The organism is Nostoc sp. 'Peltigera membranacea cyanobiont' 210A, assembly GCF_002246015.1.
Lineage (GTDB): Bacteria > Cyanobacteriota > Cyanobacteriia > Cyanobacteriales > Nostocaceae > Nostoc.
The window spans coordinates 499696-557366 of the sequence record NZ_NOLJ01000004.1; the positions used below are offsets into that span (position 1 = coordinate 499696).

Sequence of the window (57671 nt, forward strand, 5' to 3'; positions counted from 1 at the left end):
TCGTTTGAGCTGCTTGCAGTTTCCGTTCTAGCTCTCGTTGACTCTGTTCTAATCTGGGCAAATTATTTGCTCGTTTTATATAGGCATTTTGCTGTTCTTTGAGTGTGGCAATTTGTCTCTCTAGACCAACGCGTTCTGCCTGGGCACGAGTAATATCTGCAATTAGGCTTTGCCGCAGTTGTCCAACCTGTAAACTCCCCTGTGTTATCTGCGCTCCACCAGCGACTTGTCCTGTCCGCTCTTTTAGCAAGTTCTTAAGAGCTACGACTTTTTCTTCTAAGTTAGTAATTGTAGGGTGTTCAGGTGAAAAACGGGTACGCTCTATTGCTAGTTTGCTTTCTGTTTCTTGGAGTTCAGCAAGCACTTTCTGGACTCCAGGTGCTTGACTCAATTCAGATTCGATTACACCTTGCCGTGAATCTACCTGAGCTTCACTGCTTAACTGTTCTAGACGACCCTTCACATCATCTAGTTGAGCTAAAGCTTGAGAAATTTGGTTTCCTAACTTAGAAATTGTATCGACTGCTGCGGCTGCTTCTTGGTCTAGGACAACAACTTTATTCGTTTCTTTAAATACCCGCAGTTTTGATTCGGCTCTTCTGACAACTTCCTCAGCTTTAGGTACTTCCGTTACAAGAACCTGTTTGGCTGTTCGCGCTTCATTCTGATTAGCCTTGATATTTAGATCGATATAACTGTCAATAACTTCATTGACGATTTTAGCAGCTAGTTTTGGATCGCCGCCTTTATAAGAAAGTTGTACAACATCAGTGCCTTTAATTCCTTCTATTTTTAGTTGTTTTGCCAAGTCGGGAATCGAGAGCAGTTTGCCTTGACCATCTTTAAGGTTGAGGGAATTAATAGTTTTCTCAATTACTGGATTTGATCCAATAACTCTCACCTGAGTTTCCAGGGGATTGTCGTTCACATTCAAAGCTTCTAGGCGTCCTATGTCATCCGGTAAGCCCGTGAGTGAGGAAGAGCGATTTGTTTTAATCATCAAACTTCCTTCTGCTTTGTATGAAGGTTTTAGCGAAAATGCATACAAGCATCCAAGGCTAACAGATATGGCGAAAATTCCAACTAGAGGTAGCCAACGCCGTTGAAAAACTTCTAAGTATTTCTGAATATTTACTTCTTCAAAATTGGGTAAAGATTCCATCGTCATAATATATGTAAACTTTTATAAAAAAAGACTATTTACTTACAGCAGATTGTTCTCACAATTTTGAATACAGTAACACTGTAGTCTAACTTGTGATATTAATATTTGGGTTGATTGTTAGCTAATACCTTATTGCCGAGGTTCTTCAAGATCTGAAGTTAACTAATAGTTTGGTAAGTCACAATTTTACCTTAGATTGATATTTTACTGACAGCAAAGCCAGGATAACTCATAATTTTATCCCTGATTTAGTTGCTTTCGATTTTTTGGGTTTAATTTTTGTTAACTTAGTTTTATGTTACTACTAACGCAAGTATTGATTAGTAACCTAACAATCACTATCATATTATGTAAGAACACTGAATTTAATAACTTTACAAAAAATTCATACAAAATACTAATATATTCACTCTCGGTTTGCTGATTTTGAAAAGACAAGAGGAGTCAATGACCTCAGGTAAGGAATAGTTCAATTGTGCCAGTCTATAAGCAATGTAAGCACTTCAGAGATAGGCTTTGGACAGTGAAAAGAGATACCTAGAAAGACTAGATGGATATTTACGTAAGCTACTTCAAAACTTTAACTAACAATGAATTATTGCTCTAAATAATAGTCAATGGGAATAATACGGGATTGGCAATCATAAAATTGCATGATTTCAGTATTGAACCTATAAGGACTCACAATCAGTTTAATCTTTACTGCTCCCTCCTGTCTGATCGCTTGCTACCTACGACAAATTTTTGCGCTGACCGACTTAGTACAGGTAATTAAGTCGGAACAAATGATTAGAAGACAAGTAGTAAGACAAAATTAATTTACACAAAATTTAATCTTCAACCCTATCCAGCTTGAATTTAACGTAGCCTAACAAAGGACTATCAAATGACAGCGTAGTTAGAGCAATAAATTAGTTTACATCAGACTAGTACAAGATAGCGGAAATCCAGCTACTATCTCAATTAAGCAGACAAATAGCTCAAGCAAATTGTTCAAGGTAGGCAAACTTCAGTCATATTTTACTAGATTTCATTATATTTTTCATGAAGTTTTGCTATATTTATTATTACCTGTGTTAATCTGAAGTACTCAAGCTAGGCTCCTATTTCTTTGTTTTTGGATCTAGGCAATTGTAATTATTAAACTGACATTAAATGTTGAGAGATTGAATTATGAAATCCTCTTCTATTATCTTAGCCGTTGTGATTAGCGCACTCACTCTCAGTCAGAGAGCCTATGCTAACCAAGAGAATGTTCCTATAACAATAGGCGATCGCGATCGGGTTGGAGTTTTATTGACAGAACCAGCTACGATTAACGCTACATGGAGCAATTTTATCGGACAGACTAATAATCCAAAACAAACTGCTGAATCAATTTCGCTGATGCAGGAGCGAGGATGCCAAAAAATTAACCCGCTTGAGTTCATCAATAACCCAAGCGCTTTTTTTAAGCAATGTCAGGAGCCAACCAAGACTCAAAGTACTGAACCAATTGAGTATCTCAAGGTTCCTAAACTGGATTCTGGTATTCGTGTGACAGTTACTAAATTTTGATATAGGAACTTTTTTAACAATAGATAGCTAATTCTTGGTAGTGTGATTTATCTAGATAATTTACGCTCAAACATTGATGAAATATTTATGCTGGCTGCTTTAGCGATCGCGGGTGTTGCTGTCTTGCCAAGTATCATCCTTGATGTTAGTGTTACCACTGTTAGTACTTTTAGTCCATTAAATTTCTCTAGGAGTAATCAAGTTGACAATACCGCATCCAGTGCAGATGTCTGCGTGCAATTATGACATAAGTGCAATTGTCACAGATATCTGCGTCTTCTCGATCATTCTAAATCCCAGGAAAGAGATATGAGTAAGAATGAATATACAGATGTAGCAGTGCTACGTCTGTGCAAGTGTTCTGGATACCGCATAATTAATTTCACCAGATGCCTAATTACTAAGTATTTGACCAGATTCTTCAATAAAGCTGTTATTTAATAAAGAAGGGGAGCAAGAGAAGTTCTTTCTTTCATGTTTAACGATCGCTCACTATGTAACTGGCTTGATATGCTTAGATTGTATTACAAAAAAATGAGGTTAAAAATGGATATTTTCTATTTAATGAGTTTTTATTTAATAAGATTACATCTATTGATAAGGGGAGCGTGAATACTTCAATAAATGAACTTGTTGGGATATTTTAAGAGTTGCTATTGATAATTTATCTGTTAGATAATGGAATGGTTACTCGATATTTTTTACTTTTTCCAGAAACCGCATTGGATAACTACACTAAATTTAATTGTTAATTGTATTTTAGAATATGCAAAAATCAATGATAAAAGAATGTAATTACTTCAAAGGATATGCTAATGATACTTTAGATAATTGATTTGTGACGGGTGATGATGTTATTATTAAAGCGGGGGTTGATTTTGGGTTTATTATCTCCAACAATTAACTTGTAATGTATCATAGACCAGAATTCATCAGTGTTGCAAATTGATTAGACCTCTTGCATAAAATACAAATTAAGAACCCCACCCCGGCAAAGCGTAGCTTTGTCTCCCCTCCCCGAAAGCGGGAAGGAAATTAATGGATGGGGTGTTAAGTACTTTTGCAAGATATCTATTGATTAGCAGTGTGAAATGGCTGTGGGTCTGAATATCTAGACTTGATACCAATAAATTGATGAGGTTACAGAGGAGCAAATAACCATGAGCAACTTAACATCTTTACATACCGAAGTTCAAAAAACGAAGAAAAAAAGTTTAGCCGCAGATAAAAAGCCTCGAGCTACAGATGATATTGTGCGTAGTTATCTGCAAGAGATCGGGCGTGTAGATTTGTTGACTCGCGAACAAGAGGTTATTTTTGCCCAACAAGTGCAGCAGATGATGAATTTATTAGCTGCTAAGGAAGAATTGGCTGTGAAATTAAACCATGAACCCACACTGCAAGAATGGGCAGATCGGGTGGAGTTAAGTGTGGAGGTGCTAGAGCAACAGCTAAATTTAGGACACCAGGCCAAGCAGAAAATGATTCAGGCTAATCTCCGGTTAGTGGTAGCTGTGGCAAAGAAATACCAGCACCGGAACCTAGAATTTATGGATTTAATTCAAGAAGGTACTTTAGGTTTAGAACGGGGGGTGGATAAATTTGATCCCGCTCTTGGTTACAAGTTTTCAACTTATGCTTACTGGTGGATTCGTCAAGGAATCACACGAGCGATCGCTCAACAAGGACGTACAATTCGTTTACCGATCCACGTCTTTGAGAAACTGAACAAAATTAAACGGGTGCAGCGAGAATTATCTCAACAGTTAGGTCGCGTTCCTACTACTGCTGAAATTGCCACTGCCTTATCTTTGACAGCTAGCCAAGTTCGAGAGTGTTTGTACTTAGCCCGTCAACCCTTCTCTCTAGAGGCGAGAGTTGGCGAACAACAAGATACAGAATTGCAAGACATACTGGAGGATGATGGTCCTTCTCCTGAAGATTATGCCGTTGAAGAATCTCTCCACCAAGACTTACAAGACTTATTGGCAAAGCTGTCGCCCCAGCAGCGAGAAATATTAACCCTGCGCTTTGGTCTAACTGATGGGTATGAACTTTCTTTAGCACAGATTGGCGATCGCATGGGTATTAGTCGAGAACGGGTGCGTCAGATAGAACAAAAAGCTCTCAGTCTCCTCCGACGCCAAAAGGAACAAGTACGTAGTTATCTAGCTAGCTAAAGTTATTTTTTCATAATTTAAGGCATTGAAACTCAGGAAGTCACCATAATGGCTGTATAAAATTAAGTCATTCTGGGGGAAAATAAACCTAAATAATCTCTCTTAAAGATTTGATATGAGTACACCAAAGACAGTGCAAAAATTGCAGGTGCAATGGGTGACTTCTGAAAACTTTCGGCGTTATGGACAGGCGATCTTTGCAAGTCTTGATGGCAAAACTTACGATGGGGAAGATGCCCAGTTAAACCTGCAAAATGGGATTCCACGATTTTATATTATGCGGTTGGAGAATATAGGGCGAAAGTTCCACAAAATTACTCGCCATGTGCAATGCACTCAATGTCTGGGTTCTTTGGAAGGGAAGGATTGGTTAATTGCAGTTTGTCCTCCTTATAATGATGTGAATGAACCAGAATTAGAAGAGATTGCTGCTTTCCGCATTCCGGGGAATTGTTTTATCAAGCTACATGAAGGTACTTGGCACGCTGGTCCCCATTTTGACCATGAAGCTGTGGATTTTTATAATTTGGAACTAGCTGATACAAATAGGGTGGATCATTTCACCCATGATTTTCTCAATAGTCATCAATTAGAGTTTGAGATGGTTTAGGTAAGATTAGGTTTAATTATAGATATAGACAAGCCATTTTCCTGAACCAGTTCAACCATTTGAATCTACTTTCCACAAAAGGAAAAATTAGTTCAAGTATTACGTCAGTTTGGTTATGATGTATGAATGTGTAATGTTAGCCTAGAAATTGTATCCCAGCACAATGGTTGCGTAGAAGCTTCCACTGCCTTTGAAATTTTTCTTAAACATTCATTTTATGTCTTCTTCCAATTCTCAATCTTCTGACAAAAGCTTTGTCTACCGCGAATTTGGCAATGACAACTCCGCCGCCACAGAAAGACCAATTCCAGAACTACCCCCACAACAACAAAATCTGAAAGTACAAGCTTCTCGCAAAGGACGCAAAGGCAAAACCGTCACAGTCGTTAGCGGTTTTCAAGCCAAACCGGAAACCTTAGCAGATTTAGTGAAGCAGTTGAAAACCCAGTGTGGCACAGGTGGAACACTTAAAGACAACGAAATTGAAATTCAGGGCGAACACAAACAGAAAATTGTCGAGATTTTGACCAAACTAGGTTACAAAGCCAAAATTAGCGGTGGCTAATCTTGAGTGCGGTTTACCGTATCTTAACCGCGATCTAGATTAAGAGAGGAAATGTTATCTTTGAGAGGTACAAATATGCTTGAACAGTGGTAAATTAGTTTGCCAACAAGCTGTCCTTTCTGAGATTAATAGGAGGTTTAAATGGATTTAGTTCGGATTCTGTGTGCCATTTTCGTACCGCCTTTGGGAGTTTTTTTACAAGTAGGTTTTGGTGTAGACTTTTGGATTAATATACTTTTGACGCTGTTTGGTTACATTCCTGGAATTATTCATGCAGTGTGGATAATTACTAAGAAATAATTAATTTTTTGTATTAATTAGTTTGGACGTATCAATTTCGGCGTTACTAATTCTGAGAGAGACAATTCATGAATTGCCTCTCTTAAAAAAGTTAGGAAATTCACTGTTTTGTATTTGTAACTTTATAGCGGTTCTCAGTTGAGTGAGGTAAAAGAGCCCCACCCCCAACCCCCTCCCCGCAAGCGAGGAGGGGACTATGATCTACCTCATGTGATTAGTAAACGCTATAATTAAACAAAAATATTTAATAAACCTATTTTATTTTTGAATAATACATAGACATTGCCCAATAAAATCCGATATCTAAATAAAAGTTTTAAAAACAGTATTTATCACGTTTTGAAGTAAACACCGAATTACTTCTCATTTTTTAACATGGCGTATAGTCTAAACTCTAGAAGCAAGGGGCAGATGTGTAATTGCCATTGCACAGTTGAGACGTTCAAATCTTTGATTAACCCAGTGCTTATATCTAGTACCCAGCCGTGAATCATAGGTGCTTTTCGCTCATGAAGTACTTGACGCATGATGGAAGTTTGGTAAAGATTTTTCACTTGCGCCACAACATTGATTTCCGCCAAGCGATTCAGACGTTCTTCTCTTGTTGGCAAGGCATCAATTTCTTCTTGTTTCTCTAAATACAGTTCCCGAATTGGATTGACCCAGTTATCAAGAATTCCGATAGTTCTCCCTTCTAAAGCTGCCTTGATTCCTCCGCAATCGTAGTGACCACAAACGATAATGTGTTCCACTTTCAAGTGTAAAACTGCGTATTCTAAAACGGCTAAAAAGTTTATATCCGTTAGAGAAACTTGATTGGCAATATTACGATGTACAAATAGTTCTCCTGGTTCTGTACGGGTAAATTTTGTTAATGCCAGACGACTATCAGAACAGCCAATGTATAGAAAAGGTGGTGTTTGTCCACTAGATAATTCTTGAAAGTAAGTTGGATTTAAAGCTAGCTTTTCGGCAACCCAAGCCTGATTATTTCTGAGGAGTTCATCAATGCTGTTATATTTCATCTTTCGTCAAATTCGAGAGAGAATCTCATCAATATTTTATTTTAACTGATCTACAGTTTTGTCTAAATCAAGATGAACTTTCCCAAAACTAAAATCTTATAAAGATGACAAAATTTTTCAATCGGGGGCAACAACTTTGTTATCGTTATGATGGTTGATTGACCAACGGTGATCGATAGTTACAGAGGAAAACTCGCAAATTTCTTCTAGTCGCTTTTGCTGTACAGCAGCTTTACGGAGAGTAATAATTAGCTGATTCACCTGATGCCGTAAATCTGGGTTATCATTGACCGCTAACATAGTTTGTCTTTCTAAGAGTTGAAGTATAAGTTCGTAGTGAATAGGCGAAGGTAGAGGAATTTGCTCCATGAAGTTAAATTTTGATTTCATATTTGGGATTTTGTATTAGTCACAGTTTGTTTCTTATTAATAAATTGTTACATAATAAATAACTAGTTGCTTATGGCTTTGATTTGATTAGCAATGAAGATTTGGCAAAGATATTAATGATATTTGATAGCAAAGTGCTGCGTGTATACGCATAGTGTGCCCAATTGCTCAACTATTATGTGCAGCCCTGCGCTTTTTAGAGCATCTGGGGGTGTTTCTTTCAAAAATTCCTCGGTAATATATGAGCGATCGCAGCGCCGGGATCTGGTTGTTTTACCAAAGATTCTCCAATGAGTACAGCAGATGTACCTGCTTTCAGCACTAAACTCAAATCTTCTGGGTTGTGTAGTCCTGACTCGCTGACAACAAGGATATTTTTCTCTTGCAATTGTCTACCCCTTGCAGCCAAAAGTTGGCAAGTAGTTTGCAGATCAACAGAGAAATCTTCCAAATTGCGATTATTGATTCCTACTAAGGAGACACCATCTAAAGCTAACACACGGTCAAGTTCTGCCAAACTATGGACTTCAACCAAGGTTGCCATTTTCAGGTTGTTAGCAATTTTGAGGAAGTATTTCAAATCTTGATCGCTCAAAATAGCCGCAATCAACAAAATAGCATCTGCACCCTGAACCCGCGCCAAGTATATCTGATAAGCATAAATGACAAACTCTTTACACAGTAGGGGCAAATCTACGGCAGCCCGAACCTTGGCTAAGTTTTCAAAACTACCTTGAAAAAACTTGACATCTGTCAGCACAGAAAGACAACTAGCGCCACCTTGCTGATAAGACAGGGCGATCGCTACTGGGTCAAAATCTGCTCGTAAAACACCTTTGCTAGGCGAAGCTTTTTTAACTTCGGCAATCAATGCTGGCTTAGTCTTACCTTGGCGCAAGGCAGCGACAAAATCACGGGTTGGCGGCGCAGTCACTACCTGTTTCAGCAATTGTTGCAAAGGAACTTTTTCCCGCATTTGGTCATATTCTACTTCTTTCTGCCAGACAATTTCTTCCAAGATGTGGTTTGGCGCTGCATCAGGTACGACAGCCTGATAACGCAATATCGATACATCAATAGGTGGGTTAGGTGAACGGCGACGGATTTGCATAATTAGTACTGAGTTAGGAGTTAGGAGTTAGGAGTTAGGAGTAGAGACGCGATTAATCGCGTCTGTACAGGAGTTAGAGATTATTAATTCCTCACTCCTAACTTTTCACTTCTAACTTTTAGATGGCTCGTTTGTAAGCTTCGTCCAGGACTTCCGAAAGTGTCGGGTGGGCGTGAACTAGATGTGCAAGATTGTGGACAGATTGACGGTTGGCGATCGCTGCTGACGCTTCATGAATTAAGTCTGAGGCGTGTAGTCCGAAAATGTGGACTCCTAAGACTTCTCCGGTGTCTTTGCGATATATCACCTTGGCAATACCGTCGGCTTCATTTTCTGCCAACGCTTTGGAATTTCCTTTGAAGTAACTCCTGCTTGTGGCGATTTCAAACCCTTCGGCTTGTCCCAACTCCTTAGCTGCTGTTTCAGTTAAGCCTACATAGCTGACTTCTGGGTGGGTAAACGCCGCTGCTGGGATGCTGCGATAGTCTACTATTCTTTCCCTCCCAACTATATTTTCTACCGCAATGATGCCTTGAGCAGAAGCCGCATGTGCTAACATCATTTTCCCATTAGCGTCGCCAATTGCCCACAAATGCGGCACGACTTCACCCGCCGATAGCACTGCCATGCGATCGTCTACTGGAATAAAATTCCGCCGATCGACTTCCACACCCACAGACTCTAAACCAAGATTTTTGGTCGCTGGGATGCGTCCCGTAGCCACCAAGCAAGCATCTACCTCGATGACATCTACATCTTCCTTGGTTTTGAAATCTGCTAACTCAATTACCACGGGTGAACCTGGGATAACTTTTTTGGCGTATATCCCCACTTTCGTTTCAATATCGCGGGGAGTAATTAGCACCCGTTCGGCAAGTTTGGCAATATCGCGGTCAAATCCTGGCATTAACTGATCTAGGGCTTCAATCAAGGTGATTTCACAACCCAAAGCTGAGTAAATATCAGAAAATTCTAAACCGATGTAACCACTACCAATAATTGCCACCCAGTCTGGTAAAGACTCTAATTTGACACCTTGATCGCTGGTAAAGACAGTTTTGCCGTCTACTTCAATCCCTGGAGGTACAAAAGGAATTGAACCGGGCGAAAGGATAATGTCTTTAGCTGTGATGGTTTTTTCACCACCGTCTCCGACGATCGAGACTTTTTGCGCCCCAGCGATTTTTCCCCAACCTCTGATGATATCGACTTTTAGACGTTTGAGGCTGTTGGTTAAGTCGCCTTGAATTTTCGAGACGAGATCGTTAGCATGATTAGCGATCGCTTGGCGATCGAATTCCACGCTGCCAATTTGAATTCCCAGTGACTTGAGGTGGTGGGCATTGCGTAACTCCCGCACACGTCCAGATGCTGCCAGCAGCGCTTTAGAAGGAATACAGCCCCGATTAACACAGGTTCCTCCCATATCAGCAGCTTCAATAATTGCTGTTTTCAAACCACAACTTACGGCGTGTAAGGCTGCGCCATGTCCGCCTACACCAGCGCCGATAATTACTAAATCGTAATCATATCCTTGACTCACGTTAGTTTCCCCGTGTGCTTCGCCTATTTATTCTCAACTTGACCGACAATCAGCGCAACCCTTTTAACAGTTATCAGTTTTATCAGGAGAGGCAGAGGGCAGGAGGCAGGAGGCAGGAGGCAGGAGGGAATACTGTCTCCTGCACTGAAGCCCGTGACCGTACCGAACTTGGGTCTAAAACCCCGCCGTCTACACGTCGCTTACAATTGGGCGGGGTCTGAATCCCCGTCTAATTGTTCCTCCTGCCCTCTGCCTTCTGCCTCCTGCCTTTTTCAACGCTGAACTCTAAATCCCTTACCTTAGATTACCCTGACTGTTTACTGTTGACTGTTCACTGATTTCAGGTTCGGGTATTGCTAACTCAAATTATGATTCACTCACTTCTGGCGAAAATATGGATATTTTCATTATATGGGTTGGTTTTCCCAGAAAAGCGACAATAAATTAAGTGAGTATTTGCAGGACAAGAAAACTGATTTCCAATTCTGAGCTAGTTAATGAATAGAAATTACAGTCTCATTCAGAATCTCCACACCTTTTTCTTTACAGCGCGTTAGCGTAACACTAAGCTGGGTTTAGGATTGATCCAGAAGATTTACGCAGGCGATCGCTCGATGTCTATTCCCCAAATTAGTGAATTTACTATCCGCCGTCATGCCAACGCCAAATCTTTCCAGCGGGGCGAGGCATATTATCATGCTGGTGCTGTTAATGCCGTTATCCAACGTGGTCATCTGCTTCAGGCAGATGTTGTAGGCACTGAAGCTAGACCTTATCATGTCAACCTGAATTTCGATAGCAGTGGGTTAACCTCAGTAAAATGCACCTGTGCCTACGACTATGAAGGGTGGTGCAAACACATTGTCGCCACGATGCTCGTTTGTGCGCGTAACTCAGAAAATATTGAGCAGCGCCCTACCCTTGAAGAACTACTAAATCGCCTGGATCATATCCAAACTCAAAGGCTGCTGCAAGAGTTGGTAGCAGAATACTCACCGCTGATTGAGGCAATTGACCGTCATGTAAGTTGGATGACAAATCCTGCTGACAACCAAACAACCATAAAATTCGTGCGCCGCAATACTCTTGATCCCGCTCCCTTTCGGCGGCAAGTACGGCAGATTCTCAAGGATACCGTGCGCTACTTTGAGGAGGGATACGAAGAAGACCCGATTGGCGAAGATTTGCTGAGTGTAGTGCAAACTGCGGTTGATTTTAGCGAACGAGGAGAAGGTGAAAATGCGATCGCTATTTTGTCAGCGATTACCTCTACCTGTGCGGAAAATTGGGATGATGTTGCCGAATATGGCGCTGAAAATGATGAAGTTGTCGGGGAATTAAATAATGCTTGGTGTGAAGCAGTTCTGATTGCCGAACTTACTCCAGAAGAAAAAGTTGATATTCAAATAAATTTGGAAGCTTGGCAGGATGAGTGGAATGCTGATTTTGGTCTAGTCATGGAGGCTTTACGCCAAGGTTGGGATTATCCGCCGCTGGTACAAGTTCTCCAAGGTAACATTACTGAAAGGGGAGCTTGGGAAGAAGACGTACCAGATTATGCTGATGATTTGGCATTAATTCGCCTGAAAATTCTCGAACGTCAAGAACGTTATCAAGAATACCTGTATTTAGCAGAAGCAGAAGGGCAAACCCAGCAATATCTCACAATGTTGGGGCGTTTAGGTAGGGTAGAAGAAGCAATTGATGCTGCTCAAACCCAGATGAACTCAATGGAAGAAGCCTTTGCCCTAGCGAAAACACTCAGCGTTCAGGGGGCGTTACAGCAAGCACTAAATATAGCCCAGAGTGGATTAAATTTACCGGGTAATTGTCAGTATGAATTGGGAATTTGGACAAGTGATTTAGCTAGTGAGTTGGGTAATAGTGAAGCTGCTTTATTAGCAATCAAAGCGGCTTTTCAAATGAAGCCCTCCTTTGTGGATTACCAAAGGATGGCAGAATTAGCTGGGGAAAACTGGGAAAGTGTCAAAACAGACCTGCTGAGAATTGTCCGTACTTATAGTGGTTGGGGAACAGAATCAGCCAAGGTAGATATATTCTTGCATGAGGGGCTAATTGATGATGCAATTGCGATCGCTAGTGAACTAAGTTCCGATCGTTCAGAGTTAATTCACCGAGTCATGGATGCTGCTATCCCTCATAATCCTGGTTGGGTGATTGCTAATGCTCGTCGTCGTGCCGAAAAGATTATGGATGCAGGTAAAGCCGAATACTATTATTACGCGGTTGAATGGTTGAAAAAGGCGCGTAATGCCTACCTGAAATCGGGGAAGGAAGCTGACTGGTTAAGCTATCGAGAAAACTTGATGCAAACTCACGCTCGTAAACGTAAATTAATGGGAATGTTTAAGGAAAGTGGTATGGAGTGAAGAAGGCAGCCGGTAGGAGGTTGCAATGAGCTGTGTAGGCTTATCTTTCAGAGACGCACAAGGGAAAGACCTACACTGATTGCAACACACTAAATCAGAAATTTGGTATCAGATTTAAATTGCAAAATAAAGCACGGAGACGCTACACGTAGCTTGCTTCCACGTAGTGGTACGGGAAGCCTTTGACTACATAAATTTTGCCTACCAAGGATTTCGGGCAACGCATAATTAATTTAATTTCACCAGATATCTCATTGATACTTTTAAGTCTGCAATCACCAGATGATTTAGCTTTTAAATTGAGATTTGCTCAAGATATCAACTTTAGCGACAAAAGATGAAGTAAGATTCACATCTGAAGCAGTCCCCGTATAATCCCACAATTATTGACAAAAAATAGTCCAGTGCGATGATTGATAAATACCCTCAGAATATTATAGTGTCCTGCTTACCGCTGAGTATGCTTCTATTACTTAGCAGTACATTTTTAAGTCCACTGAAAGCTCAGGCTGTTGATACTACACAATTACCAACTAGTGATTTCATCCTATCACAACAAATTCCACCACCACCACCACAGGATATCCAACCACCCACACCTTCACCACTTCCCTCACCTGAAGTGCCACAGCCACTCCCCCCACCAGCAGAACTACTTCCACCCTCTGCCCCAACTCCCACACCTGATGCACCACTCCCTGGTAACTTTCCTCAAACTATTGTTGTTGAACGTTTTGAAGTTGTTGGTAGCACAGTTTTCAGTGCCCAAGAATTAGCTGAAGCCACTGCTGAATTTACCAAACGACCGATCTCACTGACTGAAGTGTATCAAGCACGTTCTAAAATCACCGAGCTATATGTCAAAAATGGTTACATTACTTCTGGTGCGTATATTCCACCTCAAACAATCCAATCCGGTGTTCTCAAAATTCAGGTGGTCGAAGGTAAATTAGAAGATATTCAGGTAACTGGAACTCGGCGGTTGAATCCGAATTATGTCCGTAGCCGACTAGCAATCGCGACATCACCGCCTCTGAATCGCCAGCGTCTATTAGAAGCCCTGCAACTGCTGCAACTTAATCCTTTGATTCAAAACGTGACTGCTGAACTCTCAGCAGGATCGCGGACGGGTACGAGTCTTTTGGAAGTTAAAATCAGTGAGGCAAAAACCTTTAGTGGCCAAATAGTTCTTGATAATGGGCGATCGCCTAGTGTTGGCAGTTTCCGCCGCGGATTACGATTAAATGAAGCCAACTTACTCGGATTGGGGGATGGTCTGAGTGTAGGCTACACCAATACTGATGGTAGCAACTCCTTTGACGCTAGTTACACGTTGCCTCTTAATCCCCGCAACGGAACGCTTACCTTTAACTATGGCACTACGTCGAGCAATGTCATTGAGCCTCCTTTCGACTTCCTAGATATCGAATCGGCTTCTCGCTACTACGAACTGACATTCCGCCAGCCAATAATCCAAACTCCTACGCAAGAATTCGCTCTGGGGTTAACAGCTTCCCGACGCGAAAGTGATATCTCGTCCTTGTTACAGAGAGAAGGGGTTCCCGCCTCTGAACTTTCGCCTGGTGCTGATGATGAGGGACGCACTAGGGTATCGGCGTTGCGATTTTTTCAAGAATGGACGAGTCGTAACAGTCGTGAAGTCATCGCTCTACGTTCTCAATTTAGTTTGGGCATAGATGTGTTGAATGCCACAGTTAATCAAGATGCTCCTGATAGCCGTTTTTTTGCTTGGCAAGGGCAAGCGCAGTGGGCGCGCCTTTTAGCTCCTGAAACCTTATTGTTATTACGTTTAAATACGCAACTCGCATCTACAAAACTTCTGCCTATAGAACAATTTGGCTTAGGTGGGCAGGATAGCATTCGAGGCTACCGTCAAGATTACCTGTTGACAGATAATGGCACTTTTGTTTCTGCGGAAGTTCAAGTACCGATTCTGCGCTTACCGCAGATAGATAGCATATTACAAGTTATCCCTTTTGTGGATTTTGGTGTTGGCTGGAACAGTTCTGGTCAAGATAATCCCGACCATAATACTTTAGCTGCTGTTGGTCTGGGGTTGCGTTGGACACAGGGCGATCGCTTCACCGTTCGTCTTGACTGGGGTATTCCTTTGGTATCTGTTAACAACTCAAATGAGAGAACATTACAAGAAAACGGTCTGTATTTTAGTTTGCTCTATAATCCTTTTTAACCGCTGTTCACATCCACCCTCAACTTTGAATAGGGTGAATATAGACAGTAGTCAATGATGAAAATATAAACATTATCTAAGTTTTTATAAAAAAGACCCTGGGTTATGATTCCAGGGTGAATACACGTTTTTCAGGCATTAATAGATTGAATAATAACTTTGTAAAATAGTTATTTCTACTATCTATAGAATGATACAACAGTAGATTTAGTTATTTTAGTCGATCGATACATCTGCCATTGGAAGTATACAAATATTGGAAGAGACAAGTTATCCGGCAATATTCTGATTGGATTAACCTCCCAATGCTGCTGTAATTAATCCATATAATTTAAGCTAATTTAATTTTTTGAGGGGCATAAAAATACATCAAAAATTAAATGTAATTTCTTGGGATATATCCGCAAAATAATCTGTGGTGAAGGAGAATAGCTTAAGTGTTTTTAGGTAGTTGCACGGTAAATAAACTACCTTTTCCTAGTTCAGAAGCTACCTGGATAGTTCCTGCGTGCCCTTCTATAATGCGGTGGGATAGATGTAGTCCTAAGCCACTACCTGAGCGTTTATTTCTACCTTGGCGAAATCGCTCGAAAATGGTTGCCTGATCTTCTGGCGCAATCCCATATCCTGTATCTTGTACCTCAATTATTACCGAATCTGGATCTCCTGGATTAGATGATGTTTCATAAATACGGATTTTTATGCCTCCTGTATCTGTAAATTTGATGGCATTTGCGATCAGGTTGTTTAACACTCGCCGTAATTCCAAACGATCGCCCATGATAATACCAGCGTTTTGACTCAGTGGATCTAATTCACGGGTATCTATTTCCAGAGTCAAGCCTTTTTCATTAGTTAGAGGACTTAGTTCGCTGACTACTTCTTGAGATATCTCACATAAATCGCATTCCTCCCAATTCAACGTTTTTTTACCTGCCTCGAAGCGATAGACTTCTAACAGGGTGTTCACCATTTCCATCAAATTTTGGTTACTGCGAATCATGACTGCGATCGCCTGTTTCATTTCCGGCGAAATTTTGCAGAATGTTTCCATTTCAAACAAATTCAACATCCGATCGGCGGCTACTAGGGGAGTTCGCAAATCATGAGTCAGACGGGAAACAAAATCTTCCCGTTGGCGGGCCATTTTTTGTTGTTCGTCCAGACTGTGCTTGAGACGTAATAGCGATCGCACTCTTGCCAGTAGTTCATCAGTATCAAATGGTTTACGAATAAAATCATCAGCACCAGCATCCAAACCTTCGACAACGCTGGATTGATGAAAGGCAGTAATTAATAGGATTGGAATATAAGAGATTGCAGGATTATTCCGAATCCGACGTGTGACTTCATAGCCATCTATCCCCGGCATCATTACATCTAACAGAATCAGATCGGGTGGAGATTGCTCAATTTTCCGTAAAGCCTTTATTCCATCTGAAGCCAAATCAATTTCATACCCCTCACTTTCTAAAATTGCTTGAACCAAAATGAGATTATCTTGAGTGTCGTCAACTGCTAAGATCCGATAAATTTTATTATTTTCAACTACAGACATGATTTATAAATTTTTATCAGTTTTTTTGGAAGTAATTTTTAAATTTAGGATATTCTATTGGCTTTCCTGGATTGAGAAGATGACTGATGAGGATTTTTAGCAGGGCAAAAAAAATCGTCGTTATCGTTATCTAACTGTGAAACTGGAGCATGGGCTGCTACAGTCGGTAATGTAATTTGACGTGGCAATTCAATTTTAAACATTGAACCTACCCCCAATTTACTCTCAAGAAATATTTTACCGCCCATCATTCGCACTAGCGAGTCTATAATTGCCAAACCCAGACCTGTACCTGGATATTTGCGAGTGATAGTTTGATCGACTTGCCGAAATGCTTCAAAAATATGCTTAAAATCTCTGGGGGCTATACCTATACCTGTATCTTGAACGACAATTACTACTCGATTTCCCGGTAGTTCCTTAACCTCAACCCAAATTTCACCAGATTCTGTGAATTTAATGGCGTTGGAAAGCAGGTTAATCAAAATCTGCTTGACACGAACTGGATCGTTAAATACCAAAGGATTTTGCAAATCGGTTTGTACTAACAATGAAAGATTTTTAGCATCAGCTAGGGAACGCATTTCACTGACAACAAGATTGATTACCTTTGATATATTAAATCTTTCTGCCTTTAAATCTAATCCTCCTCCTTCCAGCTTGGAAAAGTCGAGAACTTCGTTGAGTAGCATCAGTAAATGCTTCCCATTATTCAAAATGCGCTCAACCATATCTGCTTGCTGGCGCGTTAGCTGACCGAATTTAGGACGCAGCAGTATTTGCGAAAAACCAATAATCGCATTCATCGGCGTTCTAAGTTCGTGAGATATAGTTGCCAAAAAAAGTGATTTTAGACGTGATGCCTCCAATAGCTTGAAGTTTTGCATTTGAATCTGTTGTTGTTGTCTCTCCAATTCTTGGTTCTGACAAATGAGTTGTTCATGAGTTTCTCTGAGTTGCTGATTTGCCAAATCCACCTGCATTTCCGCCCGATAAATCCGAATCACATTCCGCAAAACCTGCGACAAAGTTTCTGGAGATATTCTAGATTTAGAGAGATAATCTGTAGCACCAGCTTTCAATAATTGGAGAGTAATTTGTTCATCTCCTTGACCAGTTAGGACTACTAAAGGAACTTTAATTTCTGAAGAACCTAGCTGTTGAATCAAAGTTAATGCATCCCGATCTGGTAAGGAATAGTCGAGGAAAACACAATCGTAAGCAGTAACGCTTAAGACAGAGAAAGCATCATTACCATTGCCTACTTCAGACAGTTGCATCTGAACACCTGCTGTAGTCAGGGCAGAACGGATTGCTATCCGGTCTACTTCGTCATCGTCTACAACCAAAATTTTCAGCGTCTCTTCCATCGGTTTTTATTTTCGCCGCCAAACATAGGTTGATGTATAATATTTCTCTTTTTCAGATTATCCAACTAAAGAATATAAGATTTTCGGATATCTAAAACCTGTAATTTGATTGATTAAGATATTTTGCATAAGATCCACTTTAATACTTGCTTGACGTTCACCACATCAACTTTGTTATCCTCCATTAGTAGTATGTCGATCGCTCTTTCGGGCCTTCCCTTGGGTTGAATTGAGTCTGTTGTATCTTGAATTTGGTTAATTTACCAGATTCTGGTAACTAAACTCCTAGCAAATGACCAATGTCCTGCAAAAAATTAGTAATTAACAAGCACACACCGCTGATATAAAGTAAAATAAAATACTTTACCAAGCTTAAAACTAATTGTAGATGAGTGAGCAAGCCACCGTCGTCAGTCATTGGTGAGAGTTGCATCCGATTATCGTGTACCATAAGCTTGAACAGTTTTACCTATCAGGTTAGTTAGACTAGGTAAATAAAAAAGTAATATCTATAGCTATTTGTGAATCTGAAGTAATCCTACCTCCTGAAATTTCAACAATTTTCTTAGCGATCGCCACATCTGTATTAGTATTTTCCCGGTTATATCGAACTTATAGATGTTCGCAAAATTACTAACCCTTAATGCCGAAGAAAGGTTCCCGACAAAAGTTAGGCAAAAATTCAAAACCTAAAAGGGGAGAGGTTCGTACAGAGGGTTTGTATTATATCCTGTAAAAAGTCAGACGAACAAGTTAGTCACCAAGAATTACGAATTACTTTGCTGTTCGTGATTTCACCAAATTTTAACGCTGCCTGATTCCCTTCCATGAGGATCTCTATTGGCTCTATCAATCGGATGAATCCAAAGGTTTGATTAAAAATTGCTCGCATCCATCGTTCACTTTCTCGTAAAGCAACTTTCACGATCTGTAATTTTTTCATTTTCGTAAGCCTTTTTTAAAGTTTGAGCCAAAATAATACTAATTAACCAATTGAACAGGGCAACTCAAAGCTGAATTATCAGCAAGGGGCAGCAATTTGGCATTCGTTTCAATATTTCATACTTTTTATGTAAGTATCTATATATCTCCAGCTAGATTTGGCCTCTATCTAAATATAAAACTTTTGACTATTTGTTATTTCTATCGGTGGATGCAGACAGGTTGAAATATCATCTATCTTGAGTATGGGAAAATTAATGAGATAATAGTTACAAAAGGCAATACTTTGAAAGATGCAAACAGCGCAAGAGTGAGTGTAGCAATGAATGAAATTAGTATTATTTTAATTGAAGATCATGACTTAACGCGAATGGGGCTACGAGCAGCATTACAGTCTCATAGCGCATTGAAAGTAATTGGGGAAGCGGCAAATGCTACCCAAGGGTTAAAACTTTTAGAAACGGCAAAGCCTGATGTAGCGGTAGTAGATATCGGCTTGCCTGACATGGATGGCATCGAACTCACTCGCAAATTCAAACGCTCCCAGGCTGAAAATGGTGGGCAATCTACTACAAAGATTCTCATCTTGACAATGGATCATACAGAGGATGCTGTACTTGCAGCCTTCGCAGCTGGCGCTGATTCTTATTATATGAAAGAAACCAGCATCAGTAAATTAACTGAGGCAATTCAAGCAACTCACGGCGGTAACTCTTGGATCGATCCGGCAATTGCCAACGTGGTATTGCGGAAGATGCGGCAAGGTATTCCTGGAGAAAGTCAAGGTTCTGACAAGCCGAAGACTGTAAAAATTGAGGCGCTGGCGACAGAATACGAGCAAGTTTTGGAAACATACCCTCTGACTCAACGGGAACTGGAAATCCTAGAGTTGATTGTAGCTGGGTGTAGCAATGGGCAAATTGCCGAGAAACTCTACATTACAGTTGGTACTGTCAAAACCCATGTTCGTAATATTCTAAATAAACTATGTGCTGATGACCGTACCCAAGCTGCTGTGAGGGCCTTACGTTCAGGGTTGGTGGCGTAAGGGATTAGGGACAAGGGAGATGAGGGGACAAGGGGACAAGGAGAACAACCTGCCACAATGCCCCATACCCACTGCCCCATTATCCCAATTTTTCCCGCAAGCAATTAGCAATACGTAGTGCGGCTCCCGGTTTGCCCATGCGTCGCCCACCATTTTCAGCGATAATTTGCAAATTATCAGGGTTTTTAAATAGGGATTGTACAACCTTCGCTACTTCTGCTGGTTGATGAATTAAAATCAAAGACGATCCCAGAAGGCGACTTTGAGATTCAGCAAAGCCAAGGTTATATTGTGGCCCATTACCGGAAATTGCGATCGCAGGTTTGCCTAAACCGATAAACTGTTCTGTAGCTGTACCTGCCATTGCGATCGCTATATCTCCCAAATGCAAGCAATCATTATAGGCTTGTTGTGTTAATAGCAAATAAGCATTTCTCTGTTTAAATGTCAAGACATTTGGATCGCGAAGTTGGATAGGAGATGCTGATTCAGTGCGCCAGCCTTGGGATTGTACACTTTGGGATAAAATATTAGAGTCTAAACCAGGAGCGATCGCACCTAAAAACACTACTGTGTTAGAAGTATAAAAGATTGAATCTCGCTGTTGAAAACTTGCCATCAATGCAGATACAGCAATCATAATTGTTTCCCAGTTAGTGTATGCTTCTGGCGGACGAGAACCAGGAAGAAGAGTCACTACAAAAGGTCGAACAGTCTCTTGCTGTTGGATATTCTGACTATAAAATTGTTGGCGTGAAAACGTCGGTTCTAGACCATCCATCATGGGATTACCCAAATAGAAAGCTGGAATTGGCCATTGTTTTAATGTTTCCGTCGTCAGCGCATCTCTAAGGAACACAGCCTTACAACGGCGACGACTCATTAACCAACGTTCCCAAGGATGGTAAACTGAACCAGAAAAGTTTTCCCAACCTGCGTCTTTAGATTTCCGTGGTAATAATCCAGCTTCATCTCGCACATAATATTCAGATTTAGCTGTACCGACAAAAGCATAATTAGCGCCACTGAATGTTGCAAACAACAGCGGCAAAATATCTCCCACTGCTAAAATCGCTCTTCTATTACCTAATTTTTTTTGAGAACTCACCCAACGGCGGATAGCTTTAATTTGGCTGAAGGTAAGTTTCAATAAACCACCGCGTACATCCCGCGCTAATTGGCGGCCATCCATATAAATAAAGCCGCCAGAAGGCATATTCAGGACTGAACCGATAAAGGGGATATCCAACTGTTCATAAGCACGTCCTTCACCCACCAGAGGCAAAGCAAATATCTCTGGTGGGTTTGGTTGTCGTTGGAGTTCTTGCAAAATCTGAACTGCAATCATATCTTCCCCATGACCATTACTTAATACAAGTAACCGCAAAGGAGAAGTAGCAGATTGGGGGTTAGAAGCTAGGGATGACCGAGATAGATTACTCATAAGAAACAAAATATCAAAATTAACTGTCTGTTTGGGTAAGAGGTATAAATAGGGAAATCGACGAAGAAGCTGGAAGTTAGTATTATCCCTATTCGCTAGCGTCTCTACAACTAACTCCCAGTTAATTAGGTTAAATATTATGCGAGTTTCTACTACTGCTATTTTTACTTTAGCTACTTTAGCTGCTGGCAATGTTACTCAGCAAGCAACGGCTGCACCTGCTAAAACCGTTACTCCAACTGCAAAAGCTGGTAACTTGGTGGTGCCGATAATTGAAGACACTCCCGCACGGGTAGAGACAATTGCTTCCCCAGAAACTATAGTTGCACAACAATTTTCCCAAAATTCCGTCACCGTGCAAACAGGTGCAAACAAAAATTCCCCAGTAGTCTTAAAATCAACAGATAAGGGAAACTCTTCCGTAACACTCCCCATCATCTCTTCCTCTCCCTCATCCCCCGCGACTGAAGGCGATTTGGTAGTCAGAGCTACAGATGTACAGGTGGTGGGAGTCAATCAAGAATTACAGCAAATCATTCGCCAGGTAATTAAAACCCAAGCTGGTGGAGAAACCAGTCAAAGCCAGCTACAAAAAGATGTAACTGCAATTTTGGATACAGGTTTATTTAGCAGTGTCAGTGTGAATAGCTTTAGCACACAGGCTGGATTGAATGTAGTATACCAAGTTCAACCAGTGATTGTGCGATCGCTGCAATTATCTGGTGCTAAAGTACTTACCTATCAAGTCGCCCAACAACGTTTGCAATCTCAGATTGGAACCACCATCAACCCCAGTGGACTGCAACAAGCAGTAGCACAAATTAACAAGTGGTACGCCGACAATGGTTATAACTTGGCGCGGGTGCTATCAATTAAACCCAGTTCTCAAGGCATTCTCACTGTGAATGTTGCTGAAGGCTTGGTGAGTGATATCAAATTTCGCTTTGTCAACGATGAGGGTAAAACCGTTGATAGTAAGGGTAATCCCGTTGGAGGACGCACCAAAGCAGATTTCTTACAACAACAACTCAAGTTGAAACCCGGTCAAATTTTCCAAGAAAATGTCGTTAAACAAGACATTCAACAGCTATATCGTACTGGTTTATTTGAAACTGTGAATGTTGCCTTAGAAGGAGATGCGACAAAACTTGATTTAGTCTACCAACTCAAAGAAACTGGGGCACGTGGTGTTAACTTGGGTGGTAGTTACAATGCCGATCAAGGATTGGTAGGTACAATCAACTATCAAGATCAGAATGTCGGCGGTGTGAATGATACTTTCGGTGTGAATGTTGGGGTAAGTAGTCGAGACTTGCAGTTTAATACCAAATTTACCAGTCCTTATCGGACAACTAACCCCGATCGCTTCGGCTACACTGTAAATGGTTTTCGTAGTCAGGAACTTTCGGAAACTTTTGATGACAAGATTAAGTTAACCAACGGCGACAAAGTGCGAGAAGGTCAAATTGGCGGTGGTGTCAGCTTGCAGCGACCAATTGACGACTGGAATACCTCATTAGGATTAAACTATACCCGAACTAGTATTCGCGATCGCCAAGGTAATATTACCCCAACTGACGTTCAGGGCAATCCCCTATCTGCTAGTGGAACTGGTATTGACGACCTAACTACCGTATCCTTCACCGCCACCAAAGACCAACGAGATAATCCCCTCAATCCAACTCAAGGTTCCGTTTTGAGTCTGAGTACAGAACAATCTGTACCCATCGGTCAAGGTAATATTTCCCTCAATCGCCTCAAAGCTAACTACAGCCAATATTTACCAGTACAGCTATTTAACAGCAAACAGCCACAAGTATTTGCGGTAAATGTCCAAGCTGGTACTGTCATTGGGAATTTACCGCCTTACGAAAGCTTTAACTTGGGTGGTTCCAACTCAGTGCGCGGTTACGATTCTGGAGAAGTTGGCAGTGGGCGCAGTTATGTGTTGGCTTCCGCAGAATACCGTTTTCCCGTCTTACCAATCGTAGGCGGTGTATTGTTTGCCGACTTCGCCTCAGATTTAGGCTCTGGTGATACTGTATTAGGAGATCCGGCAGGTGTACGGGATAAACCAGGTTATGGTTTTGGTTATGGAGCGGGAGTGCGATTAAATTCACCACTTGGCTTAATTCGAGCTGACTATGGCATTAACGACCAGGGAGAAAGCAAAGTGCATCTAGGAATTGGGCAGCGATTTTAATTTGAGTTCAGGCGTTGCTGAGAAATGTCATATCCAAAAACTAAATATGCGTTATCCAGAACCCTTGTAGAGACGTAGCAGTGCTATGTCTCTACATTTTTTTTCACTCATATCTCTATTAGCGATCGCCTTTGAAAATGACTTTTATAAATTGGCCAATTTATTACACAATATTTAATAGTATATAAATTTCAATAATCAAAGGAAAAAAGCTATTGTCACGTTTTCACGAGACATTAATTTTTTAATAGCGCTAGTTATGCAGAATAGAAAAAAATATTATAAGTAATAGCATGGAAAAAAGTGTTATTAATGCCAGCCTTTCTACTCAGAACCTAACCTTTCGTCCAGGTGATACTCCTGTATCATTTGAGGTAACTGTCAATAATGATAGCGATCGCTTCGTCAATTTTCAGATAGAAATTACCGCAGCCGGAGAAATCCGCAACACAGGATATCGCTGGTATAGACTCGAACCAGAGGTAGCGGCAGCCAAGCCACCGGGCAGTAGTACCATCTTCCAAGTTTTCGTATTCAATACACCGATTCCGGGATTTGTTGGTACTGTCAACCTGATGGTAAATATTTTTTCACCGCAATTAGCACAACAGTCCAGACTTGTGCTACGCCTGAAAATCGAGCGAGACAATAGACCAACACATTTAAGTGTAGAACTGCCTGTACGAGAGTTCCAAGTTTATCCCCGCAATTCTGTCGATATACCAGTACGGGTGAGGAACTTAGGGCAACAACCAACTGAGGTAATGCTACGTTTTACAGGCGTCGATCCGTCTTGGCTGGCTGGTAGTGCAGAACGCCGATTACCCTTAGATCCAGGTGGTTTGGCAGAAGCTACATTCCAATGCCAACCTCCTTCTGTAGTGCAAGCGCCCAGTCAAAATTATCCTTTTACTATTGAAGCTGTTAGCAATAATGGTTATCCAACTAATGCTGAAGGCAATATTGAAGTTTTGCCAGTGGGTTTTATAGACTTTACTACCACCGAAAAACACCTGAAAATTCCCAGTAAATCGGCATGGTTGCCTGACTGGAAATCTGATACAGCTTCCTTTGAATTACTATTTAAAAATGCTAGCAATCTCAACCAGGAAATTAATGTGCAGGTGCAGGGTAGAGACTGGCGAAAATGTAGTTTTAAAAAGCTTCCCGAAACTGCCAATCTTCATCTAGGAGAGACAAGTAAAGTCATCCTCGATGTTAAAACAAAACGTCCTTGGATTGGAATCGGCAAAACTTTGTTGCTGGAGGCTAAATCGGAATTATCCGATCAACGTTTAGGGAGTACAGACCCAGCCACGCAGACATTAGAAGTAAAGACTCTGCCAATTATACCTTTATGGCTACAATTAGCTGCGATCGCACTTTTAGCTGCACTCCTAGCATTAATCCTGCAACCAAGAGGTGTAATGCATACGCGTTCTGTAAACTCAGTGCGTTTTAGTGGCATTGGTTTATCTGTGGTCAGTGGATCAGATGATTGCACCTTAAGGCTTTGGAGAATTGGTGCTGATAGTTTAGACCCCGATGATACAGTAACATACGCTGGGCAGCCCCTTGCTTGCGATCAACCGCAACAGCCCAAAGGATTGATGGCGATTACTGATGACGCAGTACAAGTCTTACGCTTTATGCCATTACAAAATAATCGTGTTGCTGTTGGTTTAGATAATGGTGTAATTGAACTCAGAGATGTTCCTTCAGGTGTAAAGATTAACCAACTTCAAGACCTTAAAGATCCTAAAGCAAAAGGCGATCGCGTTTTTGATTTAGCTTTTACCTCCAACTCACTTAACTTATTCAGTGGTTATGGCAGTGGTAAAGTGAGACTATGGTCAAGACCAGCGCCTAACAGTGATTTTCTACCAGAACCGCAAGTTATTGACGTACAAAGTAGATTGAAACTCTCAGGTTTCCAAGTCCGGGCATTAAATCTCAGCCCAGATGCAAAAACTCTAGTAATTGCTGGAAACTTTAAGCGTTTTATATTGTGGCAGTGGAATCAAACTCAATCTGATAAACAATCCCCAAGTTTATCAGTGCAAAATCTAGAAAAACTAGACCCATTAGTTGGGCCTGAAGATTATATTTGGGGATTAGCTTTTGTTCCTGACTCAACAGGAAAAATCCTTGCAACTTCTGATTCTGCGGGATTTATTACGATTTGGGATTTAAATCAGTGTCAAACTATCAAAAATCCGAATCCGCTAGAAAAAGTAAATGAACTTAATTGTTTGCAACTAGACCGTTGGTCAGCATCAAAAACATCTGTGCGGACTCTAGCATTTAGTGACGATGGTAGTCTCTTAGTAAGTGGTGGCGATGATGGACGAGTCTTAGTTTGGTACTTAACTCCCGAACATAAACTCGACAAAACAAAAGCAGCAGAAGGTAAACAAATTTATAAAAGCTCTAAAAAAATCAATAGTATCGATTTGAAAACTAATCAAGGAACCATGATTGTGAGTGGTGATGAAGATTTTCAGGTCAAATTACACCGCATCAAATAAGGGAATCAATGACATGCAAGCTAAATTCAATCCACTGCAAGTTATTATCAACCCACCTGGAATTCAATTTGGGATGCCAGGAGATACCATTGAACTCTATATTGTTGTAATCAATCAGGGAAATCAAAGTGCGGTTATTGACTTATATTTTGTTTTTGATGAAGTATTTCAAAATTTAACCGGCTGGTCTAGTTCTCCTAGAGAAAGTTTAGCATTAGCTTCAGGGCAAAATAGTGACGAAGTAAGGTTTGAGTTTCAAATCGCCGCAAATGCTCTCCCAGGAACCTATGACTATACACTAGTCGTAGATTCTCCTCTACATTATCCACAAGATACTCCCATAACTTTCGCAAACCAAATTAAGGTTCTACTAAAAGAACAGACTGCAATTCGGGTGAACGACCCGACATTTTCCATCAGACCTAACACCAACCCTAACAAACCGTTAATTTTCAATTCTAGTGAGCCTCTGCAAGTGGAGGTAATAGTTGATAATCGCTCTTATCTTGTAGATAGATTCCGCTTGAGTTGTCCAGATTTAGACGATGATTGGTTCACAATTAATTATCCTGCAACTGGATTTGAGGGGCCAGGATTAGTGTCTGACGTGACTGCACTAGAACTCAATCCTGGTACTCAAGGTCAAATATTGTTGAAATTTCACCCACCTGGGGATACCCTTGCGGGAAGCTATTCGCCGACAATCCGCTTGTATTCAGAAAACTCTCCAGACTTAGTACTGCTGGATTTGGTGTATATCCAAATTCCGACAAATTATCGCTTAGATATAGAACTTCATACCATTTTGGGACAAGTTAGCCGTAGTCTTGGTAAGTACGAGTTATCACTAGCTAACCAGGGCAATATTGTCCGCGAACTGATATTAAACTTAAAAAGTCGAGACGAAGAAGAACTATATACTTACAAATTTGATCCTACTGAAGTCAGATTATTACCTAATAGAAGTGCTGTGGCTAATTTGACGGTCAAACCCAAACCTTGGTGGCGACGACCGTGGTTTGGTGCAGGGCTAGTAGTCAACTTTCAACTCGACATTAAAGACCCACAAAATTTACCCTTGCCTAACACATTGCCTCAAGGAACTTTGGTATGGAAACCGCGTCCTTGGTGGCAATTTCTTCTGTTAATTTTGGCAATTTTGGGGTTATTGGGAGGGATAGGATTTATCATTTGGCGAATTTTAAACCCCGATCCTTTGAGATTAGAAAATTTTAGTGCAAATGACTCTCAAATTACTGAAGGTGATGAGGTAGCTTTAAACTGGGAAATTCATCAATATAAACAGTTAAAAAAGTTAGTTTTGACGGCTAAAGGTTCCCAACCTATTCAGCCTATTACTTATGACTTTAGCAATGGCATTCCTGAAACACTGGGTAAAGGAAGTGCTAATGAAATCCCTGCTTGTCAGGTACAAGATAAACAAGAGTTAATTTGTAGCAACGTTAAAACTGGAGTGAAAACAAAAGGGAATTACACTTTTGAGTTACAAGCCTTTTATCGCAATGGTATACAAATATTTTCTCCTAATAACAAAGTAGCTAGCCAAACCACCCAAGTAGAAATAGCTGAAAAACAAATTGCTGAAGTACTTAGTTTTCAACCAGATAAACCAGTGTATACAAAAGGTCAAAATATTCTTTTAAGCTGGGCAATTGCCCGTCCATTATTGTTAGCACAAATTCAAATCGCTGGCAGCGCAGATGATGGTACATTATATAATGAGCCAATTACTTATAAATTTAATCAAGGTAATATTACCGACCCGAAACTTCAAAAGCTATGTACACAACAGAATCAACAACTGCGATGTACAAATATTCCTCTTTTAGCAACTAAAGCCGGAAACTTTGTATTTGAAATCAAAGCCTTTCCTAACAATGGAAGTCAAAAAACTAGTTTTAAAAAGACTGAATCAAAAATTGGAATATTACCAAAACCATTTAAAATTGTCTCTTTTAGAATTAACGGTAGCGAACAACCAAATCTGGTTCTCAAGGAAGGTGAATCTGCTACCCTGAGTTGGAGAGTAGAGGGAGAAAATATTCAGGTTAAACTTCTACCATACGGCAATGACGTTCCAGCAGTTGGTTCAATGAAGCTTCCAGTCAATCAAGCCTTCCCCCCTCAAATCGGACTGCTAGTCAATGATATATCTGGTAAGCAACAACCCCAGCAAAGAGGGTTTGCAATCACAGTGCTCAAAAAAGTAGTGCCTACTCCTATACCTGGCATTAACCCAATTCCACCCATTCTGCCACCTAGCAATAGCCCATTTAAGACTCCCTTACCTCAGAGGTAACTTTTTGGGCAATGTGAAAAGCAGAGATATATGAAAGTTGCAGACTGCCTCCAAAATCATCTTCTATGCAATGCCTCAATCCCAAAAATAAAGACTTTTTAGTTTCTGGATCTAATTTTATGTATGGCGAGTAAGTGTTCAAAAGTGTTAAATATTCATCGACAGTGTAGGTTACTTCTGAGATAACTTGTCCTGTTCTCAAATTTTGGAATTGCCCCGAATCAATGGCCATATTTCCTAATTGTGTCAAGATATATTCTTGAGTTTTTTGATCTTCATATCGATCAAGAGATGGAGTATGTAGTTGATAGACTTGCGATAAACTTTGGTATACTTCGTAGCTGGGTTGAAGTTCCTTATTCCACAATAAAATCAGGTAGCCATTCTCTTGCAGGGCATTTGCTGCTTTTGGATATCCAACTTCTGGTGATATCCAATGAAAAGAACTGGCTGCTAAAATGGCATCAAATTCAAGTGGCTTGAGTTCCCACTCTTCAAAGGATGTGTTCTCTATCTCTACATTGGAATATGATTGACAATTCTGTTGAGCTAACCTGAAAAAATCTGGATTAGGTTCTAAGCAGATTATAGAGCAACCCAATTGAGCGATCGCTACTGTTGCAGTTCCAGGGCCACATCCCACTTCTAGAATTTTTGAGTTAGTGGAGAGTTGAGCAAGTTCCACAAGTTGGTGAATCAAATCTTGAGGATAACGTGGTCTTGCTTGATTGTAAGCTTCTGCTGCCGGAGAATACCAATGTTTGCGCTGTTCGAGTTCTGTGCTGGAGTAGCTGATTATTGCTTGTTTTAAGTCTTCCATAATCTATTCAATTTCTGCAAAGAGTGTAAAATTTTGTCTATCGTCGCTTTTGCTAGCTCAATTCCTAGTTTTATGAAAAGCTCGGCGTCTGCGCCCATTTTCAAGCTGAGGTTTTCGCAACGGTACGACCTCAGCTTCACTACTCTCACGTGCTACCCGAATCAACAACCCAGCAGCTATTAAGCTGGCAATCATAGAATTACCACCATAACTAAACATGGGTAAAGGTAAGCCAGTAGTCGGTAGAGAACCTGTAGCAACACCGATGTGGAGCAATGATTGTCCCACCATCAAAGTCGTCACACCGATCGCTACTAATCTATGTACTATATTTTTAGCCTTCAGTGCCACAACTAATCCGAGAGTAGCAAATGTAGCTAAAAGTACCAACAACACCATACTGCCAACAAAGCCAAACTCTTCAGCGAACACCGCAAAAATAAAATCAGTATCTTGAATTGGTAAATAAAACAGCTTTTGTTGAGAAAGCCCATATCCAGCCCCCCAAGTTTTACCAGAGCCCACAGCTAGTAGACTTTGCACCAACTGGTAGCCATCACCTGTAGCATCCGCCCAAGGATTGAGGAATGACATCACCCGCTTACGCTGATACTCTTTAATACTAATACTAAGTAGTGCCAACATCACTCCACCAATTGCTGTTCCTCCCAGGTACTTGTAAGGTAAGCCAGCTGCTAGAGCAATTAGCCAGATAGTCATGCCGCAAAGTGCCGTTGTACTCAAGTTGGGCTGGGCAAGAATTCCTAAAAGTACCAGACCAAAAACACCCAACCACGCGAAGCGAACTCGCCAACTAATTCGTTCCCACTGACCAAAAAGCCGCGCACTTTGCAACACTAAAAAGGGTTTAATTAGTTCTGAAGGTTGAATCGGAATTGGCCCGATCGCAATCCAACGCGCTGCATCAAAAGCTTTTCTTCCCAATCCTGGGATCAGTGTGACAAAAATTAACCCCAAAAACAGCAACAAAAACCAATGGGATAGTCCCAAAATTTTCTGCAATGGCGAATTAACAATAATATTGAATCCAATTAAGGAAACTAAGACCCAAAGCAGTTGACGTTTAAAGTAGTACAACCCATCATTCTGACGGGCATCAGCGACAGGATAAGATGCTGAAAATAGCATGACCAAGCCGACGAACAGCCAAATCAACGTTAACCAGCGCAACAACCGCGCTTCTAATGCCCAGTTGGAGACTGAACTATCAAAAATTGGAATCAGGCGGCGTAGATTCACGATCGGTACAGGTAAAAAGTTAGAAATTAGGAGTTAAAAATAAAACTCATAAATCATAACTTATAACTCATAAGTAGGCTTTACAACCATAAATCTTAAAGTTGTTAACTTCAATACACCACTAATTCAATATTTCTGACAAATTACAATCTCTAATCCGCAACAGAAAAGTATTATTTTATACTAATAAATTAGAATTGCTATAGTTAAGAGCGATCGCTCGAAAATTGACTAAAAGTATTCCTATAAGCTGGATTCCGAGGATATTTATTTAATTAAACTTAATGATTTAACGCAATTAACTGCTTGTCTGTCCATAGACAGGGGAATTTCAATCCAGAACTCAGTTCCCTGCCCTGGTTCTGATATACATCTTAGTGTTCCCCCATGTTTTTCAACTACAATCTGATAGCTAATTGATAAACCTAATCCTGTACCCTTACCTACAGGCTTAGTGGTGAAAAATGGATCAAACAGTCGTTCTTTAACTGCTTTGGTCATTCCTGAACCATTATCAGCAATTCGGATTACACACTTCGTTTCGATGACTTCTGTAGTAATTGTAATTGTATTAGAATTAGCATGAATTTCTGCGATCGCACGTTTACTATCATAGTTATCGAGCGCATCAATTGCATTACTAATAATATTCATGAATACTTGATTGAGTTGACCAGGGTAGCAATCTACTAAAGGCAAATTTCCATAATTTTTTACTACTTTGATCCCAGGATGATCGACACCCTTCTTGAAGCGACTCTGTAAAATCAACAAAGTACTATCCAGTCCCTGGTGAATATCAACACTTTTCTTCTCCGCTTCATCAAGACGAGAGAAATTCCGCAGGGACAAGACAATTTCAGAAATTCTTTCGGCTCCTACTTCCATCGAATTTAGAATTTTTGGCAAATCATCTAGTAAAAAATCTAACTCAATTTCTTTAATGTATTCTTGAATTTCTGACACAGGATTGGCATAAAATTGTTGGTAAAGATGCACAAGCTTCAGCAAACACTGCGTATAATCTTTTGTATATTTCAGATTACCGTAAATAAAGTTAACGGGGTTGTTAATTTCGTGAGCAATTCCTGCAACTAATTGCCCCAGACTGGACATTTTCTCAGCATGGACTAATTGGGCTTGAGTTTTTTGTAGGTCACGAAGGGATTTTTCCAATTTTTTGGATTGAGCCTCAGCTTCCGCTAAATTCTCCTTGATTTGTAGCGCACTCCGTAGTTCTGCCCTTTGCTGTTCCAGTTCGCTTGTTAACTTTTTGGCATCAACCAAAGCAGTATTCTGAGCTTGCAGTAGAAACAGAAAATCAACAATTGGGTCGTGAATTGCAAAGTCTTTCAGTTTGATACCCAGAGGAGCCAGGCTAGTTGTATCTGTAATCCAGGGAGAACCTAAAAAAAATATCACCTCCTGCTCTGGTTGATACATCATCTGACCCTTGAGCTGCATTCCATTGTGGATCAACTCTAATATGAACAGAGCGCGAGACTGTTTAGTAATAGCGTCAAAATCGACCAAAATTTTTGGCCGATTAATCTGGAAATGCTGCTCAATCAATCTACCAACTAGCGGTTCAGGACAAATGCGCTCTAAAACATCACCAGCTTGTACAATTTCCCGATTACGGCTAAAGGCAAAGTGGAAGGGAAAAGCTTTCGCCAGATTTGCTGGCGAAAGTGTAAGGTGAGGAGGAGCCATGCTAATGCATTCAATTTGGTTTATAAATCACTAAAAATTGATCGTGTTCAGCACCCTCATCTCGACTCTGAGTTTGGGTAATATTAACTTCTGTATCAAACCTGGTTCCCAATCCCTCAACTAGTCCAAGAATCATTGGCGTTAACCCTTCTCTATCAGAGCGATAATGTAAGCTCAGGGAATTTTCCTCCATATCAGTACACTCAAATGATGGGGGTTGGAGTTTAGGAAAGCTAACTCCCACGCGAGCATGAAGATTATCAAGGTTTTCTAAAAACTCAGGTAGTGTATCTCCACTCATATCCATCATTTCGCCATAGCCTTCTTGGGCTGTGTACTGAACCCAAAATTCTCCAAAAGCTTGCATAATCTGTGACGAAGGTAAGCCCAGAATGACACTAGCAGCTTTTACCAGCTTGTGGGTGATGTCATCGGGGTAGCCTTCCATACTGAGGAAAACATCTACATCCACCTCTGCTTTGTGCTTAATTTTTTTCCAAGTCTCTTCGCCAAAGCGACTGCACACCATATCTTGAATCGCCTTGTTCACTAATCCGTACATGGAAGCCTCTTCTTGCTGCACCTAACTTTGCTTTGTGATATTTGCCCAAGACTCGATAACTAATTTCTTAAAAAGGTTATTTAAATGACAAAATTTTTTGTATTCAAACCTTGAAATGTTTTATTACAGCTTTAAAAACCGAAAAAATAAGGAAAACTATTCATATTTTAATGCTACAAGCCTTCGGTATTACAACCGTATTTTTACTTATTCCTTTTACCTAGCTATTTTTGAGGGTTTGATGGATGGGGAACTAAAATTTTTAAGTATTTATTTATTTATATTTAACTTATGTTTGTTTTAATCAATTTAGTCTGATAAGACAGAAATACTGGATATATATGTTTTAACAGCCAGATTCGTTTTGAAAATGAAATGGCTTTGGATGCATGAGTTATTTAGTCAATTTAGGATAACTTGGAAAAAATGGTGCTAGAAGAACTTTTAGGATAATCACTAATGCGCGATCGCTTACAATATGTTGTATCCAAACGAGAACTGCTATATTGTTCAATTACCAGGTTTTTTGTAGTATCAATTCTCAACAAAAAAGAGGTCTTTCTCGACCTCTTACCAATTCCCTAAAATAATATTCTATTTACAGAATTACGACAAGCCAGTATTAGCGCCTTGCTTACCAGTTGCCAGTTCCACCTTGATAATTGTGCCACCTGCTTTTTGAATGCGTTGCTGTTCGCGGAACCAGTTTTCATAAGGAACTAGCTTAGTGAAGTAAGTATTTTGCAGTTCGCGTTGGGTACGAATTCGGGTTTGGCTGGGAACTAGAGCAGTAATTTTAAACAAACGGGACATATTTTGAAAATCTCCTGTATACCTTGTGAAAACTTTTTTATCTCAAAATCTTGAGTGCAAATCTTTTAATCATTCAAAGGCTGGAAATCAAACATCAATACTAGACCACCAACACTCATCACTGATAATTTACCAAGATAAGCAATATAACGTTCTAGCACTCACGGCTGATTTCCAGACCTTAATAAAGCCGCACCTAAATTCTTAAGCGCAAACTAGTTCTTAGCTTAAGCCAGAGGAGATATAGTCTAAGTAAACGCCCATTTCCTTACCAGCATCAGAACCTACCAAACTGGCGGTTACTTCTTTGATTGCTTGGATAGCTTGTACGGTAGCACCGACGGGAACGCCCAAGGAGTTATAGGTTTCCTTCAAGCCATTGAGCACACGCTCATCTAGGATGGAAGGATCGCCAGCTAACATAGCGTAGGTGGCATAGCGGAGGTAATAGTCCAAATCGCGGATGCAAGCAGCATAACGGCGAGTGGTGTACATGTTGCCGCCGGGACGGGTGATGTCAGAGTATAGCAAAGATTTTGCTACAGCTTCTTTGACGATCGCAGCAGCGTTAGCGCTGATTGTGCTAGCAGCACGTACCCGTAGTTCGCCAGTGGCGAAGTAGCCTTTTAGCTTTTGTAAAGCAGAAGCGTCTAAGTATTTACCTTGAACGTCTGCGGAGTTAATGACAGCGGTAATTGCGTCTTGAGCCATGTTGTTAATTCCTTATTTCCAACCGTATTGCAATATCAGTAGGTAAACAGCTTCACCCTATCCTAGAAGGGCGCCAACTAGGTAGTCGAAGTAGCCACTAGCTTCACTAGCGTCATCACCAGAGAGCAATGTCGAAGCTCCATTCTTCAGCCCACGGATACCTTCAGCAACACCATCGATAGGAGTTCCCAAGGACTTGTACAGTTCACGGGCACCAATAACACCAATTTCTTCGATGGGGGTGACATCACCAGCAACGATACCGTAGGTAACGAGGCGGAGGTAATAATCTAGGTCACGCAGACAAGTAGCAGTCAATTCTTGACCGTAAGCGTTACCACCAGGAGACACAACATCAGGACGCTTTTGGAAAAGTTGATCGCCAGCTTGCTTAACGAGCCGTTCGCGATTTTCTGATAAAACTTGAGCAATCCGCACACGGCGCTCGCCACTTGCAACAAAGGACTTGATCCGATCTAACTCACCAGGGCTGAGGTAGCGGGCTTCTGCATCAGCATTCACGATAGCTTTCGTGACAATACTCATTAATGGATTCCTCCAATACGAATGAAACCAGGATTTGATTAAACTGGTGCGACTTTGAGTTTGGTTTACTGAGTTTGTTTTCTCGTCCTTTTAGACACAACAGTTTCACAACTGCTACGGCTAAAAAATTACGAGTTTGCTTGAGTCAAGATTAGTACACAAGCTTTCAAACTCAGTTACCTTCCGCAAAACATTTTCCGGCATTCTGTTGAGCATTTATGACTGCTCTTAATACTTTGTAATATTGCTTTTCAGAATTTACTGTTTTAACTGCAATCTGAGAGCGGTATTACGAAAGGTTAAGAAGGGGACAGGGGAAAGGTTACAGGGGATAGGGAACAGTAAATAATCTGTACCCTATTCCCTAATTTCCTACTCCCTACTCCTTAATCAACCGCTACACTGCCGAGGTAGTTACCTACTGGCAAAGATGGGAAGCGGTTGTAAGGTACAACATCTTCACCGAAGTAGCGGTTATATTCTGGACTGTCGACTATTGCTTCTACAGCAGCTGACAAACCACTATCGACTAGCAGCTTGTGATATTGGCCAATTTCTTCCTGAGTTGCGGGTGTACGCCCCAACAGATGGCGGAAGAGGAACTCAATGACCTTGGCATGAGGATAAGGTGATAAGAAGCGCTGACGATAGATTTGGGAACTAGCTAGTTCACGCACAAACTCCCGCACAGAAATTTCACCATTTTGGAGTTTGCTATCTAGGTCAGTGCGACGGAAATTCTCAGGCACTTCACCGCTAAATACATCCAATACTTGACGATAAATGGCGTTGATTGCCTGTTGTTTTTCGCTTTGGTTGGTGTTTTCTGTTAGACGGTAAATGCGTGCATGTTTACGCACACCCATGTCCACGGTTTGTCCGCTAGCATCGTTGTAGGAACGACCTAGTTCAGCAAAGGATGGTTTACCATTTGTTTGGGCTGCGATATCTGCGATCGCCTGTACCAAAAGTGGTGTATCGTTACTAACTCCAACACGGGCTTGTACTGGTTTAAAGCTTGGTACAACAACGTCATCGTTTTGCTTGGTCAGCTGGTTGTACAGCTTCTCCGTATTCGGGAAGTTTGCCGCAGGTAGGGTCGGGAAGCGACGGTAAGGCACCGTATCTTCACCAAACACCTGGTTATATTCCACACTATCTACCAAAGCACCAATAAAGGCACGAATACCTTGAGTAGCCAAAATCTGGTTATACTTGCGGATTTCTGCTTGGTCTAGTGGCGCACGTCCCAAGAAGTGTTTGGTTCCTAACTCAATCACTTTGGTGTTGGGGTAAGGTGTGTAGAACTCTTTCAGGTAGAGGTTAGAGTAACCTAAACCTTCAATAAATTCCTTCACACTAATTTCGCCATTACCCAGCTTGCTTTCCCATTTGGTAAATTCGTTTTTGGCGATGTAGGGTGCAATATCCCGCTCAAAAATCTGACGATACGCAGCGCTAATCAAAGTTTTGACTGCAACCTTGTCACTGGTATTGGCCACCAGCTTGAAGATTTTGGTCTGTTCCCGTTGCTTGCTGACACCTTGGTTAATGCGGAACTGGATATCTGGTTCTGACCGCTTTTCTGTCACTGTACCCAGTGTCACAAAGCTTGGTATTACTTCCTTCTGGACTTTTGCGGCAATATCTTCACGAATGCTACCAACGCGCAATTGTCGCCCGGATACACCGCCAGGAGTCAAATACCGTTCGTAAGGAATTGTATCTTCACCAAATGCTTCGCTGTATTCTACGCTGTTAATAATGGCATCAACCACCGCGTAAAAGCCCTGTTTAGAAGCAATGTCAAAGTACTTGTTGATTTCTTGACGACCATAAGTCGGACGACCCAACAAGCGGCGGTGAATATACTCGATCGCTTTACAAACATACAGCGATGACCAGTACAGATTGCGGAATACATCCGACTTAGCCAAAGCACGGATAAATTCGCGTACAGAGATATCGCCGTTTTCCAGCTTGATTTCCAATACCTTCGGGCGCTGGCCTTCGTAAAGATCGCGACCGAAAACTTGCAGGTAAGCAGCTTTAATCAATGCTTGCGTGGAGCTTTCGGAGTATTTGACGCTAGAATTTTTGGCAGCCTTTTTACCTCTAGTACCAGGCAACTGATCTAACTTGAACACCTTAGGCCCAAGAGTACCAGGAGCTTCACCTCGCGCTCTGGGATTACTATTTTGGTTATTAATCCCTGCTCCTTGGTGAATCAGGATGCGTTTGGTATCCTTGCTAAAAGGAGCCGGACTGGTACTGGGGTTGCGAGTTTCTTTCGGGAAAATCGCCCCAAACTGAATTTCCAAGGGGTCGTTACCAGAACCGTAGGGATGTTGATCTGGTAGCGGTTGCTCGTAAGCTGCAAATGTGGTGATGAACTGAGGTATCTTGCGGAAAGGCGCACTGTAGTTAAACAGGTCTTGCTGCGGCCCCCAGTTGCGACATTCTTGTGCTTCTTGACCCAGACCCCGCAGATAGGGTACTGTTTCTTCACCAAAATAGTCGCTGTATTCAGCAGAATCTACTAAGGCATCTACTATGGCTGGTAGACCACCGTTAGAAATAATCGAGAAGTATTTCTGTACTTCTTCGCGGCTACTTGGCCCCCGTCCTAAAATGTGACGGAAAGCTAGTTCGATGACTCGGCTGTTAATAAAAGGCTGGTAAAACTGTTTTTGGTAAAGGGGAGATTTAGCTAAACGACGGACAAACTCTTTTACAGAGATGTCGCCATTCTTGACCTTGGATTCCAGGTCAGATATGGATAAGCTATAAGCACGGGTAATGTCGCGCTCAAAGATTTGCCGATATGTGGCCTTGATTACCTCATTTTTTTCGCTAGCTGATAACCCAGTCTTCATCACAAACTTGGGACGCCGTTCTGCTGCATTAAAGTAAATTTGCGGCAGTTGCAACCCTTGTTGGTCACTAGAAGGGCGTTGGCGGACTTTGTTTGAAGGTGTGGCTGCTTTGAATTCTGTTAACAAAACATCCATGTACTGAGACACAATTTCTGTAGCCTCAGCATCATTACGGAAAAATGAAAGTGCCCCAGCTTTGATTTCCTGCAAAGCTACTAGCGTTGCTTCACCAGAGCAGGCATTTTCAATGATTTCCCGCAAACCCCTTGTATTCACCGCTATGATGTTGGGGTCGCCAGCAACGATCGCATAAGTAGCGTAGCGCAAGAACCAGGATAAATCCCGCAAGCTCTTGGCCATGTTGCTTGGGCCATATCGAGCAATGTTAATTGGTCTGAAACCTGCGGGTGTCGGGCCGCTGGGGGATGAGTTAAATATTGAGCGTAAATTTTCTAGGAACCCACCACGACTTTCAACGTAGGTTACGGTTCCCAGTTGCATCCCTTGTTGAACATTAGCACCAGCACTAACAGGTACTATTTCTACTTCTCTGGGCTTTTCTAAAAAAGCCATTGGCGAACCACCGACAAAAATCCGGTTGGCAGCGCGAGATACAATAATCTCGGCATTGTCTGTGAGCGTCTGAGAAATTTCTAGACGCTTTGCACCAGATGCAAAATAGCTTGCTAGTTCATTTAATTCACCATTTCCCAAGAAGCGGTCTTGCTGCTCTGCTTGGATAATCGTGGATACAGTTAGGGTTTGATATAGTTGCGGACGCGCAACCGAGCTTCCACCACTCGCCTTAACACTCATCGGATTTGTAAAACTCCCATCATAAGCGTTTATATGTTAAGTCTGGATTGTTTTGAGGCTTGACACATCGGTGTGTCTATGCTTTATGAGCTTGAGAGTATTGCCTGCAAAACTGCCAGTAAATTAACCCAGTTAGCTTTTAGATTAGAACGTTTTGCGTTCTCAAGGCGGATTTATTAAGAAGTATGTAGAACCTGTATCTTAAATGTCTTCAGTCTTAAAAGTACATACTCCAGTTTGTCTGAGATTAAGTCTAAGTTTTGTAACTAAGTACTAGGTTGGGAACTGTCTACTGATTTCTTTTTTATTCAAACGCAAATGCGCTTCTCTACGAGACGCTACGCGAACGCCTTCTGGCAGGGTAGGAGCGCAGAGAGATGCAGAAAATTCGCTACTAATTAATGAAATGTTGTACTTAGTCAGTGGACAGTGGTTGTTAGTCGATGTTAAGTTGTTTTTGCTACTAATAAACTTATACTCACAACTGACACCGTATGGAAAACCATTCTTAATTTGTGGTTGTTTCATCTACTAACAGTCAGTATTTACATACAGGGAAAATACTATGCACAAAAGTTGTAAATTTAACTATTTATTCAATGCTACCCTATCTGCGATCGCAGTTATTTTGGCTGTCACTCCTGCAAATGCGCTTCCAGAACAAAACATCAGCACCGTTGTCAAGTGGGCAAAGAGCAGACCTCAACTACCAACACTGAGATACAACAGCGAAGCCCACGGCTACGAGGGTACAAAGGGAAATTTATACTTTTATGCTGATGTCACTTCTCAAAGTGGGACAGTGACTAAAGAAGGTATAACTGTTAGTGGTGATAAACGCCTCAAATTCACCACAAAAAATGCCAATGCAGTGAAATTGTTACAAAATATTTATAATTCTAATATTGGCAATGATTTCCAGAAGTCCCGATATATCACCAAAGTTGGACGTGACCAGTTTTATCGTGGACAAAAGTTTGCTTACATCGCTGCCGAGGTACAAGGTGGGTCATCATTGCAGATAATTCCCTTGAATAAGTTGCAAAAATTTATAGATAATGCCAAATATTGCCAAACCAATCAATGCGACGTTTAATTAACCTTGTAGCCTGTAATTTATATAAGCATTATCAGTAAATAAAGGCACGCAATCACTTACGTTGTAAGCGGCGGACAGTTCAACATCTGACTCAAAACCTTTTTCAATCAACTCTTTACCAGAACTGCATTTTTTCAAGTACCCCAGTAAATCCTGCTGGAAAGCCTGAAATGTTACCACAGCGACTTCGGCTTCTGATGATAGACTGCCATCTAAATAACTGAGAATTGCGCCAGCACCAATTAAATCTTCAAATGCAGGACGTAAGCTACCATCTTCTTTCCACCTCTCACCGGCAGGAATCACAGCGATTTTATCACCATACTTTTGAGCAAACTGCGCTACAGCTTGGCAATTTCGCAAGCAACCAGCCAAAGTTGGTGTATTCCCTGTATGTAAAGTCAGAAAAGAACCATTGGGTGACGGTAAAACTAGTCTGGTTCCAGCAGGAATCTGAGCTAGCGATTTTGGTGAGAGAGAATATCCACTTATTGTCCAACGTTGTCTATGACTTGCCAATTCTGCTCGCACTGACTTGGCATAATCTATAGCTGATTCATCTTTATATGCGTAAGGAAAAATTATTGCGCCGTTGTTGGTGGCAATTTCTACACAAGTGGAAAAAGAGAGAACATCAACTATCACAATTACATCACTAATGGGAGCGAGTTGAGCAACACCTTGTGAACCCCATTCACAGCGTAAATTAAACTCTGATTGATTGTAAATCATTGGTGCGATCGCAAAATATAATATGATAAAAATTAAACCATAGATAAGTAAGGCAGTGTAAATAATTAAAGGTTTATAGTCAGCACAAAGCGTGTTTCTCTTAGTATAAGATATCCATACAATTTCAACCTGTTAAACTCACATTAAAACAATAATCATAGATTATTTATTATCCATGTATCTAATTGTTTCCAAGGTATTATTACAAGGTTATTTTCATTATTTTTATCTACATTAATATCATGCCAATATGACTTTATTGCTCTTTTTACTATTACTATTTCAATGCCATCTCTATTGCTAACTTCAAATTTTTTGCTTGAACACCATATAATTGCAGTCTTATTTGATACTTTCTCTAGTAAAATTAATGCTTTCTCTCCTTTTTCAAAACATGCATATGACCAAGCTGTATACACATTAAACTTGATATTTCTAAAGCAATCTGATTCAAATTCATCCTTTTGTCCTTTCAAGATGGCTAGGGGTTTTGCAGTGACCTTTGCACCTCTATTTTTCACAGATATGACTTGTACAAAAGCGATCAATTTTGCAGATCGGCAATCATTCAAAAAAGTGTATGGACCTGAACGTTGATATTCTTCTTTAAAGTCAAGGTAGTATTTAGGTAATAGCGATTCTTCCAACTCACAATCTGGAGGAAGTGGGTCAGTTATCAATTGGAACATCTCACTTAATTCGTCATAATATTCATTCAGGGTGTGACAATATTCAGATGTATCTTTAGAACTGGATTCCATAGAATGTTTTAGTTGCCTTAAAATATTTAAATCATCTTCGGAGAGTTCTGCATAATATTGAAACATTAGCGATTTTCACTCCATTTTAAAATAATTACAGATGTTCAAAGAGCAATTGAAATTATAATATTTGTACAATTTTAACAGTTTTCTAGAAGATATTCTCATTTTAGCGCAATATATAATTCTTGTTAGTTAGATAACTGCGTATATCATTTATTTTAGTTTGCTTGTTACTTTCAGGGCTAAAACCCTTACTATCAAATCTAATATGAAAAAAACTTAAATATAAGGCTTTAATCTAAGCTAAAAATTGTAAACTAGATAAAAATTTAAAAGTAAAAATCCCATGAATATAGTTGTAAAAATTCCCAGTGTGTCGGTTAAGCTTGAGCAAAGATATTACTTTGCAGATTAGGAACATACAGACTATTAGCAGCACAAAAACAAATTTTACCCTCCTTATAAACGCGAATTTACTGGCTTTGCTGTTGGATAAGTAGTAAAAAATAAGCAATAGTAATCTTTGCTCTAATCAGCCACTATCCGCTAAACTCAGAAATGCTGCGTTATTCCTCATCATGTCCGATTCCCAAACTGTTAGTGCTGCTGTTGCCAAACTCTACAATACCTACCCCTTTCCGCCGGAAGCCCTGTTAGATGAACCACCTCCAGGCTATAACTGGCGCTGGAATTGGCTAGCCGCTCATAACTTCTGCACAGGTCAAAAACCCCAAAAACAAGATATTCGGATTTTAGATGCAGGTTGCGGTACTGGTGTGGGTACGGAGTACCTGGTTCACCTCAATCCCCAGGCTTCTGTTGTGGGAATTGACCTCAGCACTGGCGCTTTAGCTGTAGCCAAAGAACGTTGTCAGCGTTCAGGGGCTAACCGCGTTGAATTTCATCACCTCAGTTTGTTTGATGTGGAACAGTTGCCGGGTGAGTTTGATTTAATTAACTGTGTTGGCGTTTTGCACCATACCCCCGATCCCATTCGCGGTATTCAAGCTTTGGCGAAGAAGTTAGCCCCAGGCGGCTTAATGCACATTTTTGTGTATGGGGAGTTGGGGCGCTGGGAAATTCAACTCATGCAAAAAGCGATCGCACTTATTCAAGGTGACAAAAAAGGCGACTACCGCGATGGTGTCCAAGTTGGGCGACAAATATTTGCTTCCTTACCAGAAAATAACCGAATTGTCAAATACGATAAACAGCGTTGGTCACTAGAAAACAATAAGGATGAATACTTTGCTGATATGTACGTTCATCCTCAAGAAATTGACTACAACATTGAAACGCTGTTTGAATTAATAGATGCTTCGGGATTAGAATTTATTGGTTTCTCGAATCCGAATTTCTGGGATTTACAGAGACTTTTGGGTAAAGCACCAGAGTTAGTGGAACGGGCAAAAGAATTGAGCGATCGCCAGCTTTATCGCCTGATAGAATTATTAGACCCAGAAGTAACTCATTACGAGTTTTTCCTCGGTCGTCCTCCTTTAATCAAAGCCGACTGGTCGGAAGATCACGTATTACTGGCAGCGATTCCCGAACTTAATCCTTGTCTTGAGGGATTTCCCAGTCAATGTTTCTTTAATTACGATTACCAGATAGTTAATTTATCTGTACCAGAGTTTGAGTTTATGCAAAGATGTCATGCTAATGCCACAGTTGCAGAGATATTGACAAATGTAGAACTGGGATTGGATGGGGTAAGAACCCTTTTGCAACAGCAGTTGATTTTATTGACACCTGCTTAGGGAATTCAAGTAAGAAATATCTAATTATTTATTGTGGGATGGGCCTTTCGGTTATCCCACAATTAGATATTTACCCTACAATAGCCGAACTTGCTACCTTCTCCTGTCTTTGGGAAGGCGGACGCATTCCCAAACCAAGTAAATTCAGCATTTCTCGGTCAGTATCGTAATCTGGACAGGGAGTTGTCACAGTCAACATCTTGTTGTCGTCGCTGGAAAAGATAGAATTGGCTCCTGCCATAAAGCAGAAAGCTTGCTCAACTTGAGAAAGTCTCGCCCTTCCAGCGCTAAGACGCACATCGGAAGCTGGCATTAAAATCCTGGCTGTGGCAATCATCCGCACAATATCCCAAATGGGGACATCAGGCTGATTTTCTAAAGGTGTGCCTGGTACTTGTGAAAGAATATTAATTGGCACGGATTCTGGATGGGGATGTAAGTTTGCCAGAGTTTGTAACATACCAACACGGTCATCGACAGTTTCGCCCAAGCCTAAGATACCGCCGGAACAGACAGTAACATTTGTCTGACGGACATTCTCAATTGTGTTCAAGCGATCGCTATATGTCCTTGTGGTAATAATTGTGCTGTAATATTCCTGCGAGGTATCTAAGTTATGGTTGTAGGCATAAAGTCCCGCTTCTTCCAATTTCCTGGCTTGATTGGCCGTCAACATACCCAGAGTGCAGCACACTTCTAAACCCATTGCGGTTACATCCTTGACCATTTCCAGGACTTCCTCAAATTGTGAGTTATCCCGGACTTCACGCCAAGCAGCACCCATACAAATGCGACTAACACCAGTTTCTTTTGCTTTCTGGGCAATGTTAACTACAGTTTCCTTTTCTAGGAGTGCTTGCGCCTTTACCTCTGTTTTATAGCGAGAAGATTGGGCGCAGTAGCTACAATCTTCTGGACAACCTCCGGTTTTAATCGATATGAGTTTACAAACTTGTATTTTTGTTGGGTCATGATATTGGCGATGCACGCTAGCAGCTTGATAAATAAGCTCTAGCAATGGCGTGTTGTATATCGCCCGAATCTCTAATTCCTGCCAATCGTAGCGTATTCCCACCACATCACTATCCTTCTTGTAGACTGGGTTAATCAAGAGCTGTTTTTTGCTTGAATCTGCTGCGGTACAGCGTTTAGGCAAAGCGATTTTATTGAAGTTATGCCGCGCACTGTGCTTTATCACCCATTGGCTCTCAATCCTTCCGCTCTAGATATTAGACATCAGCTTATCAAGATTTTGGTTGAATGGCAGATTAAGAGCAAAAATACTCATGTATTGGGGATTTGGGATTTGGGATTGAGGGGACTTATGCAACTGGCGCATATATCTTTTGTTGGTCAACAGTCAACTGAGTGGCTTTAGGATAAAACAGGCGGATTTTGCCTGTATAGCCGCTAATTCTATTCCCCCTAGCTGCTAAACCACAGGTTATGAGAGAATTTATAAAATTTAGAGAATGTTTTGGGAAGAATCCCGCCGATTAAGCAATTTATGATATCAGAACTGCCAATAATTGCAAGCGATCGCCTATTATTACGAGCAGCGATCCATGAAGATATACCCAAAATTCTCAAATACTTCATTGATAACAAAACTTATCTCACTCCATTTTATCCTCTTTGGGCTGATGGTTTTTTCACTGAAGAATATTGGCAATATCAGATAGAGAATAGTTTTCTAGAATTTATCAATGGGCAATCGTTAAAACTATTTGTTTTTACCAAAAAAAATCCTACCGTAGTTATTGGAACAGTCAATTTTAGTAATTTTGTCCGAGGAGCCGCTCATTTTTGCTATGTGGGATATAGCCTTGCTGAAAATAAACAAGGTAAAGGCTATATGACAGAGGGGTTAAAATCCGCAACTCAATATCTATTTGAAGAGTTAAATTTTCACCGAGTTATGGCTAATTATATGCCTCACAATCGGCGCAGTGGTAATGTACTCAAAAGACTCGGTTTTGTCGTTGAAGGATACGCTAGAGACTATTTGTTAATTAATGGGCAATGGGAAGATCATATTTTGACAAGTCTGACAAATACTCATTGGAAAGCACCTAATTAATACTCTGATATCTATATAAAAATTAATTTTGTATATGAATTGTGAATATATACACATTCATAGTAAATTCATAATAACTACACAAGAACTCCACAAGCAAATGCAATAGTAATATTTGTTCACTAAGAGGCTCAGTTATTAAGGTTAGCTTTAGCCGATGTGTTCAATTTTATTAAATAGTTGAGGAGTTTTTTAAAATGCTCATTAATTCTATAAAGTGCTTATCTGTCTTTTCGACTATCTTCGCTTTTGCTACCATCTTAAACGGAGTTGTCTTGGCAGCACCAGGCCCAAATTCTGCCACTACACCAGCCTTAAAAACTCAGATTAGTGCTGCATCACACCAGCCAATCAAACTCACACAGCAACAGCGGCTACAAATCCAAGTTGCTCGCCAGCAAAGAGATAAAGATATTGAGGCTCTATTAAACCCGTCCCAAGATACTAAATTTAAGGCGGCACTGCAATCCCGTCAGAGAATCAGAATAGTGTTAAAATCTTTGGATCTGAATCAAGATCAACAGAAACAGGTTCAATCAATTTTGCAAGCTTATAACCTGCAAGTGAAAAAAATTCTAGCTTCACAGGTATCACAAACAACATCAAAGCCAGTAGGAATTGTTGCACCACCATCAGAACCAATTAAAAAATAAAAAATCAGCTTTATTTAATTAAGATTAAGTTTCGGAAGACTGGCGGATTTTATCCAAACTTCGGTTGAGCCAGTCTTATTTTTTATTTATCAAAACAGAATTCAGGAGTCAGGAGCCAGAATTCTGTTGGGTATTTTGTGCGCCTGCCAGATTTTGATGGCGGCGCTGCCATATTTTAGATATGGGTCGCTTTTTGCGTCTATGCTGATGATGCTGAAGGCAGAGGTAGTATTAAAGGAAGAATGAATTAAGCTTTGCTCGTAATGACTCTGGCTGAAACCCCAAACTACAAGAATTCTAGCAATCCTTTTCTCACCCTCAACTACGAAAGCGCTTTAGAATCTCTAGGCGGCGACTACTACGATGAGGTTGCAGCGGCGGAATTTCCCCAACACATCCTGCGTTGGCGTAACGATGAACTATTACCCCGTTTCGGTCTAGACCCCCAAGTAGTCAAAGACGAAGATTTCATCGCAGCCTTTGGTAAATTTCAGGGGCGCAAACCCTTGTTGGCACTGCGTTACCACGGCTATCAATTTGGTGAATATAACGGACACTTGGGTGATGGTAGAGGCTTTCTCTACGGGCAAGTACGTGCCAATGATGGCAAATTATACGATTTTGGCACTAAAGGTTCTGGGAGAACGCCCTACTCCCGTGGTGGCGATGGTATGCTGACGCTTAAAGGTGGAGTACGGGAAGTTCTGGCTGCGGAAGCATTGCACTACTTGGGTGTACGTACTTCGCGCTGTCTGAGCATGATTGAAACAGGTTTACCACTCTGGCGGGGCGATGAACCTTCGCCTACCCGTTCATCTGTGATGATTAGAATGAGCAGTTCTCATATTCGATTTGGCACTTTTGAGCGACTGCACTATTTCCAGCGTCCAGATTTAACTAAGAAGCTGTTAGACCACGTAATTGAGCAGTATTATCGACACTTAAATGCTGAAGAAGATAAATATGCTCTGTTTTACGCCGAATTAGTTAAACGGGTTGCAGAACTAGTAGCGCAGTGGATGGCGGCTGGTTTTTGTCATGCAGTCCTGAATACTGACAATATGTCGATTACGGGAGAAAGTTTTGATTATGGGCCTTATGCATTTATCCCTACTTATGACCCATACTTTATAGCTGCATATTTTGACTATTCTGGACGCTACTGTTACAGTAATCAACCAATTATTTGCAAGCTGAATTTAGAAATGCTCCAGGAACCTTTAAAGGCGATTATTGATAAAGGCGATATGGAGACTAGTTTAGCTAGGTTTGATGAATATTATCAAGCTGAATACAGTTCTTTGATGTTGAAAAAGTTGGGTTTTGTGGAGTTGCAACATCCACAAGCTGAAGAACTCTTAAATCTCACGATTGAATTCTTGAAAGCGAGCCAAGTTGGTTATCACCAATTTTTCTATGAGATGGCTCGTACTTTTTCATCAAAATGGCGAGATGAACCAGGTTTTGTAATGAATAATTCCGATATTGTACCAGTACCGGGCGCATCAGCAATTTTTGATGATTGGTGCATAGCATACCACAAAATATTGAATGATTTTGATAGCGATGTCTACGACGGGCTACGCCTACGCACCGATATAATTGCCCAAACTCTAGCTGTTAATAATCCCAAAACGGTATTATTAAGACCTGTAATTGAATCTATTTGGGAATCAATTGCCCAAGAAGATAATTGGCAGCCTTTTTATGAGTTAATCAAGGCAATTCAGTCTAGAAGTTAGTCAATTTACAGCTATTTTCTTTTTAAGATAGTACTTCTCGTTTGTATGCAATACACTCTGACCTCTCTCCAAACCTCTCTCCTTTTAGGAGAGAGGCTTTGAGACTTACTCCCCTTCCCTTGCAGGGAAGGGGCTGGGGGTTAGGTCTGTATTCCATGCAATTGAGAACCGCTATATTATGACTTTTTGTGCTTGGTGAGTGGTAAGCTGTTCCACCTTTAATTTGCATAATTAGAGCGGGCAAGATGCCCACTCCACAAGATGGATAATTTATTTCTTGGAAGTCCCTTATGGATATTGAAGAAATGTTGGATAGGTATGAAGCGGGAGAAAGAAATTTCGCTTGGAGTGTTAATTGCAGCAGAACTGGTTTATTCATGATAGCGGTTGATCTGAGTGGGGCTGACCTCAGCGGGATAAACTTGGAAGGAGCCTTTTTGGAAGCTGCTCACTTGGACAATACCAATCTCAGTGGGGCTAATCTCAGGGGAGCCTATATGGAAGGAACTCAGTTCAATGAAGCCATCCTTAACGGCGCTAATTTGAGCGAGGCTAGAGGTGGTGAAGCTAACTTCATTAATACTTCCTTTGTCAATGCCAACTTGAGCAGAGCCGAAATGTACCAATGCGGTTTTGATGGCGCTAATTTCAGCCATGCTATTTTCAGGGGTGCTTTCGTGAACCACTCCTTTTTCGATGGTGCTAACTTCACCAATGCCGATTTGCGTTCGGTCGAAGGCTTTTATAACATTCGTAAGGCTATTTTTAGTAATACCATTATGGAAGATGGAAGTATTTGGTATGACAGTATTGGGTATTGAATACATAGATACTCATTCTTCTAGCTCAAAAATAGATTTTGTGAACTCAAAAACTAATTCGGTTGTCTCAAAACCTCAAACTTCCCCTACCTCTAACTAAACTGCTGGGCATAAAATCGCGCATAGCGACGCTCTAGGGCTAATAATTCTTCATGGGTTCCTGATTCGACAATTTGTCCTTGTTCGAGAACTAAAATACGATCGCATCTTCTAACTGTCGATAAACGGTGAGCAATAATAAACACCGTCCGTTTTTCCATCAGTCTTTCCAGCGCTTCCTGTACCAGTGCTTCTGACTCGGAATCTAATGCTGATGTCGCTTCATCCAGAATCAAGATTTGGGGATTGAGCAGAACCGCACGAGCGATCGCAATTCTTTGTCTTTGTCCACCTGATAAGTTTACCCCACGTTCGCCTACCCAAGTCTTATAACCTTCTGGTAGTTGGCTAATAAATTGATGGGCATTAGCAATTTTCGCCGCCTCTTTAACTGCTTTTATGTCAAAAATATATTGTCCAAAGGCGATGTTTTGAGCAATCGTCCCCGAAAACATGATGGTTTCTTGAGGAACAATCCCAATTTGTCGCCGCAGACTATGCAGCTTCACATCTCGAATATCAACATCATCAATGAATATTTGACCAACTTCCGGGTCGTAAAAACGCGGGAGGAGATTCACAAATGTGGTTTTACCAGCACCAGAAGCACCCACAAGTGCGATCGCTTCACCTGGCGATACCAATAAACTGATATCTTTTAATACAGGTTCACCCGGTTTGTAGGCGAAGGAAATATGACGATATTCTACCTTGCCATTGACTGGGGGGAGAGCGATCGCATTGATCTTTTCAATCACCGTCGGCTGAATTGCCATCAATTCAAAAACCCGGTCAACAGATGCTTCACCCTGCTTAAATTCGTTGTAGTTATTAGTAGTGTGACCAATGGGATCGATTAACAGTGCCGCCGCCGCCAGATAACTGAAAAAATTCGCCACTGTCAAGTTACCTTGAGAAATCTGCCACGCTCCCACAATCAGTAACGATAACGCACTTAAAGCTTCCAAAAATCCGATGATGGGAATCTGAATCGCTTTCAGGCGTTCGGCTGAGTATTTTGCTTTGAGAGTGCGTTCTGCTTCATGGCCAAAGCGGGCGATTTCGTAATTTTCGGCAGCAAAAGCCTGTACCAAACGAATCCCGTTGAAAACTTCCGCAAGAATAGCTGATAAACCCGACACGCGATTTTGACTTTTTAAGGAATACTTGCCCAAGCGTTCACCAAACCAGCCGACTAAAATACCCATTAGCGGCGCAACTATGATTGTTGCTAATGTCAGTTGCCAATTCAGGTAAATCATGTAAATCGGAATTGCCACCAGCTGCAAAATGCAGGGGATAAAGTCGTGAAATATTTTATTTACCACTTCGCCAACGCGGTCAACATCTTCGGTGAGGCGGTAAGATAAATCACCAGCTTTTGCAGTTTCAAAATAGCTGAGATTTAGTTTTTGAAGATGTGCGTAGACTTGTTGGCGGAGATGAAAAGCAACTCGCAAAGCAGCTTTCGCCATGTACATATCTTGTATAGACTGAAACAAGCCTCTAACAAGAAATACTAAAGCACAACTACCAGTTATTTGAGCGATCGCTACTACATTACCTTGGGCAAAGGGAGTTGCCAATTTCCCGGCAAGATTAATTAATACTAATGTCGCCAGCACGTATCCCAAGATCCCAATAAGTCCTCTGGCGATGGTTTGCCACTGGAGTCGGATATAAGGCAGCAGTTGCCAGTAATTAGAACGGGTTTTCAAGCTCGAAAGTCCACAGCGATATTTTACTTTGTTTGACGCTAACAGTTTTTAGTGAGTTTCTGAACACTTAACTAATTAGTTACAAACTGTTTTAGCGTTGATCCTAGAGTTAATTAGTTCATAAGTAGTAGATAGATATATTTAATTGCGGTGTAACAGTTCTGGATGTGGAATCCCAGATTTAATCTTGTTTTGAATATTGCACCGCCCTCATCACCAACGCCGTCACAGGTAAAATAGATGTGCGCCAAGTCCCCATCCCCTAACCCCAGAACCCACCATGACACAAATCACCCTTTCCGATCTCCCCGAAACCATCCAAACCCTACTCAACCAAGCCCAAAAAACAGGCGAACCCCTCACTATTACCCAAAACGGTATCCCCTTCGCCATCATTTCCCCCATCAAGAAAAAATCCCTCCTGGAAACCCTTTCCACCCTTGAACCACTAAACGAAGACTTTGCCGACGTGGACGAAGGGTTATTACCCTTAGATGATATTGAGTTTTCAAAATGAGTTATTTATACTTTTTAGATACAAACATCATTTCCGAACTAATTAAAAACCCCAGAGGAGTGCTATTTTCAAAAATTCAAGATGTTGGAGAAGACAAAATTTGTACAAGTATTATAGTAGCTTGTGAATCAAGATTTGGAGCTAACAAAAAGAACTCCCAAAAGCTCATAGAAAAACTTGAAATAATTTTGGATAGTATTGAAATACTACCCCTAACTCATCCTGTAGAGCAATATTACGCAGAAATCCGCACTGATTTAGAACAACAAGGTAAACCGATTGGAGCTAATGACTTATTAATTGCTGCCCATTCTTTAACCCTTGGTCTAACTCTCGTTACCGCCAATATTCGTGAATTTTCCCGTGTTCCTAATTTAAAAGTAGAAAACTGGCTCAAACCTCCCTAAAATCAGAAATATCTAAAAAATTAGCCCTCTCCTTGTTAAGTAAGGAAAAGGCTGAATTAATCTTAAAATACTTCCTAATTTTCCGGTTGAATTACGAACTACGAATTACGAATTATGAATTACGAACTACTTAATACCCGCCTTCTTCTTCGTATTCTGGCTGTCTTTCCTTGACTTTCTTGGGAATGTTCACAGGCTTCGGTGCATCTTCCCAAGCATCGCCGTCTACGTCGTCATAATCATCGTACTCGTCAACATAAGGCTTGCTATAGGGCTGGGCTTCATATTTTAGCGGCTGCGGTTGTTGATACCTGTCGTTGCCTGTTGCCTCGCTCCAGTTATCTTCTTCCTCATCTTCTTCGTATTGAATAGATTCATACTGCCGCGCCTTCATTACCTGACGCTGTGGCCTTTCCTCTTCCACATAATCTTCATTCCATTCTTCTTCCCGCGCTACGGGTTCGGGGGCGCGAACTTTTTGCCTGGGTGGCTGCAATGGCACTCCACTAGGCAGTTGATTACCTGGTGCAACTTGGCGCGGTGGAGCATAGCCACCGTATTCTTCTTCTATATCTCGCTCCCACGGTGCTTTGCCGATACCCAAGCGCTCTAGTAAACCAACTGTCAATTGGTTTACCCGTTCTTCGGCTCCCTCAAATACAATCAACCGATTGGGGCCAGTGCTGACAATTTCATCTACTGAGAACTCGTAAGTACTCAGAAATTGATCGGGAATTTGGGGCAATCCTAAAGAAGCAATGACTATAGATTCAAGCTTCCCATTTTCACCGTTGAACTTGAAGCCCCGAACTTTGCCTAAGACTTCACCTGTTTCTGTAATTACTTCCCAGTTAATCAAATTACTGAGAGATTCAACTTCGATATCTTCAATGACATCTTCGTTATCAACCAGGATGACATCACCAATCTGGCTGATGTTGTTGAGGTACATATAGCGCGGTATGCCCGAAATGGAGATCAGGCTGTCTCGCAAACCAAGAGCCACAACCTCTCTTTGATCGATATCAACCCAGACTTGACTGATGATGCCTAGCCGCTTGCCGTTGTCGCGGGTAATCACCTGGGTATTTAATATGTCGGAACGCCTAATTATCTGTTCGGAGGTCATTCTATACCGAGTCCTGATCTCGAATCCGGTTTAACGCGACGTGCAACTTATTCTTAGAATCCCTCTCCAAACCTCTATCCCAGTGAACGAGAAGCTTTGATTTTTGCTCTCTTTCCCTGGTAGGGAATGGGTTTGGGGTTAGGTTTGAGAGAAAGTCACACATTACGTGGTTTATCTATACACTATTATTAACAAAAACTCAAGCAGATGTATTGGATGATTGTAACTTAATCCCCAAAACTTGAGTGTAAGCTCCTCGTGCTTGAGTAACGCCAATTGTGCGTTCGGCTGATTCTATCATCGGACGACGCAAACTCACAACTATAAATTGGGCTTGTTGTGATTGTTGTTTAATCATTCTAGCTAATCGTTCTACGTTTGCCCCATCTAGGAACATATCTACTTCGTCAAAGGCGTAAAATGGCGATGGGCGGTAGCGTTGCAGGGCAAAGATAAAGCTCAAGGCGGTGAGTGATTTTTCTCCTCCAGACATGGAAGCTAGGCGCTGTACTGGTTTACCTTTGGGATGTGCGACTAAATTCAATCCACTGCTAAAGGGATCTTCGGGATTTTCGAGTTGCAAGAAGCCGTCACCGTCTGAAAGAATAGCAAAAATTGATTGAAAGTTTTCGTTGACAGCATCGAAAGCTTCTTTAAAGGCAAGTTGCCGCAATGTGGTAAAGTTTTCAATCCGTAAAAGTAGCTCGGTGCGTTCCCCTTCTAGTGTCTCTAATTTTTGTGTGAGTTCTTGGAGACGGTTTTGAGTGCGTTCGTATTCTTCCAACGCCAGCATATTGACAGGTTCCATTGCCTGTAAGCGTTTGGTAAGCGATCGCAATTCTTTCTGCAATTCTTCTAAATCTACCTGATCTGGAACTTCCGGCAAGGGATTTGGTAATTCTGCTCCCACATCCCGCAATTGAGTTTGCAGTGCAATTAGTTCCTCTCGCCGTTTCTCTTGGGTTTCTTGGAGTTTTTGGATTTCCCATTCCAATTGTTGTTGGCGCAAAAGGTGCGATCGCACTTCCAGTTCTGTAGCGTCGCGTTTTTGTTTCTCTTCGCCCAAATTCTGCTCCATTTGACTCAACGATAAACGGGTTTGGGTGATTTGCTCGTCTAGCGTTGTGATTTGTGTGGAGACGCGATGAATCGCATCTCTACAAGAGATTTGTTGGGTTTCGTATTCGGTGATTCGCGTTTCACCTTCTTGGATTTTTTCTTGCAAACGTTGTTGCTGATTTTCTAAATTTTTTAATCTTTGTTCAGCTTCCCGTAACGCTGTTTCGCGTTGTTGCAATTGTTGCTCTTGAATTTTAATGGTTGCCTGGATTTGTTGCCATTCACTGGGGGTTTGGGATGCTTCTAACTCTGCTAAGGCGTGTCGCAATTGTTGCAACTCATTTTCTTGCCCAGGTAATTCCCGCTCTAAAATTTCTAATCGAGATTGAGCAGTGGCTAACTTTTCGCTGTTTTGGGCGAGTTGCGATCGCGTCCCCTCTAATTGCGCTGTTAAACTCTTAATATCTTTCTGCAACTGTTCCAATTGCAACTGCTGTTCGCGCCGTGCTTGACGCGCTTCGGTGAGTTCCTGGGTGAGTTTTTTGGTTTTGGTTGACAAAGTTGCGATCGCTTCAGTACAACGCTCTAAAACCCGCTCAATGTCCACTAAGCGAGTTTTTAAAGCGATCGCTTCATCAGATTCTCCCGCTTCCGCATTGCCAAACCGCAAGGACGAACGCTGGTTGTTGCTACCACCAGTCATTGCACCGCTGGTTTCCAGAAGTTCCCCGTCTAAGGTGACGATGCGATATAATCCTAAGTTTTTCCGCGCCGCCTCAAGGTTGGCAAATACCACCGTGTTACCGAAAACATAGCTAAATACATCTTTGTAACGGCGATCGCAATCGACTAAGTTCACAGCATAATTAACGAAGCCGCTAGCGAAACGCAGCGTTGCATCTTGGGTAAATTTGGGAGCGTGAATTTTATTCAGCGGTAAAAAAGTTGCCCTCCCTGCACGTTTTTGTTTGAGCAATTCAATACCCGCTGCGGCGATGCTGTCATCTTCCACCACAATATGTCCCAAGCGTCCCCCAGCAGCCATTTCTAAAGCTAGCTGATGGCGGGGTTCTACCTTTCCTAACTGCACAACTAAGCCACAAAGTCCAGGTATGCCCGATTGTAAAATGACTTTACTGGCTTGGGTTCCTTGGACTTCTTGCTGTGCTTGCGCTTGCGCCTCGATTTTATCTAACTGGCGTTGTTTTTCTCGTTGTTCAGAAAGTAAGCGTTTTTGAGTTTCCTGTTGGATTTGCAGTTCTTGTTCTGTGGCTGAAAGATTTTGGGCTAAATTTTGGATGGGTTCGCTAGAGGCGTTAAATTCCGTTTCAACTTGATTACACTCAGTTTGTTTTTGGGCTAATAGCGGTTCGTCGCGTTCAATTAACTGGGTTTGTTCTGAAATTAACTGCTGTAACTGATTATTGCGTTCCCTGAGTTGTGCTTGTTCGGTACGTTGCGGTTCTAGGGTGTGCAGCAAAGCTTCAATTTGACGGTTGAATGCTGTTTGTTGCTGCACCCAGGCTTCCGAAGCTGAGGCGATTTCTGCGGCGGCTTCGCGGGAGGTTTCTAGAGATTGCTGTGCTTCATTTCTTTGTTGTTGGGAAGACGCGATGAATCGCGTCTCTACAATGTGTGTTTCGGCAATTTCTTCTAGGGAATGACGATGTTTTTGAATCTCTTGCTGAGTTTGAGCTAGACGTTTGGCAGTTTCCTGCGTTGCTGTTTGTAATTCCGTTAGCTGACGCTGGAGTTGTTTACGTTCTGCTTCTTGGGTGGCGAGGGTAGATTGTACCGCCAAAAGTTCGTCTTCTCCCAATGCTTTCACGTGGGCATTGAGTTGTTCTAGTTCAGCAGTTTTTTGGACTATTTGGGAATTTAGGTTTGTGAGTTGGGTAGTAAGTTCAGTAAAATTGCGATCGCCTGTTTGAATTTCGTGAACTAATTTTTCTTGTTGTGTTTGCAAGGATCGCCATGATAAAACAGCTTCCCAGGATTGTTTCGCCAGAAATTCCGTGCGGAGTTTTTGATATTTCTCAGCTTTAGCACGATCTTGAGAAAGGCGATCGCGCTGTGCAGTTAATTCTGTCTCAATAATCCGACAGCTATCTTCTTTTTCCTTCACCTCATCTAAAGTTGATTTGGCTTGGACAATTTTGCGATCGAATGCCGCCACCCCAGCCAATTCATCAATAATTTCCCGTCGTTCCCGCGCATTCATGGAGATAATACTGGTGACATCCCCTTGAAGCACCACATTGTAGCCTTCAGGATAAACCCGTAGATTACTTAGTTCCCCATGCAACTCTGTTAACGTGCAAGGTACACCATTGATATAGTAATTCGATGTGTAAGTCCCTTGGTGAGTGACTCGTAGCCTTCTAGTAACACTCCACTCTGCCGATTTTGGATTTTGGACTTCGGCTTCGCTCAGTCGAGCGATTTTGGATTTTAGATTTTCTTCCCCTGCCTCCCCTGCATCCCCTGCTTCCCCTGCATCCCCTGCATCCCCTGCTTCCTCCCTATGTGCCTTTGTGTCTTTGTGTGAGATTTCATCCGACAAATCAAATGTCACCGTGACGCTAGCCTCAATCGAAGCACGTCCTTTTGCCGTTTGAGTGTTATTTACCAAATCTGGTAAGCGTTCGGCTCGCATTCCCTTAGAACTGGAGAGTCCCAGGCAAAAGAGCAGTGCATCTAAGATATTAGACTTACCCGAACCATTTGGCCCAGATATGACAGTACACCCCGGTAGCAAAGGGACAGAAGTAGTGCCACCGAAGGATTTGAAGTTCGTAAGTTCCACGCGCTTGATGTGCACCATAGGCGCTGGTTCCCTGGGCTAATGAAGAACAAGTGTATCAACTAATTAAGAATTCGCAAGAGGGTAAGGGGGAGAATTGGAAATTACAAGTAGACGCGTTGCAGTGAGTCTGCAAGCTTCACTCAAAAGGCTTACCGCAGGCGATCGCTCAGTGTACAGCGAAAATTTTGATGTCGCAAACTGACCATCAAATTTTCCCAGAGCAGATAATATCATGTCCGACTAATTACTTGTAATTCAAAAATTTCTGCGTTTGCGTATCTTTGTGTCTTTGCGTCAGCCCTAATTACAAGTATTTAAACGGACACTAACTAAGAAGATTTTAAGTTTCAAGGTAAACCAGTTGGTATAGTTTAAATCATCTCTTCTGTATCTGTCGTCCTCAGTTGAGCGTGACAACAAAGCGTCGCATTTTTATCTCAGCATATAACTAGTTTGAAATAGTATCAAGGCATTCTGACACAGTAATGTGAGTTGCTAAGTAACAGGGGGGAGGAAGTGAAAAAAGCAACTCACCCCAATGGTAGAGGATATTAAAAGCACTAAATGAATTTATAATATAATAATCTTTACAATTGTAAAAACGTAGAAAGAAAGCCCTCTTTACTACCTCAATCTGCTGTCTGTGATTTGGTTATTAACCCTCTAATATTTGTAGAACTTAGTAATGAAGAGATTAATTAAAGGTCTGCGCGAATTTAAATCTAGCTATTTTTCGACACATCAACAATTATTTGAGCAACTTTCACAGGGTCAAAAGCCCAGAGTATTATTTATTACCTGTTCTGATTCGCGCCTCGATCCAAATCTAATTACACAAGCCCAAGTTGGTGAATTATTTGTCATTCGCAATGCAGGTAACATCATTCCACCGTATGGGGCAAGTAATGGCGGTGAAGGTGCGACAATTGAATATGCTATTCAAGCTTTAGATATTCGCCAAATTATTATTTGCGGTCACTCTCATTGCGGTGCAATGAAAGGATTAATGAAGTTACACAATCTCAGCGATGAAATGCCGCTCGTACATGATTGGCTTAAATATGCAGAGGCAACTCGAAGGCTAGTTATAGACCATTACAGTCACTACGATGAAGAAGAACTGCTAGAGATTATAATTGCCGAAAATGTTCTTACTCAAATTGAAAATTTGCGGACATATCCAGTGATTCACTCTAAGCTTTATCAGGGAGAACTCAGCATTTATGCTTGGATTTATCACATCGAAACAGGAGAAGTTTTCGCATACGATCCCCAGAAACATGCTTATGTTTTGCCTCAAACTCAGCTTCCAGAATCAGAAATAGATGAGTCCTTCAGGGTTCAGCTTCCAAATACTAATGGAGCAGTGAATTCCCCTCAAACCCAGCACGATGATGGTCAATCTTATGAGAAAGTGTCTATTTCTGCATTTGAGTGGTTTCCAATGAAACGCCTTTCTCCAGAGCAGATGGAGCGAATTTATCGAGGTTCAAATAATGGAAGTTGAAAGATGAAAAATAGAATTTAAAACATTTTCTTAGAGGGTTGGGGGTGAGGTTTTTGTACCTTATTCAACTGAAAACCGCTATATATTGCACCCAACTGATAACCTCTATATTCCTTACTTTTATTTACAGTAGATTGCAAGTTAATGAAGTAGAAAAATACCCCTCCCTAACCCTCCCCTTAGAAAGGGGAGGGAACAAG

45 protein-coding genes and 1 pseudogene (1 of these 46 running past the window's edge) are annotated in these 57671 nt (G+C 41.3%); 21 read left to right on the forward strand and 25 right to left on the reverse strand.

The annotated features are described in order from the left end of the window. On the reverse strand, positions 1 to 1168 hold the 5' portion of the coding sequence (locus CDG76_RS15105; protein WP_094349800.1) for a GumC family protein. Its footprint begins 1040 nt before the window's first position; only the first 1168 of its 2208 coding nucleotides appear in the window; it begins with the start codon at positions 1166 to 1168; its stop codon lies off the left edge, out of view. 1170 nt (positions 1169 to 2338) lie between these two features. Between CDG76_RS15105 and CDG76_RS15110 the strand changes: the two genes are divergently transcribed. The 6 genes from CDG76_RS15110 (at position 2339) to CDG76_RS15135 (ending at position 6377) form a co-directional block, all read left to right on the forward strand. Beyond that, positions 2339 to 2722: a hypothetical protein gene (locus CDG76_RS15110; protein ID WP_094349801.1), complete on the forward strand. Its 384-nt coding sequence runs from the start codon at positions 2339 to 2341 to the stop codon at positions 2720 to 2722. Between the two features lie 87 nt (positions 2723 to 2809). After that, positions 2810 to 2968: a hypothetical protein gene (locus CDG76_RS37330; protein ID WP_223265243.1), complete on the forward strand. Its 159-nt coding sequence runs from the start codon at positions 2810 to 2812 to the stop codon at positions 2966 to 2968. A gap of 914 nt (positions 2969 to 3882) precedes the next feature. After that, complete coding sequence (locus tag CDG76_RS15120; RefSeq protein WP_223265244.1) at positions 3883 to 4902, forward strand: RpoD/SigA family RNA polymerase sigma factor; 1020 nt, start codon at positions 3883 to 3885, stop codon at positions 4900 to 4902. Between the two features lie 115 nt (positions 4903 to 5017). After that, positions 5018 to 5512 carry an ureidoglycolate lyase gene (locus CDG76_RS15125; RefSeq protein WP_094349803.1) on the forward strand — a complete coding sequence of 165 codons (495 nt, stop codon included), beginning with the start codon at positions 5018 to 5020 and terminating at the stop codon, positions 5510 to 5512. A gap of 217 nt (positions 5513 to 5729) precedes the next feature. Beyond that, entirely contained in the window at positions 5730 to 6077 is a 348-nt protein-coding gene (locus tag CDG76_RS15130; protein ID WP_094349804.1) for a translation initiation factor, read from the forward strand. A gap of 141 nt (positions 6078 to 6218) precedes the next feature. Further along, complete coding sequence (locus tag CDG76_RS15135; RefSeq protein WP_094349805.1) at positions 6219 to 6377, forward strand: YqaE/Pmp3 family membrane protein; 159 nt, start codon at positions 6219 to 6221, stop codon at positions 6375 to 6377. 356 nt (positions 6378 to 6733) lie between these two features. Here the strand turns inward: CDG76_RS15135 and CDG76_RS15140 are convergent, their stop codons facing one another. The 4 genes from CDG76_RS15140 to lpdA all read right to left on the reverse strand — a co-directional run bounded on the left by CDG76_RS15140 (position 6734) and on the right by lpdA (position 10446). Next, the gene (locus CDG76_RS15140; RefSeq protein WP_094349806.1) at positions 6734 to 7402 is read right to left on the reverse strand and encodes a carbonic anhydrase; all 669 of its coding nucleotides are present in this window, start codon (positions 7400 to 7402) and stop codon (positions 6734 to 6736) included. Between the two features lie 117 nt (positions 7403 to 7519). Then, a complete protein-coding gene (locus CDG76_RS15145) occupies positions 7520 to 7771 on the reverse strand; it encodes a DUF5340 domain-containing protein (protein WP_094349807.1) in 252 nt (83 codons plus the stop codon). Positions 7772 to 8012: 241 nt separating this feature from the next. Next, a complete protein-coding gene (gene trpC / locus CDG76_RS15150) occupies positions 8013 to 8903 on the reverse strand; it encodes an indole-3-glycerol phosphate synthase TrpC (RefSeq protein WP_094349808.1) in 891 nt (296 codons plus the stop codon). A gap of 118 nt (positions 8904 to 9021) precedes the next feature. After that, positions 9022 to 10446: a dihydrolipoyl dehydrogenase gene (lpdA, locus tag CDG76_RS15155; RefSeq protein ID WP_094349809.1), complete on the reverse strand. Its 1425-nt coding sequence runs from the start codon at positions 10444 to 10446 to the stop codon at positions 9022 to 9024. 614 nt (positions 10447 to 11060) lie between these two features. Between lpdA and CDG76_RS15160 the strand changes: the two genes are divergently transcribed. Both CDG76_RS15160 and CDG76_RS15165 read left to right on the forward strand, forming a co-directional pair. Beyond that, positions 11061 to 12836 (forward strand): SWIM zinc finger family protein, encoded by a 1776-nt coding sequence (locus CDG76_RS15160; protein ID WP_190240867.1) that lies wholly within the window; start codon positions 11061 to 11063, stop codon positions 12834 to 12836. Positions 12837 to 13296: 460 nt separating this feature from the next. After that, positions 13297 to 15048 carry a ShlB/FhaC/HecB family hemolysin secretion/activation protein gene (locus tag CDG76_RS15165; RefSeq protein WP_442946374.1) on the forward strand — a complete coding sequence of 584 codons (1752 nt, stop codon included), beginning with the start codon at positions 13297 to 13299 and terminating at the stop codon, positions 15046 to 15048. Positions 15049 to 15481: 433 nt separating this feature from the next. Here the strand turns inward: CDG76_RS15165 and CDG76_RS15170 are convergent, their stop codons facing one another. The 4 genes from CDG76_RS15170 to CDG76_RS15180 form a co-directional block, all read right to left on the reverse strand. Further along, entirely contained in the window at positions 15482 to 16606 is a 1125-nt protein-coding gene (locus CDG76_RS15170) for a hybrid sensor histidine kinase/response regulator (RefSeq protein ID WP_094349811.1), read from the reverse strand. Positions 16607 to 16650: 44 nt separating this feature from the next. Further along, positions 16651 to 17976 carry an ATP-binding response regulator gene (locus CDG76_RS15175; RefSeq protein ID WP_094349812.1) on the reverse strand — a complete coding sequence of 442 codons (1326 nt, stop codon included), beginning with the start codon at positions 17974 to 17976 and terminating at the stop codon, positions 16651 to 16653. A gap of 277 nt (positions 17977 to 18253) precedes the next feature. Continuing rightward, on the reverse strand, positions 18254 to 18427 hold the full coding sequence (locus CDG76_RS37335) for a hypothetical protein (RefSeq protein ID WP_190240860.1): 174 nt from the start codon (positions 18425 to 18427) through the stop codon (positions 18254 to 18256). A 306-nt stretch (positions 18428 to 18733) separates the two neighbouring features. Beyond that, the gene (locus CDG76_RS15180; RefSeq protein WP_094349813.1) at positions 18734 to 18919 is read right to left on the reverse strand and encodes a hypothetical protein; all 186 of its coding nucleotides are present in this window, start codon (positions 18917 to 18919) and stop codon (positions 18734 to 18736) included. 321 nt (positions 18920 to 19240) lie between these two features. Here CDG76_RS15180 and CDG76_RS15185 point away from each other — a divergent pair, with 321 nt between their 5' ends. After that, entirely contained in the window at positions 19241 to 19966 is a 726-nt protein-coding gene (locus tag CDG76_RS15185) for a response regulator transcription factor (protein ID WP_094349814.1), read from the forward strand. A 79-nt stretch (positions 19967 to 20045) separates the two neighbouring features. On the opposite strand, the gene CDG76_RS15190 is transcribed toward CDG76_RS15185, so the two are convergent. Continuing rightward, a complete protein-coding gene (locus CDG76_RS15190; protein WP_094350012.1) occupies positions 20046 to 21410 on the reverse strand; it encodes a lipid-A-disaccharide synthase-related protein in 1365 nt (454 codons plus the stop codon). 139 nt (positions 21411 to 21549) lie between these two features. On the opposite strand from CDG76_RS15190, the gene CDG76_RS15195 reads away from it, so the two are divergent. The 3 genes from CDG76_RS15195 (at position 21550) to CDG76_RS15205 (ending at position 28461) form a co-directional block, all read left to right on the forward strand. Beyond that, the gene (locus tag CDG76_RS15195; protein WP_094349815.1) at positions 21550 to 23613 is read left to right on the forward strand and encodes a BamA/OMP85 family outer membrane protein; all 2064 of its coding nucleotides are present in this window, start codon (positions 21550 to 21552) and stop codon (positions 23611 to 23613) included. Positions 23614 to 23906: 293 nt separating this feature from the next. Further along, a complete protein-coding gene (locus CDG76_RS15200; protein ID WP_094349816.1) occupies positions 23907 to 26141 on the forward strand; it encodes a hypothetical protein in 2235 nt (744 codons plus the stop codon). A 13-nt stretch (positions 26142 to 26154) separates the two neighbouring features. Beyond that, complete coding sequence (locus CDG76_RS15205; protein ID WP_094349817.1) at positions 26155 to 28461, forward strand: COG1470 family protein; 2307 nt, start codon at positions 26155 to 26157, stop codon at positions 28459 to 28461. Here CDG76_RS15205 and CDG76_RS15210 read toward each other — a convergent pair. The 9 genes and pseudogenes from CDG76_RS15210 to CDG76_RS15250 form a co-directional block, all read right to left on the reverse strand. Next, positions 28436 to 29281, reverse strand: coding sequence for a class I SAM-dependent methyltransferase (locus CDG76_RS15210; protein ID WP_094349818.1), 846 nt, complete (start codon positions 29279 to 29281; stop codon positions 28436 to 28438). The genes CDG76_RS15205 and CDG76_RS15210 overlap by 26 nt on opposite strands. Positions 29282 to 29338: 57 nt before the next feature. After that, entirely contained in the window at positions 29339 to 30541 is a 1203-nt protein-coding gene (locus tag CDG76_RS15215; RefSeq protein ID WP_094349819.1) for an FtsW/RodA/SpoVE family cell cycle protein, read from the reverse strand. A gap of 267 nt (positions 30542 to 30808) precedes the next feature. After that, the gene (locus tag CDG76_RS15220) at positions 30809 to 32254 is read right to left on the reverse strand and encodes a sensor histidine kinase (RefSeq protein WP_094349820.1); all 1446 of its coding nucleotides are present in this window, start codon (positions 32252 to 32254) and stop codon (positions 30809 to 30811) included. Positions 32255 to 32264: 10 nt separating this feature from the next. Further along, positions 32265 to 32816, reverse strand: a complete 552-nt coding sequence (locus CDG76_RS15225; protein WP_094350013.1) for a heme NO-binding domain-containing protein — start codon at positions 32814 to 32816, stop codon at positions 32265 to 32267. A gap of 606 nt (positions 32817 to 33422) precedes the next feature. Continuing rightward, a complete protein-coding gene (locus tag CDG76_RS15230; protein ID WP_094349821.1) occupies positions 33423 to 33629 on the reverse strand; it encodes a phycobilisome linker polypeptide in 207 nt (68 codons plus the stop codon). A 222-nt stretch (positions 33630 to 33851) separates the two neighbouring features. After that, on the reverse strand, positions 33852 to 34340 hold the full coding sequence (gene apcB / locus CDG76_RS15235; protein ID WP_094349822.1) for an allophycocyanin subunit beta: 489 nt from the start codon (positions 34338 to 34340) through the stop codon (positions 33852 to 33854). Positions 34341 to 34397: 57 nt separating this feature from the next. Then, positions 34398 to 34886, reverse strand: a complete 489-nt coding sequence (gene apcA / locus CDG76_RS15240; RefSeq protein ID WP_094349823.1) for an allophycocyanin subunit alpha — start codon at positions 34884 to 34886, stop codon at positions 34398 to 34400. A gap of 398 nt (positions 34887 to 35284) precedes the next feature. Continuing rightward, positions 35285 to 38578, reverse strand: a pseudogene (locus CDG76_RS15245) (phycobilisome rod-core linker polypeptide); the annotation flags it as partial. A gap of 273 nt (positions 38579 to 38851) precedes the next feature. Further along, positions 38852 to 39106, reverse strand: coding sequence for a hypothetical protein (locus CDG76_RS15250; RefSeq protein ID WP_094349825.1), 255 nt, complete (start codon positions 39104 to 39106; stop codon positions 38852 to 38854). Positions 39107 to 39143: 37 nt separating this feature from the next. Between CDG76_RS15250 and CDG76_RS15255 the strand changes: the two genes are divergently transcribed. Further along, complete coding sequence (locus tag CDG76_RS15255) at positions 39144 to 39674, forward strand: hypothetical protein (protein WP_094349826.1); 531 nt, start codon at positions 39144 to 39146, stop codon at positions 39672 to 39674. Here the strand turns inward: CDG76_RS15255 and CDG76_RS15260 are convergent, their stop codons facing one another. Together CDG76_RS15260 and CDG76_RS15265 are read right to left on the reverse strand one after the other, a co-directional pair. Then, complete coding sequence (locus tag CDG76_RS15260; RefSeq protein WP_094349827.1) at positions 39675 to 40409, reverse strand: 2-phosphosulfolactate phosphatase; 735 nt, start codon at positions 40407 to 40409, stop codon at positions 39675 to 39677. It abuts the gene before it with no gap. A gap of 155 nt (positions 40410 to 40564) precedes the next feature. Continuing rightward, entirely contained in the window at positions 40565 to 41236 is a 672-nt protein-coding gene (locus CDG76_RS15265; protein WP_094349828.1) for a hypothetical protein, read from the reverse strand. A 515-nt stretch (positions 41237 to 41751) separates the two neighbouring features. Between CDG76_RS15265 and CDG76_RS15270 the strand changes: the two genes are divergently transcribed. Then, complete coding sequence (locus CDG76_RS15270) at positions 41752 to 42933, forward strand: class I SAM-dependent methyltransferase (protein ID WP_094349829.1); 1182 nt, start codon at positions 41752 to 41754, stop codon at positions 42931 to 42933. Positions 42934 to 43003: 70 nt separating this feature from the next. Here CDG76_RS15270 and bioB read toward each other — a convergent pair whose 3' ends face one another. Beyond that, positions 43004 to 44011 (reverse strand): biotin synthase BioB, encoded by a 1008-nt coding sequence (gene bioB, locus CDG76_RS15275; protein ID WP_094350014.1) that lies wholly within the window; start codon positions 44009 to 44011, stop codon positions 43004 to 43006. A gap of 429 nt (positions 44012 to 44440) precedes the next feature. On the opposite strand from bioB, the gene CDG76_RS15285 reads away from it, so the two are divergent. The 4 genes from CDG76_RS15285 (at position 44441) to CDG76_RS15300 (ending at position 48229) form a co-directional block, all read left to right on the forward strand. Continuing rightward, on the forward strand, positions 44441 to 45013 hold the full coding sequence (locus CDG76_RS15285; protein ID WP_094349831.1) for a GNAT family N-acetyltransferase: 573 nt from the start codon (positions 44441 to 44443) through the stop codon (positions 45011 to 45013). Between the two features lie 197 nt (positions 45014 to 45210). Continuing rightward, on the forward strand, positions 45211 to 45666 hold the full coding sequence (locus CDG76_RS15290; RefSeq protein ID WP_094349832.1) for a hypothetical protein: 456 nt from the start codon (positions 45211 to 45213) through the stop codon (positions 45664 to 45666). Positions 45667 to 45929: 263 nt separating this feature from the next. Further along, positions 45930 to 47408, forward strand: a complete 1479-nt coding sequence (locus CDG76_RS15295) for a protein adenylyltransferase SelO (RefSeq protein ID WP_094349833.1) — start codon at positions 45930 to 45932, stop codon at positions 47406 to 47408. A gap of 377 nt (positions 47409 to 47785) precedes the next feature. Then, the gene (locus tag CDG76_RS15300; RefSeq protein ID WP_223265245.1) at positions 47786 to 48229 is read left to right on the forward strand and encodes a pentapeptide repeat-containing protein; all 444 of its coding nucleotides are present in this window, start codon (positions 47786 to 47788) and stop codon (positions 48227 to 48229) included. A 92-nt stretch (positions 48230 to 48321) separates the two neighbouring features. Here CDG76_RS15300 and CDG76_RS15305 read toward each other — a convergent pair whose 3' ends face one another. Then, positions 48322 to 50046: an ABC transporter ATP-binding protein gene (locus CDG76_RS15305; RefSeq protein WP_094349835.1), complete on the reverse strand. Its 1725-nt coding sequence runs from the start codon at positions 50044 to 50046 to the stop codon at positions 48322 to 48324. 280 nt (positions 50047 to 50326) lie between these two features. Here CDG76_RS15305 and CDG76_RS15310 point away from each other — a divergent pair, with 280 nt between their 5' ends. Together CDG76_RS15310 and CDG76_RS15315 are read left to right on the forward strand one after the other, a co-directional pair. Next, positions 50327 to 50563, forward strand: a complete 237-nt coding sequence (locus tag CDG76_RS15310; protein ID WP_094349836.1) for a type II toxin-antitoxin system Phd/YefM family antitoxin — start codon at positions 50327 to 50329, stop codon at positions 50561 to 50563. Next, positions 50560 to 50970: a type II toxin-antitoxin system VapC family toxin gene (locus CDG76_RS15315; protein WP_094349837.1), complete on the forward strand. Its 411-nt coding sequence runs from the start codon at positions 50560 to 50562 to the stop codon at positions 50968 to 50970. Before CDG76_RS15310 ends, CDG76_RS15315 begins: the two co-directional genes overlap by 4 nt. Before the next feature lie 130 nt (positions 50971 to 51100). On the opposite strand, the gene CDG76_RS15320 is transcribed toward CDG76_RS15315, so the two are convergent. Further along, positions 51101 to 52099, reverse strand: coding sequence for a PRC-barrel domain-containing protein (locus tag CDG76_RS15320; protein WP_094349838.1), 999 nt, complete (start codon positions 52097 to 52099; stop codon positions 51101 to 51103). Positions 52100 to 52298: 199 nt separating this feature from the next. Next, a complete protein-coding gene (smc, locus tag CDG76_RS15325; RefSeq protein WP_094349839.1) occupies positions 52299 to 55982 on the reverse strand; it encodes a chromosome segregation protein SMC in 3684 nt (1227 codons plus the stop codon). Positions 55983 to 56649: 667 nt separating this feature from the next. On the opposite strand from smc, the gene CDG76_RS15330 reads away from it, so the two are divergent. Further along, positions 56650 to 57471, forward strand: coding sequence for a carbonic anhydrase (locus CDG76_RS15330; RefSeq protein WP_094349840.1), 822 nt, complete (start codon positions 56650 to 56652; stop codon positions 57469 to 57471). The last annotated feature ends 200 nt before the right edge of the window (positions 57472 to 57671 follow it).

Coding starts and splice junctions, on each gene's coding strand:
- CDG76_RS15230 (WP_094349821.1), bottom strand. CDS start 33,629: ATGTCCCGTTTGTTTAAAATTACTGCTCTAGTTCCCAGCCAAACCCGA.
- CDG76_RS15250 (WP_094349825.1), bottom strand. CDS start 39,106: ATGAAACAACCACAAATTAAGAATGGTTTTCCATACGGTGTCAGTTGT.
- CDG76_RS15180 (WP_094349813.1), bottom strand. CDS start 18,919: ATGAAAAAATTACAGATCGTGAAAGTTGCTTTACGAGAAAGTGAACGA.
- CDG76_RS15315 (WP_094349837.1), top strand. CDS start 50,560: ATGAGTTATTTATACTTTTTAGATACAAACATCATTTCCGAACTAATT.
- CDG76_RS15290 (WP_094349832.1), top strand. CDS start 45,211: ATGCTCATTAATTCTATAAAGTGCTTATCTGTCTTTTCGACTATCTTC.
- trpC (WP_094349808.1), bottom strand. CDS start 8,903: ATGCAAATCCGTCGCCGTTCACCTAACCCACCTATTGATGTATCGATA.
- CDG76_RS15135 (WP_094349805.1), top strand. CDS start 6,219: ATGGATTTAGTTCGGATTCTGTGTGCCATTTTCGTACCGCCTTTGGGA.
- CDG76_RS15195 (WP_094349815.1), top strand. CDS start 21,550: ATGCGAGTTTCTACTACTGCTATTTTTACTTTAGCTACTTTAGCTGCT.
- CDG76_RS15190 (WP_094350012.1), bottom strand. CDS start 21,410: ATGAGTAATCTATCTCGGTCATCCCTAGCTTCTAACCCCCAATCTGCT.
- CDG76_RS15120 (WP_223265244.1), top strand. CDS start 3,883: ATGAGCAACTTAACATCTTTACATACCGAAGTTCAAAAAACGAAGAAA.
- CDG76_RS15145 (WP_094349807.1), bottom strand. CDS start 7,771: ATGGAGCAAATTCCTCTACCTTCGCCTATTCACTACGAACTTATACTT.
- CDG76_RS15210 (WP_094349818.1), bottom strand. CDS start 29,281: ATGGAAGACTTAAAACAAGCAATAATCAGCTACTCCAGCACAGAACTC.
- CDG76_RS15165 (WP_442946374.1), top strand. CDS start 13,297: ATGCTTCTATTACTTAGCAGTACATTTTTAAGTCCACTGAAAGCTCAG.
- CDG76_RS37330 (WP_223265243.1), top strand. CDS start 2,810: ATGCTGGCTGCTTTAGCGATCGCGGGTGTTGCTGTCTTGCCAAGTATC.
- CDG76_RS15260 (WP_094349827.1), bottom strand. CDS start 40,409: ATGATTTACAATCAATCAGAGTTTAATTTACGCTGTGAATGGGGTTCA.
- CDG76_RS15300 (WP_223265245.1), top strand. CDS start 47,786: ATGATAGCGGTTGATCTGAGTGGGGCTGACCTCAGCGGGATAAACTTG.
- CDG76_RS15130 (WP_094349804.1), top strand. CDS start 5,730: ATGTCTTCTTCCAATTCTCAATCTTCTGACAAAAGCTTTGTCTACCGC.
- CDG76_RS15255 (WP_094349826.1), top strand. CDS start 39,144: ATGCACAAAAGTTGTAAATTTAACTATTTATTCAATGCTACCCTATCT.
- CDG76_RS15270 (WP_094349829.1), top strand. CDS start 41,752: ATGTCCGATTCCCAAACTGTTAGTGCTGCTGTTGCCAAACTCTACAAT.
- CDG76_RS15125 (WP_094349803.1), top strand. CDS start 5,018: ATGAGTACACCAAAGACAGTGCAAAAATTGCAGGTGCAATGGGTGACT.
- CDG76_RS15140 (WP_094349806.1), bottom strand. CDS start 7,402: ATGAAATATAACAGCATTGATGAACTCCTCAGAAATAATCAGGCTTGG.
- CDG76_RS15330 (WP_094349840.1), top strand. CDS start 56,650: ATGAAGAGATTAATTAAAGGTCTGCGCGAATTTAAATCTAGCTATTTT.
- CDG76_RS15175 (WP_094349812.1), bottom strand. CDS start 17,976: ATGGAAGAGACGCTGAAAATTTTGGTTGTAGACGATGACGAAGTAGAC.
- CDG76_RS15170 (WP_094349811.1), bottom strand. CDS start 16,606: ATGTCTGTAGTTGAAAATAATAAAATTTATCGGATCTTAGCAGTTGAC.
- CDG76_RS15220 (WP_094349820.1), bottom strand. CDS start 32,254: ATGGCTCCTCCTCACCTTACACTTTCGCCAGCAAATCTGGCGAAAGCT.
- CDG76_RS37335 (WP_190240860.1), bottom strand. CDS start 18,427: ATGGTACACGATAATCGGATGCAACTCTCACCAATGACTGACGACGGT.
- CDG76_RS15265 (WP_094349828.1), bottom strand. CDS start 41,236: ATGTTTCAATATTATGCAGAACTCTCCGAAGATGATTTAAATATTTTA.
- CDG76_RS15320 (WP_094349838.1), bottom strand. CDS start 52,099: ATGACCTCCGAACAGATAATTAGGCGTTCCGACATATTAAATACCCAG.
- CDG76_RS15185 (WP_094349814.1), top strand. CDS start 19,241: ATGAATGAAATTAGTATTATTTTAATTGAAGATCATGACTTAACGCGA.
- CDG76_RS15295 (WP_094349833.1), top strand. CDS start 45,930: ATGACTCTGGCTGAAACCCCAAACTACAAGAATTCTAGCAATCCTTTT.
- smc (WP_094349839.1), bottom strand. CDS start 55,982: ATGGTGCACATCAAGCGCGTGGAACTTACGAACTTCAAATCCTTCGGT.
- CDG76_RS15310 (WP_094349836.1), top strand. CDS start 50,327: ATGACACAAATCACCCTTTCCGATCTCCCCGAAACCATCCAAACCCTA.
- apcA (WP_094349823.1), bottom strand. CDS start 34,886: ATGAGTATTGTCACGAAAGCTATCGTGAATGCTGATGCAGAAGCCCGC.
- CDG76_RS15200 (WP_094349816.1), top strand. CDS start 23,907: ATGGAAAAAAGTGTTATTAATGCCAGCCTTTCTACTCAGAACCTAACC.
- CDG76_RS15225 (WP_094350013.1), bottom strand. CDS start 32,816: ATGTACGGATTAGTGAACAAGGCGATTCAAGATATGGTGTGCAGTCGC.
- CDG76_RS15160 (WP_190240867.1), top strand. CDS start 11,061: ATGTCTATTCCCCAAATTAGTGAATTTACTATCCGCCGTCATGCCAAC.
- CDG76_RS15205 (WP_094349817.1), top strand. CDS start 26,155: ATGCAAGCTAAATTCAATCCACTGCAAGTTATTATCAACCCACCTGGA.
- CDG76_RS15110 (WP_094349801.1), top strand. CDS start 2,339: ATGAAATCCTCTTCTATTATCTTAGCCGTTGTGATTAGCGCACTCACT.
- CDG76_RS15285 (WP_094349831.1), top strand. CDS start 44,441: ATGATATCAGAACTGCCAATAATTGCAAGCGATCGCCTATTATTACGA.
- apcB (WP_094349822.1), bottom strand. CDS start 34,340: ATGGCTCAAGACGCAATTACCGCTGTCATTAACTCCGCAGACGTTCAA.